The organism is Geodermatophilus sp. TF02-6 (assembly GCF_003319115.1).
Lineage (GTDB): Bacteria > Actinomycetota > Actinomycetes > Mycobacteriales > Geodermatophilaceae > Geodermatophilus.
The window spans coordinates 1-56436 of record NZ_QOHF01000007.1; the positions used below are offsets into that span (position 1 = coordinate 1).

Sequence of the window (56436 nt, forward strand, 5' to 3'; positions counted from 1 at the left end):
CCAGCGAAAACGGCGGATCCACACGGCTCTACGATGGTCGACCTATCGTCGCGAGCACCAAGCCGACGCACGCCGCCATCACTTCCGACGACGACTCAGGCTCCAGGTTGTAGCCCTGTAGTACTAGGTCCGTCCCCCTCCGCTGGGGGCGTGGTCGACGTCCCCCGGCCCGGCAAGCCGCCATTCCACGTGAGGGCCGGTGTCACAGGGGTCCCCTACTCTCGGGTGGTGTCCGCCGCCGACTCGCTCGAACGCCTGCGCGCTGCCGCCGACGACGGGCGCCTCGACGAGCTGGCGCGTCGGCACGGCGTCGCGCTGATCACCGTCTTCGGCAGCGCCGTCCGCACCCCGGAGCGGGCCCGCGACCTCGACGTCGCGGTGTCCCTTCCCGCGGGCTCGCACGGGCTGGTGGCGCTGGTCGGGGATCTCGCCGACCTGACCGCCAGTGACGACGTCGACCTGTTGGTTCTCGACGGCGCCTCCCCGACGGCGCGGTTCTCCGGGCTGGTCGGCGTGCACCTGCTGTACGAGGCGTCGCCCGGCCTGTTCGCCCGCACCCAGATGGCTGCGGCTCTGGAGTTCTACGAGACGGCGTGGTTGCGCGACCTGGAACTACAGCGGATGGCGACCTCGTGACACCTCGTCCCGTCGACGTCGCCTCGGTGCAGGCCAAGCTCCGGTCGATCGACGAGCTGCTGGGCGCGCTGCGTCTGGTCGGAGAGGTCGACGGCGTCCGGCTCGAGCGGGACCTGCTGCTCCGCCTGGCGGTGGAACGAGCCCTGACCCAGGCCGTCGACCTGACCGTGGCGGTCTGCAGTCACGTACTGGCCGCCGAGACGACGACGGCTCCGACGACGTACCGCGACGCCGTCCGCGCTGCGGCCGAGCACGGCGTGATCACTGCTGCTCTGGCCGAGTCGCTGGTGGCCGCCGTCGGCCTGCGCAACATCCTGGTGCACGAGTACGCCCGCGCGGACCTCTCGATCGTCGCTGCGGCCGTGCCCGTGGCGCAGCGGGACCTGGCGGACGTCGTCCGGCAGGTCGCGAGGTGGTTGCAGCACCGGGAGTGACCCCGGGGCCGGTGCGGAACCCGCGTGGCGACGCCGACCGGCTGTTCGACCTCGACGACTTCGGCGTGGTGTGCGCGCTCGACGTGGCGGTCGGCGCGGTGCGGTCGTTCCTGCGCCAGCGGGCGTGCAGGCACGGCCGGGCGCAGCCCGGCGACCGGTTCTGCGCGGCGTGCGGAGCGGCCCTCGTGGCTCCCGAGCTGCCGTAGGCCGGCGGCACGTCGCGTTCAGCCCTTGACTGCCACGCCGAGCCCGGGTACGCATCGCTGCGACGCTTCGCGACCAGCGCCACCGAGTCGATCGGCGTGTGGGTCAACGTGATCACCGACGATGCTCCAGCAGCACAGGTCGACACCGAAGCACTGTGAGCTCAGATCTGATCTAGCTGACCCGGGTGCTCGACCAGATCGCTGTACTCGCCGCCGCAGGTCGGCAGGCCGCCCGGTCTCCCCGGACCCGACGGCGAGGCAGGCGAGCAGTTGCCTACCTGCGCGGCAGGCGAGAGCGTGAGCCGAGGCGACGCCGCAGGGGCGTCCCCACCAGACGCGAGGAGCGGTGGCATGCACGCACGGTCGACCAGCATCAAGGGCAACCCCGACAACGTCGACGCCGGCATCGCCTACGTCCGCGACGAGGTGCTGCCGGCGACCCAGCAGGCCGAGAGCTGCATCGGCCTGTCGATGCTCACCGACCGGGACAGCGGCCGCTGCATCGTCGCCACCGCGTGGAAGGACGAGCAGGCCATGCGGGCGACCGCCGAGGAGGACCGCGCCGTCCGGGACCGCCTCACGCAGACCCTCGCCGGCGAGCAGGCCGACGTCCAGACGTGGGAGATCGCCATCCTGCACCGGGAGCGCCCGGCCGGCGACGGCGCCGGCGCGCAGGTCTCCTGGGCCCGCATCGCGCCCAACCACCTCGACGACCTGCTACACGCCTACCGCAGCAACCTGATGCCCAAGCTCGCGGAGCTGCCCGGCTTCTGCAGCCTGAGCATGCTGGTCGACCGGCGCAACGGCCGCACGGTCAGCGTCACCAGCTTCGAGACCCGCGAGGCCCTCGCGCTCGTGCGCAAGCACGCCCGGTCCCTGCGCGAGCAGTTCGCACGGGCCATGGGCGCCCGCATCGTGGACGTCGCCGAGATGGACCTCGCCCTCGCCCACCTGCGGGCGCCCGAGACCGTCTGAGCGGGCTCAGTCCTTCATGAACCGGACCGCCAGCGCGGCCGCGCCGTAGGCCAGCGAGCTGGCGACCGCCCGCACCGTGGTCCTCCGGCCCGCCCCGCGGGAGGTCGCCAGCGCGGTCACCGAGTCGAGCAGGTTCATCGCCGCCACCGCGACCAGCCCCCGGTCGACCTCCTCGTCGGTGCGCGCGGTCAGCGCCAGCGCGGAGACGACCAGCGCTCGGCTGCCGAACAGCCGCTGCAGCTGCAGGCCTCCTGGCGTCACCGGGACGCCGTACCCGGTGGCGACCGCTCGCGGCGCGACCAGGCTGACCAGCCCGAACGCCGCCCCGGCGGCGCCGAGCGCCCTCGCCAGCGCCCGCTTGGACACCCCTCCGACCGTCTGCGCCATGGCGATCTCCCTGTACGAGGCCCGGACGGCGTCGACCCGCCGTCCGCCGGAGTCAACCAGTCCGGCTCCCGGCCCGCACCAGCACGAGCCCGCCCGGCAGTAGCGTCGGACGGCGTGGCGGTCGACCCCCGCGGCGCCGACGTCGACGTGCAGCACCGCGCCACCAGCTGGGGCGTGGTGCGCAGCCGCGTCGTGGGTCGGCCGCGGGACGGCGTCCCCGAGGTGGTCGTCGTCCACGGCCTGGCCGTCGCCGACTACCTCCAGCCGGCCCTGTGCGAGCTCGGCACCTGGACCCGCGCGCACCTGGTCGAGCTGCCCGGCTTCTCCGGCAGCGGGGAGCCGCCGCACCCGATGGACGTCGGCCAGTTCGCCGACGCCGTCGTCCAGTGGCTGGACGCCAGCGGCCTCGACCGCGTCGTCCTCGTCGGGCACTCCAGCGGCACCCAGGTGGCCGCCCACGTCGCCGTCCGCCGGCCGCACGTCACCAGAGCGCTCGTCCTCGCCAGCCCGACGATGGACCCGCGCTTCCGCAGCACCCGGCGGATCCTGCTGGCCTGGCGCCGCAACCACGCGCTGGAGCCGCCGAGCCTCGACGAGCGGCACACGCCCGAGCGGCAGCGGGCGGGGCTGCGCCGGGTCCGGCACGCGCTGCGCGTCCACCTGGCCGACGCCCTGGAGGACGTCGTCCCCTCCGTGCCGGTCCCCGTGCTCGTCCTGTACGGCGATCAGGACCGGATCTGCACCGAGGCGTGGGCGCGCGAGCTCGGCGAGCTGGCCCCCGACGGCCGGTTCCGCCTGGTGCCCGGCGCGCACAGCTTCGTGTGGACGGCGCCGTCGGCCTGGTCCGCGCCGATCGAGGAGCTCGCCCGCGAGGTGGCGTGAGCCCCGATGTGGCTACACTCATGCCTTGAGATGTGGCCACAAGGGGGTCGTGATGAGCTCGATCGGCGTCCGTGAGCTGCGGGACGGGTTGAGCCGTTTCCTGGCCGAGGTCCGCGCCGGGCGCACCATCACGGTGACCGATCACGGCCGACCGGTCGCCCGCATCGTCCCGGTCGACGAGCCCAGCCCACTCGAGCGGCTGGTCGCCGAAGGGCTCGTGCAGCCGGCCCGCCAGCGCACGCGGTCGGCACCCCAGCCGGTCGAGGCCTCCGGGACGGTCAGCGACCTGGTCGCCGAGCAGCGCAGGTGATCGCCTACTTCGACACGTCTGCCGTGGTACCGCTGCTCGTCCAGGACGAGCCCGGCTCCGAGGTGTGCCTCCGGGTCTTCCTCGAGGCGGCGGCCGTGGCGACCGTCCGGATGACGTTCGCCGAGACTTGCGCCGCGCTGGCCGGCGCATCCCGGCTCGGCCGCCTCACCGCCGAGGCACACGACCGAGCGCTGGTCGAGTTCGAATCGGTCTGGGCCCAGATGGACGTCGTCGAAGTCGACGACGTCCTCGTCCGCACAGCGGGAGCCTTGGCCCGCACGCATGCTCTCCGCGGCTACGACGCGGTCCACTGCGCTGCAGCCCTGCGATTGACCAGCGAACGGACCATCGCGCTGGCCGGTGATCGAGCCCTGCTCGCCGCCTGCCGCAACGAGGGTCTCCGGGTGATCAACACGCGCGCCCGAGCAGGGTGATCCCCAGCGCTCGTGCGCTGCAGAGGGTCACAGCCCGGATCCTCCCGTGTGGGGTCACGACGACAGCCGGGCTCGCACGTCCAGACCTCGGTCCCGCGCGACCACGGCCCGGGCGCGGGCGGCGAGTTCCCCGTAGCAGTCCTGACAGCACCGCTAGGGTGCCCGGCCATGGCGCGGCGCCTGGTCCCGTTGCTGGCCCTGGCGCTCGTCGGCTGCTCGATGGGCGCAGGCGTCAGCGACACCGGCGACGCGCCTGCTCCCACTCCTCCGGCTCCCACCACGACCGGCACCACGACCACACCACCGCCGGAGGGCCCGGTCACCCTCGCCTTCGCCGGGGACGTACACACCGCCGGGCGGCTCGAGGAGCGCTTCAGGTACCCCGAGACCGCGCTCGCCCCGGTGGCCCCGATGCTGGACGGCGCCGACCTCACCATGGTCAACCTCGAGACCGCCGTCACCGACCGCGGCACCGCCCAGGACAAGACGTTCACCTTCCGCGCGCCGCCGTCGGTGTTCGACGACCTGCGGGTCGCCGGCGTCGACGTGGTGAGCATGGCCAACAACCACGGCGTCGACTTCGGGCCGGTCGGGCTCGCCGACTCCCTCGACGCCAGCCGGCAGCGGGACTTCCCGGTGGTCGGGGCTCCTGCGCCGAGCTCGGCGACTCGCCGTCCTGACCGCGAGCGGTACCCGACGGCCGTGCCACCGGCAGGGCGGCGGCGCTACGGTCCGGCATGACGTCCCCGGGGAAGGGCACACCGCCACGGGGGCGCCTGGCCCGCACGGCTCGGCTCGCCGCGCTGCCGGCCGCCTACGCCGGGCGCACCGCCGTCGGGATCGGCAAGCGGATCGGCGGCCGGCCCGCCGAGGCCGTCGCCGCGCAGGTGCAGCAGCGCACCGCCGAGCAGCTGTTCGCCACCCTCGGCCGGCTCAAGGGCGGCGCCATGAAAGTCGCCCAGGCGATGTCGGCGATGGAGGCCGCGCTCCCCGAGCAGCTGGTCGGCCCCTACCGCGAGACGCTCGTCCGGCTGCAGGAGGCGGCGCCGCCCATGCCGACCGCGCTGGTGCACCAGCAGCTCGACACGTCGTTCGGGCCCGACTGGCGGCGGCTGTTCCGGGACTTCGCCGACCGGCCCGCCGCGGCGGCCAGCGTGGGGCAGGTGCACCGCGCCACGTGGTCCGACGGCACGCCGGTGGCCGTCAAGGTCCAGTACCCCGGCGCCGGCGAGGCGCTCGTCGCCGACCTGGGCGTGCTGCAGGGGCTGGCGCCGGTCGTGCAGGCGGCCGCGCCCGGCCTCGACGCCCGGCAGCTGCTCGCCGAGCTGCGCGACCGGCTCATCGAGGAGGTCGACTACGCCCGGGAGGCCGAGGCCCAGACCGCGTTCGCCGACGCCTACCGCGGCGACCCCGACATCGTCGTCCCCGACGTCCTGGCGGTGCAGGAGCGAGTCCTCGTCACCCGGTGGGTCGACGGCACCCCCCTGTCGCGGGTCGTCGCCGACGGCGCCCCGGACGACCGCGACCGCGCCGGCCTGCTGCTCGTGCGCCTGCTGGCCTCCGGTCCGGTGCGCGCCCGACGGCTGCACGGCGACCCGCACCCGGGCAACTTCCGGCTGCTGGACGACGGCCGGCTCGCCGTCCTCGACTTCGGGGCCACCGAGGCCCTGCCGCACGGCTGGCCGGCCCGGCTCGGCCCACTGCTCGCCGCCGGGCGGGACGGCGACGCCGCGGCGCTGCACCGGATCGCCGCCTCCGCCGGCCTGCTCCGGCCGGACCAGGTGACCCCCGACGCCCTGCTCGACCTGCTCGACCCCTACCTGGCGCCGCTGCGCAGCCCGACCCACCGGTTCACCCGCGCGTGGTTGCAGGAGCAGACCCGGCGCGCCTCCGACCCCCGCAGCGCCGCCGCCCGCACCCAGCGCCGGCTGACCGTCCCGCCGCGGCACCTGCTGCTGCAGCGGGTGGCCGCCGGGCTGGTCGGCGTCCTGTGCTCGCTGGGCGCCACGGTGGCCGTGGACGGCGAGGTCCGGCGGTGGGTGCCCGGCTACGACGGCACCCGCACCGTCCATCGCGAGGAGGACTGATGACCGGCGAGGGACCACGCGACGCCGACCGGCGCAAGCAGGACACGCTGGCGCTCCTGACCCGGCCGGCGGTCGACGTCTGGGTCGCCACCGCCGGCACTGGCGACGCGGACGCCTCACAGCCCCACCTGGTTCCGGTGTCCCTCGCGTGGATCGACGAGCGCGCCGTCATCGCGGTGGAGGAGAGCTCGCGCACCGCCCGCAACATCGCCGGCGGCGGCACGGCCCGGCTCGGCGCGGGACCCACCCACGACGTCGTGCTGCTCGACGTCCGGCTCGAGCGCTCTCTGCCCGTTCCCGACCCCGCGGCGCACGAACTGGCCGAGCGCTACGCCGCCCAGGCCGACTGGGACCCGCGCACCACCGGCCCCGGCTACCGCTTCCTGGTGCTGCGCCCGGAGCGCATCCAGGCCTGGCGCGAGGCGGACGAGATCCCCGGCCGGACGCTGATGCACGCCGGCGCCTGGCTCGTCTGACCCGGTTCCGCAGGTAGCGACTGGTCGGTCGGCGTGTGAACAGCAACAGGTGCCTTCCGACCAGGGAGGATCAGTGGTGTCGAGCCCCTGATCTCTTCTCGCGGAAGGCACCTGTTGGGGGAGCAAACTACGACGTGGCAGCGGTCGTGGCAGGCAGGTCCGGATCGGCGCGCCGGACGCGTCGCTGACCGGCTGCGGCGGCGTGGCGGTGCTCGCCGAGCTGGAGCACCGCCTGGGCGTGGCGGCGGCCTTGGACACCGCAGTTGGGCCGATCAAGCAGCGTGACCGTGGCCTGTCGGCGGGGCAGTTCCTGCTCGCACTGGCGCAGGCGCAGATGTGCGGGGAGACCGCGCTGGTCGGCTGTGACCGGCGGCGCGCCGACGCGGTCGCCGAGGAGTTTTCGGCGGTGCCGACGCCGGCATCGACCACCGCGGCGACGCTGGCCCGCCGGTTGTCCGAGGAGCAGTGGCTGTCGGTGGAAGACGCCCTGGCCGCTGTCGCCGCCCGCGTGCATCGGCTGCTACCGGCCCGGCGACGGGCCGCGCTGGAAGGGCAGCCGCCGACGATCGATCTGGACACCACCGACACCGAGGTCTACGGCCGGCGCAAGCAGGGCGTGTCGTTCAACCACTGCGGGCAGAGGGTCGGTCGCACCCACCTGGCCAGCTGGGCGCAGGCCTCGCTGCCGCTGGCCGCCGATCTGCGCGACGGGCGCAGCGACCCGCGCACCTACTCCACAGAGCTGATGCAGCGGGCGCTGGCCGGGCTGGCCCGGATCGGGGTGTACCGACCCGGCGACCCGACCGCGCCGCGACCGCGGTTTCGGGATGGACACCGGTTACAGAGCGGCGAGCTGGCCCGCGCGGCGGTCGAGGCCGAAGGCGACTTCAGCATCGGTGTCCGCCGCGGTGAGGCGGTCTGGGCGGCGGTGTCCCGAGTGCCGGCCGGCGGCTGGGCCCCGGCCAAGGGCATGCCCGGCACCGAGGTCGCCGTCGCCGACTATGCCCCGGCCGGCTGGCCACAGGGCACCGTCTGCATCGTGCGCCGGGTCCGGCACAACGCCGCGGACATCTCCGCCGACCCGCGCGCCCGGTGGCGGCGCACCATCCCCAAAGAACAGCTCGCCCTGGCCCTCGACGGCGAGGTCGACGCCGTCTACGGCTACTCCTTCATCGCCACCAACCTGCCCGCCGACAGCCCAGCACAGGCGGTGGCGATCGAGGCTTGGCATCGTGGTCGCACCGATGTCCAGGACCGCTTCCGCGACGCCAAGCACGGCGCCGCCCTGCTCCACCTGCCCTGCGGCGACCCGGCGGTGAACACCGCCTGGCTGTGGGCCGCGTTGCTGGCGCTGGCACTCTCGGCGTGGCTATAAGAACTCGGCGGTCTCGATGACGGCGACGGCCGCGGCCGGGCGCACCTGGGCGGCCTGCGCCGCGAGCTGATCTGCGTCCCCGCCCGGCTGATCCGCCACAGCCGCGAACTCATCCTGCGGCCCGCCCCCGGTCAGCACGGCATCCTCGCCGCCGTCCTGGCTCGGCTACGCACGCTACCGGCAGCGGCCTGACTCTCGGCCTCCCCGGCCCCGACTCCAAGATCACGAGCCTGTGGACCTCCGCCTCCCGGAGCGACATCCCGGCCACTGGGCTGCCCAAACCTCGGCCGGAACGACCCAATCAAGATCCAACCGCGTGATCGGCGGCGTGCCCGGCACCATCTGCGGAACCGGGTCTGACCGCGCCGTCCCGCGCTCCCGTCCTCACCGCTGCGGCAGCGGGACGGGCGGAGGCTACGGCGACGCCGACGGCCCGCCGGTCGGGGAGTCATCGTCGCCGGCGCGGTCCGGATCGGGCCAGACGTCGTCCGCCCGCCGCTTGCGCTCGTCCTGCGTGCGCCACCGCCTGACCTCGGCCCGCGCGAGCACGAAGGCCAGTAGCACCGGCCAGACGTACTTCGCCTTGTCCAGGAGCTCCCGCACCCACGCGGGCAGCTCGGGCAGGTCCCAGTCGGGCAGCGGGATGTTGGGCAGGTCCCAGTCAGGCCACGGGATGGCCGGCAGGTTCCAGTCCGGCAAGGAGATCGAGAAATGCGGCAGCGGAATGTCGATCCGGGACAGCAGCCACAGCCCGAGCACCGGCAGCAGCACGCCCAGCACGGCGGGCGCGGTGCGGCGGACGGCGTACCGGTGGGGGTGGGCGCGGATGGCCGCCTCCCGCACCGCGGCCCGCGAGCCGGGCTCCGGGTCGGCGCCCTGATGGGCGACCTGGACGTCGCGGCCGCGCTCGCCCGCGACGAGGCCGCCGTCCACGACGGGCTGCTGCCCTGGGTCGAGGTCGCCCGGGCCGCCGGCGAGATCCGCAATGACATCCCGGCCGCCCGGCTGTGCTCCTGGATCACGGTCGTGCTCGACGGCTTCCTCAGCCGCCTCGCCGATGAGCAGGGCTTCACCGTCACCGCGGATCAGGACGTGCTCGTCGACACCGTCCGGCGCCTGCTCGCGCCGTGACCGCGCGGCTCAGCCACGAGGTGTCGGCCCCTCGCCGGCGCGAGACACTACACGCGCGTCAAGCGATCACATGCAGTGAGCGGCAGCGGCATGACCAGACCAGCGGTACGTCCTCGTGCCTGCCGACGAACGCAAGTGGCGCCATCCGTCACGGCCACATTCCTTGGCTGACCAGTACGTCGACCTGACGCAGCAACCGTGCGAGGCTCGGCGCCGCCACAGCAGCGGCGTCCGGTTGCCACGCCGTCTCCGCATACTCGGAGATCAGCGAGGTGTACTCCGGGCCTACCCGCCGTGGACTTCTTCCTGGTGGAACGATGCCGCGCCGGATCAACGCGCTGCTCGAGCGGCGGCACAGGTCGACGAGCGCCCCCTTCGGATCGGCCAGCTCTTCCGGCGACTGCGGCAGCCGATCACGAGTGACACCGAAGAACGAGGCAAACGTCTGCCCGTCGGCCAGCAGCCAGGCGTCAAGGGTGTGGACTGCGATACGCAGAGCCAGCGCGGGCGCCTGCTCCTCGGGCGCCAGCAGCCTGCGGCGAAGCGTCATTGCGCAGTCGTTGCCATCACGGTCGAGATCACGGACCGCCAGCCATGGGGCATGGCGCGCCGCCTGGTTGTACTTGGCGACACGGCGGTCGAACTCCTGCTTGCCGCGTGTCACCTTCACCCGGCGCGGATCGACCTCGAGCCCGCGGGTCCGTAACACGGCGGTCATCGCGACCCGGTCCGTCTCACCCTCGACGACGAGGCCCACCAAGCGCGGGCTCAACGTGAGGCGAGGTCGATGCGTGCCAGCCGTTCTACGCCTTGGGGCCTCGACCGCGGAAGTCCCACCTCGGCAACGGTCAAGCCACTGTGGATGTCCTCCAGCGCGTCCTCATCCTCGGCGAGGATGTAACCCGTCGTCCCGTCGTTGCCGACCTCGAGCACGAGCACCTCATCGGGTCCCACGCTCTCGTCACTGAGCAGGTCGGGACTGTGGGTCGTGAGGATGACCTGGGCGCCGCCCCGTTGGGCGCGTGCGAGAACCGAGGGCAGCATCCGGACGACCTCCGGGTGCAGAGACAGCTCCGGTTCCTCGAGCAGGACCGGGGCGCCCCGGCGCTGCACTTCGACCAGGGACCACAGCAGGCCGATGAGCCGCAGCGTCCCGTCGGAGAAGTCACTCTCGTCCTGCCTCGCCCCACTGCTTCGCCAGTTCGTGTACCGACTCTCGAGGTGCGGACGACCCGCCGTGTCCTGGGTGATCGACAGCGACTCGAACTGGGGTACCGCCACTTGCAGGGCGTCGGTGACACGACGTAACCATGCGTCCCGAGTCTTGACCGGAACGGCGTTCATCCGCGCGATGAAGTCGCCGCCGAAGGGGTCATCAGGGCGCGTCCCTGCGCGGGACGAGTCACGGATCACCTGCGGCACCAGGTGCAGATAACGCGTGGCCGCGAGGAATTCGGCCACTTCCCGGAAGTCCTTGTTCGCCGATATCTGCTCCAACGCGGTCTGCGTCAGCCGCTCCGGGTCGTCTTCGTCGTTCGAGTCTGGGCGGTTGAGCACCACCGCACCCCGGTCCCGGACGACCTCAGTGGCAACCACGACCCGGTTCCGTCCCGCGCCCTCGCCTCGGAAAGAAAGCTCGTAAGTCCAGCGCTGCGGTTCGTCGTCGTCACCCAGACTCACCTCGACTGAGACATGACCGTGGTTGTTATTTCGGGCGAAGAGACAACGCACACGACTGAGCCCACCGCGCGCGCCAACTGCATCCTGCAGCCCTCCTCCTGGACCGGCGAGGTCGCGCAGAAAGCGAATCGAGTCCAGGAGGTTGGACTTTCCGGACGCGTTGGGGCCGATCACGATGAGTCGCTGACCGACTGGAATCCGTAGGTTCTTGAACGTCCGCCAATTACGCAGGGACAAACTTGTGATGCGCACACGGCCTCCTGTCTCGCGAGATCACTCTACGAGTCCGGGAGACCAAGACGAAGACGCGCGCGGTGTCGACCCGAGTCCGTCAGCAGCGTGACGCTCCCGTCGGCCCAGGAGAACCAGCGCCGTCGGGTTGGTGCTGCACCACCTCACCGTTGCTCTGGTGGTCACTCGGTGGACGAGCATGCGAAACGGTTCGCGGCCTGACTTGCCGACGGCGATCAACCGGCTGATCGCCGCATCGACCACATCTGGGCCGGGCGCTCGAACTGGGTGGCGATCTCCCAGCTCACCGGCGTGGCGGTCTCCTTGCGGAAGTTGGCGACCGCCACCCGCGCCAGCTCCGGGTCGGCGGCCACCCGGGAGGCCAGCTCCAGCGCACGGGACTCCACCGCGTCGTCGTCCACCGACTCCCAGGCCAGGCCCAGCTGCACGGCCCGGTCGCCGTCGATCTCCTCACCGAACAGCGCCATCGCCGCCGCCGCCTCGCGGCCGATCAGCCGGGACAGGATCACGAAGTGCCCACCGCCCGGGTGCATCCCCCGCCTGAGGAACCCGCACAGCAGCCGGGCGTCGCGAGCGACGATGCGCAGGTCGGTGGCCAGCAGCATGTTCATCCCCGCGCCTACCGCCGAGCCGCGCACCGCCGCGACGGTCGGCACGCGGACCTGCCCCAGCCGGTAGAAGGAGTCGTAGATGGTCGACATGCCCGCGTAGGCGGCGGGCTCCGCGGGGTCGCGGCCGGCGTCGGTCAGCGTCTGGATGTCCCCGCCCGCGCAGAACGACCTCCCCACCGCCCGCACGACGAGTGCCCCGACCTCCGGGCGGGCGTCCACCTCGTCGAACAGCGCGCTCAGCTCGGCGGCCATCGGAGGGGTCAGCGCGTTGCGCCGCTCCGGTGCGTTCAGCGTCACCACCGCCACCGCGCCGTCGACCTCGAGCAGCACCTCACCGGAGCCAGCAGCCACGAGCCCACCTCTCGTCGGGCGGCCGGCCTGCTGCCGGCCGTTCACGAGATGGCATCAGACCACGGACGGCGCTCAGACCGCGGCCGGCACCCGATCGCCCGGACGACGACGGGCGGACCGGACGACGGTGCGCGCCAGCCGCATGGGACCGGTGTCCCACGGTCGCAGGACCTCCGGGGCGGCGTCGGCGACCGGCGCCTCGACCGCCGCAGCAGCCGCCGCCGCAGCCCGCTCGGCCGCGGCCCGCTCGGCCGCCAGCGCCGCCTCGGCCGCCCGGCGCCGGGCCAGCACGGCCTCCTTCTGCCGGTCGATCCGCTCCCGCTCGGCCATCACCAGCAGCTCCTCGCGCGCCTGCGCGACGGTGAGCCGCGACGCCTGCTGCATCTGCTCGACCTCGACGTCGCCGGAGTCCCGCATCGCCGCGAGCCGGTCGTAGGCGCTGGGCGGGCCGAAGGTGAGCAGCAGCTTCACCAGCACCGGCAGGACCTCGATGCACATGAACAGCAGCGACAGCATCGCCTGCGCGGCCGCCAGCGTGGCGTTGCGGTCGCCGAGCCGGTGCAGCGCCTCCAGCCGGATGAGGATGCCGCCGTTGGCCTCGTTGGTCGCGTCGAACGCCGACTGTAGCCGGTCCTGCTCCGCGGTCAGCCGGGCCAGCTCCGCGTTGTCGGTGTCCAGCGACGACGCGGCCTGCTGGGCGGCGCGCGCCTCGGCGGCCGAGGCGGCCGCGACGGCGGCGTCCAGCTCGCCCTCGGCCGACGTGACGACGGCGGCCTGCGCGTCCGCGGCCGCCCGGGCCTGCTCGTAGGCGGTGCCTGTCCCGGCCTCGCCGGTACCGCACGTGCCGTCGAGCTCGCACTGCGCCCTGGTCTGCAGCTCCTGCGCGGTGGCCAGCGCCTGGTCGTAGGCGGCCTGTTTCGCCGTCACCGCGCCGTGCACCGCCGCCAGCTCCGCGTCGCTCTGCCCGCCGCTGGCCACGACCGCCTCCTCGGTGGCGATCCGCTCCCGCAGCGCCGGCAGGCCGGCGAACCGGGCGTCGGACTCCAGCGACGTCCGGTACGCGTCGGCGGCTTGCGCCTGCATCGCCACGATCTCGGTGTCGATCTCCTTGTGGAACACCTGCAGGGTCAGCGGCGTCGCGACGACCGCGCCCAGCACCAGCGCCAGCCCCACCCGGGGCACGGCCAGCACCAGGTTGCGCCTGAGCGACGCGTCGTGCGCCATGCCGACCAGCAGCATCCGGTCGAGGTTGACCACGACCGCGCCCCAGCCCAGGCCGACGAGCAGCGCGAACGGCCACCACACGCCCAGCGCCATGTGCACGGCGAACGCCATCGACAGGACGGCGAGCCCGCCGGTGCTCAGCAGGACGCCGCCCAGCGCGACGAACCGCGGCCGCGCGCCGGTCGCCGCCTCCAGCACGTCGGGACGCGCCCCGCCGAGCACGGCCAGGCCGTCGCCGATCCGCCGCTGCCGATCTGCCATCCGGAGCTCCCCGGGCGACGGGGGTCGTGGGTCAGCCGCCGCCTCAGCTGGCCTATCGGCAGCATCGCGCGCACCGACGACCGTGGTCCGTCCCACCGGCCCCGTCCGCCACAGCTCTTCGGCGCGGGTCCGGCGCCGGGCGTCGTCCGCCGTGCCTACCGTGGGCGGGCGCGCCGGGGCGCTCAGCGAGGAGGGTGGCGGTGGACGGCGAGGCGGAGGTCGTGACCAGCCCGGACGGGACGGCGAGCCCGCCCTGGGCGGCGCAGGCGGTCGACGTCCTGGCCGCGCAGCTCCCGGACGCCCGGGTGGCGACGCTGTCCGGAGCCGGGCACGAGGGGGTCGACACCGCCGCGGCCGCGGCCGCCGCACGCCTCACCTGCTTCTCCGGAGACCCGCGACGGTGACGCCGCGCCGCGCCCGCCGCACCGCCGCGGCCCTCGCCGTCGTCCTGGCCACCGCCGCCTGCACCGGCGGGAGCGGCGACGAGGTCGGGCCGGCGCAGGTCGACGTCCCCGACGACTCCCTCGCCCTGCTCGGCACCGTCGACCTGGACGCCGCCGTCGACGGCGACGCCCGCCTCTCCGACCTCGCGCCCTCCCCCGACGGCGACCCGGTCGCCCTCCTCGGCGACGGCGGCACGCGCAGCTGGCTGGTCGACGTCACGACCGGTGACGGGGGGCCGACCGCGACCGGCGTCCGCGAGATCCCCGCCGTCGGGGACGACGCCGAGCTCGCCGTCCTGCCCGACGGCGGCGCCCTCGTCGCGGGCACGAACCCGACCGCCGGCTACCGACTGCTCACCGTCCCGCCCGGCGGGACGACGCCCACCGTCACCGACCTCGGGCTGCGCCCCGACCGCGCGACCACCGCCCTCTCCCCCGACGGGCGCACGTTCTACGCCGCCGTGGCCCTGCCCGACGCCGGCCCCGCCCAGCTCCTCGCCGTCGACCTCGCCGCCGGCACCGTCCGCACCACCGCCCCGGTCGTCCCCGACGGCACCGTCGCCGCCCTGGCCGCCCGTCCGGACGGCGGCCTCGCCGCGCTGCTCGAGACCGCAGGACGCACCGTGCTCGGCGAGTACGACGCGGACCTCCGGCCGGTCGGCGAGCCGGTCGACCTCGTCCCCGAGGCCCCGGTCAGCTCCCCGGCCGACCTGGCGCTCACCGCGGACGGCACCGCGGTCGCCACCCTGCACCTCGGCGAGGCGCGCAGCAGCGGAGAGCTGGTCGCCGTGGCGGACGGCGCGGTGCAGACCGTCGTCGTCCTGGACGGCGTCGGCGACTCCGCCCTCGACCTCGCCATCGCCGCGGACGGCCGCACCGCCGCCGTGCCCCGGGCCGACCTGATGTTCCCGGCCGAGCTGATCACCGTCGACCTGGCGACCGGCGAGCGGGTCGCCGAGGTGCGGCTGTGCCCCGGCGCCGGCGTCCTCGGCCAGGTCGCACCCGTGGACGGCGGGGTCGTCGTCACCGGCTCGTGCATCGACGACGACGGACCGCAAGCGACGGCGTTCCTCGTCGGTTGAGCCGCCGGGACGGCGCGTCGGGCGGGCCCGCCACCCCCGGCTGAGCGTCCTCGGCCGACCGCTGAGCGTCGACGGCCTCCCCGTGTCGATCATGGGGTTGTGGCCGGCCAACTCGGCGTGTCTGCCCGTGTCACCCGCAACAACCCCATGATCGACTCGAGGGGGGAGAGCCGTCGACCCGGTCCGGGGAGCCGACCTGTCCGCGGACGTGTCCGGACGGCGTCGCCCGGGCACGGACCCCGGCACCGACCGCCGTCGCGAAGGAGCCCCGTGACCGGAACCGACGTGCCCGGCCGGCGCCGTCCCTCCCTGCACTGGGGGGACGACGGCGCCGGGCCGGTGACCGAGCGCGACGCGGACGGCTACGCCGACCTGCGCACCTACGCCGCCATCGGCGACGGGCGCACCATCGCCCTGGTCGCCCGCGACGGCCGCATCGACTGGCTGCCGCTGCCCGACATGGACGCCACCCCGGTGTTCGGCGCGCTGCTCGACGCCGAGCACGGCGGGTGCATCGAGCTGTGCCCGGTGGAGGAGTACACGGTCACCCGCACCTACGTGGGGCACACCAACGTCCTGGCCACGACGTTCACCACCGCGTCGGGCAGCGTGCGGGTCACCGACGCGATGAACACCGGGGTCGCCGGCCGGCTGCCCTGGGCCGAGCTGGGCCGCCGGATCGAGGGGCTGGCGGGCTCGGTCACCCTGCGCGCCGCCGTCCGCCCGGGCACGTGCCTGAACACCGCGGCGCCGTGGGTGCACGAGACGGTGCACGGCCCGGTGCTGCGCGTGAACGCGCTCACCCTCGCCGTGCGCCAGTTCGGCGCGGACGTCGTCGAGCACGGCGACCGGCACGTCGACCTCGTCTACACCACGTCCCCGGGCTCGCGGCACCTGCTGGCGCTGGTCGGCACGTACGACGAGCCGCTGTTCCTGCCGACGGCCGAGGCGGTCGACGCCGGCATCGACCGCACCGTGGAGAACTGGGCCACCTGGGCGGGCAGCTTCGCGTGGGACGGCCCGTGGGAGGCCGCCGTCCGCCGCAGCGCCCTGGTGCTCAAGCTGCTCACCCACTCCCCGAGCGGGGCGATGGTGGCCGCGGCGACGACGTCGCTGCCCGAGTCCCCCGCCGGCGGCAAGAGCTGGGACTACCGCTTCCCCTGGGTGCGCGACTCGGCCTACGCGCTGACCGCGTTGTTCCGGTTCGGCCTGCGCGAGGAGACGCACGCGGCGATCAGCTGGCTGCTGGCCACCATCCGCCGGCACGGACCCGAGCCGCGGGTCTTCTACACGCTGACCGGCGAGCGGTCCGGACCGCCGGGGACCCGCGACGTGCCGGGCTGGCGCGGCATCGGCCCGGTCGTCGTGGGCAACACCGCCGACGAGCAGCTGCAGCTGGGCCCCTACGGCGACCTGTTCTCCATCGTGTCGCTCTACGTCGAGCACGGCAACGTGCTCGACGCGCAGACCGGCCGGCTGCTCGCCCAGATCGCCGACCTCACCTGCGACCGCTGGCGCAGCCGCGACTCGGGCATGTGGGAGCTGCCCGAGTGCCGGCACTACACGACGTCCAAGCTCGGGGCCTGGGTGGCGCTGACCAAGGCCGTCGAGCTGGCCGAGGCCGGGCAGATCCCCGGCGACCCGTCGCGCTGGCGCAGCGAGGCCCAGTGTATCCGCACCTGGGTCGAGCAGAACGGCTGGTCGGAGGAGCGCGGCGCCTACGTCTGGTACCCGGGCACCGACCGGCTGGACGCCTCGATCGTGCTGCACGCCATCAGCGGGTTCGACCGCGGCGAGCGGATGAGCCGCACCCTCGACGCGCTGCGCGCCGAGCTCGGCGCCGGCCCCTACCTGTACCGGTACAGCGGCGCGGCCGAGGAGGAGGGCGCGTTCCTCGCCTGCTCGTTCTGGATGGTGTCCGCGCTGACGCTCTGCGGCCGGCACGAGGAGGCCTGCGCGCTCATGGACGAGCTGATGGGCAGCGCCAACGACGTCGGCCTGCTCGCCGAGATGCTCGACCCCGCCAGTGGTGACCTGATGGGCAACCTGCCGCAGTCGCTGAGCCACCTGGCCCTGGTCAACGCCGCGATCACCGCGGGCAAGCAGGAGGGCGACCCGCAGCAGCGCTGAGGAGGCCCGCCGCCGTCGTCGGCCGGGCGCGGACTGGGGCCGCCGGCAGCTCCCGTCGTCGGTCATGGGGTCGTGGCCGCTCCTGGTTGTCGATCATGGGGTTGTCGACCGCTCCTCATGGTTGATCATGGGGTTGTTGCCGGTCCGCGCGGCGTGTCGGGCCGTGTCGGCGGCAACAAGCCCATGATCAACATGTCGAGATGGGGACCCTCGCTCGGGTCGGACGACGCCTGACCGTCGCTCGACCGGGTCGGCTTTCCCCAGGGCGAGCTCGACAGGCCGCTGACCTGGCTAACCTCCCTGCCGTGCATGATCGGCTCCGGTTGGCGACGGCTGCTACGTTGGTGGGGATGGCGCTGCTGTCCGGGTGCTCCGACCGGCAGGAGGCCAGCACCACGCTCCCGACGTCGGCGGCCGCGCCGACGACGGAAGCGCTGCCTCTACTTGGTCCGCCCGACTTCCCCGTGCCGCCCGAGGCCCGCACCAAGGACGCCGCCGGAGCCGAGGCATTCCTCCGCTATTACACCGCTCTGCTCAACAGGCAGCGGCCACTCCTGGAAGGTCAACCCCTCCGTGACCTCGGCCCTGAGTGCGAGGACTGCTGGCGCATCGCCAAGAACTACGAGGAGGCGAAGGCGGCAGGACAACACTATGAAGGTGGAGAACTCACCATGAATGATGTTGCCGACCCGGATTTGAACGATGAGACGGCTTCTCTCGTCTTCGGGGTGCGACAGGAAGCCGTCGACTTGGTAGACCACAACGGTGAGCCGGTTGTGCCTGGCTTGGAGACCCAGCCCAACATGGGCTCGGGCATGACGCTGAACTGGTCCGAAGACGATCACTCCTGGCTAGTGAAGAGCATGACACTCGGGTGAGAGCGCGCATTCAGCATCTGCTCGCGATCACTCTCGCCGTATGCGCGTTAGCACTGTTCGCGCCCGTCAAGGCCATGGCTTGCCCGTTCGACGGCGGATGCTCGTCCGTGAACCTCGACGCAGGTGCAGCGACTATCGAGCTCTCCGGTGAACAGGCCGCGCGGGTCGTCGGGGTCGCCTCGGCCGAGATCCCGATGTTCGTCTATCGACTGCGCCAGCAGTGCGTGGTCGCCGCGGAGTTGACCGGGAACTGCTCCCCGGCCAGCATCCGCACCTGTCCGCAGCAGCCAGGGCGGGTCATCGACTACTTCTTCGTGCAGCGCCGTCCGGTCGTGCAACCCGGCGAGGCCGACGTCCTCGACGGATTCGGCGTGGGTGATCCCATCGGTGACTGGGAGAACCTCCGTGAGGGCTGCTTCGACATCACCGACCTGAACCCGCCGCCGTCGCCGGGGGAGGTGTTCGCCTACTTCCAGCGGCTCCCGCTCCCCCGCTTGGAGACCCGCCACCAGCCGCCCGGCAATGGACTGTCCGGACTCCCGGTGATCTTCTACACCGACTCCCCCGCCACGCAGACCTTCACCGTCGACATCCGCGGCTTCACGGTCGTCATCGCCGCCCGCGCCGAGCAGTACACCTGGCACACCGGTGACGGGCCACCGCTCGTCACCACCGATCCCGGCCGGCCGTACCCCGACCAGACCGTCGAGCACGAGTACGAGTCCGGCACCCACACCGCATCGCTCACCGTCACCTGGGGTGCGACCTTCACCGTCGACGGCAGCGCACCGGCCGACGTCCCGGGCACCACGACCACCGACGGCCCGCCGATCACCTTCGACGTCCTCGAGGCCCGACCGGTCCTCACCGACCCCTACGACTGACACACGTCGGAGCGCCGTCCCAGGAGCCGGCGCCGGCCGCCCCGTTTCCATCCGGCTGATGAGTCCGACCCTCACCTGAGGTAGTCCGAGCTCGGGCGGCCTCGCGAGACCCGTGCTGGGGGCACTCACGGCGGCCCAGCTCGGCGGTCCGGTACCTGTGGATAACCCGCGGTCCTGACCGTGCGGGCTGCCACGGTGTGTCGCATGACGATCCCACCCCTCGCCGAGGTGCCGGTCCGCTCCTCGCTCGCGCTCACCCGCCGTTGGGCCGCCCTGTTCAGCCCCCTGTTCTTCGACTCCCGCAGCCTGTGGCTGACCTGGCTGGGCCCGGACGGCCGGCAGGCCCCGGCCCTGCTGCCCGTCGACGACGTCCCGGCCCGCCCCGACCACCGGCTGCTGCGCGGCCTGCTCGACCTGCACGACGGCGTCACGAGCGGACAGCTCGAGGGCGGCCACCTCGCCATGGCGCTCTGCCGCCCGGGCCCGCCGGTGGAGGACGCCGAGGACACGGACTGGGTGTTCGCCCTGCACGACCTGTTCGACGAGCAGATCGACGGCACGTGGAGCCTGCACCTGGCCGCAGGCGGTCGGGTCGAGCCCCTCGTCGAGGCGCCGAACTTCTTCGCCGCCCTGGGTTGGGCCACCGCCGGCGTGACCGGGCGGAGCGCCCGGTGAGCTCGCAGGGCTGGGCTCCCACCGGGCACGGCGGCACCACACCGCTCCCCCCGCACCCGACCGGCCGCCCGTGGCCGGGGGCCGCCGTGGCTGCCCAGGGACCGAGCGCACCGACCGCGCCCGACTGGACGCCCCAGGCGATCGGCTCCAGCGGGGCGCCTTCCCCGGCTCCCGACGTGTCGATGACGCCCGGCTGGTACGCCCCGCCGCCGGACACCGGCCGACACGACGGCGGCAGCGGGCGTCGTCGCACGATCCTGGTGGTCGCGGGCGTCGTCCTGGCCGTGCTCGGGTCGGGAGCCGCGGTGCTCGGAGTCCGGGCTCTCGGAGAGCCGGACACCCCGCAGGAGGCGGCCGAGGCCTTCCTCACCGCGAACCAGCGCTACGACTGGCGGGCGTCCTGGGAGCTGCTGTGCCACAGCGAGCAGGCCGGGCACGGCTCCCTCGACCACTACATCCGAACGCAGGACGCCGCCATCGCCGCCGTGGGCCCGCTCGATGACGGCCTCACGGTCACCGTCGGCGCGGCACGCCCCAACGGGCACTCCACACCGCAGTCCTACGTCGTCGACATGGTCCTCTCCCGAGGCGGCGAGTCCGAGCGGTCCGAGATGCTGGTGGTGGAGGAGGACGGCGGCTTCCGTGCCTGCGGCTTCGCGTGAGCGCGGGCCGGCCGGTGGTCGGAGGCCGAGCCGGCGGACTCACCCGTGCCGGAACGGCGCTCTCGTCGGCGGGCGCCATCCCGGGTCGCGGCCGGTGAGGCCGAGCAGCCGGTCGAACGCCGGGGCGTCGTCCGGCACGGGCACCGGCGGGCCGAACAGCCCCGGTCGCGGCTCCCCCGCCGCGACCGGGGCCACGAACCCCGTGCACGCCGCCACCGACGCCGGATCGGCCCAGTACTCCTGACCGGTGGCCACGGCGAGGTCCCAGCCGTGCACCAGCACCTCGTCGAGCGCGACGACGGCCGCGACCGGGGCCGGCATGACCACCCCGCCGGCCTCGGCAGTCCCCTCCCACGCGGAGGGCTCCTGCCACGCCTCGACCAGCGCATCGAGCTGGGCGGGGACGAGCTCGCGCCAGTCCTCGGGCAGCCGGGAGGCGTCGGCCGACGGAGCGCCCTGCACCGGCGTCTTCTCCGCGGCTCGGTGGAACGCCACCGTCAGCCCCACCAGGTGGTCGAGCAGCCCCGCGACCGACGTGTCGGCGCACGGCGTCGGCCAGGTGAGCTGGTCGTCCCCGATCTGGGCCACCACCCCCGCCACCACCGCAGCCTGCGGGGCGAGGTCCACACGCGTCGACTCCATGCGGTCCAGACTGCCCGCCGGCCCGGAACTCAGCGATGACCCCGGGAGGTCGCCGGCCTGGTCGCCGCCAAGGGCACCGCCCCGGGCGTGCGGAGCATGTCGAGTCGGGGACGCTCGTGCTGTGTCCGCTCCTGGGACAGGGCTCGACTCTGTGCAGGGACACCCACCGGCGGTCACTCGGGTCATGCGCGTTCGGGGCAGCCACTGCCGATAGCGAGTCACCTCCTGACCACAGTCATACGGCGTGTCGCAACCTTACGTGAGTGTTGACCTTGCCATCTCGAACCGGCCGGATTCGTCTCGGTTGCGGCTTGGGCGCTCTGGTGACGCGCGGACGACGGCGGTGAGCCTGTCGTCGTCCCAGCCGGCCCCTCTCGGGAGTTCTCATGCGCCGCAGCACCATCGCAGCTGGTGTCCTCGTCACCGCCGCCCTGTCCCTCGGCTCCACCGGCACGGCCAGCGCCGCCGATCTGAACTGCAGCGACTTCACCACACAGGCGGAAGCCCAGGCCAGCTTCGACTCCACCCCCGGGGACCCCAACGACCTGGACCGGGACGACGATGGCATCGCGTGCGAGTCCCTGCCCGCGGGCGCGTCCGGAGGAGCCACGACCGAGGACGGCACCACCCTCGCCGGCAGCGACCAGTCGAGCAGGGGCACGAGCGGCGACAGCCAGGTCGCCACCCAACCGGTGGGCGCCGTCGCGGCCGGTGACGGCAGCTCGGCCGAGGACGGCGGCGCGCTGCCCTATGTCCTCGGGAGCGTGGCCCTGACCGCGGCCGGTGGCGCCGCCCTCGCCGCCCACCGATCCTCCCGCGCCGCGGCCTGACCGGCGGCACGTGCGGCACCGTGCACCGCCGACCCGCTCCGGCCGGCCCGCGGCCGGAGCGGACGGGGCCGTGCGCATCACGGGGGCCTATCCCCCACCCCTGACCCCCGCGGTGCCGGCGGACGACGTGACGGCGCTGCTCGCCCGCCCGCCCCGCGTCACCCGCTACGGCCGGCACCGGCGGCCCCCACGACCGCCGGCCGCCCGCGCCTGGGCCGCGGCGTCGGTGCTGCTGGCGGCCACGGGGATCGCCGCGATCGTCGTCCTGCCGGGTCGCTCCCCGGATCCGGCGCGGCTCGACGTCCCCGGCGCGGTCGCCGAGCAGCCCGCGCGGACACCACCCACGCAGAGCCCGACCGCCGCGCCGGTCGTCCCGGTGGCCGCGGCTCGGCAGCTGCCGGCCAGCGAGCCGGTCACCGTGCGCATCCCCGCGCTCGGCGTGCGCTCCGCGGTGATGCGGCTCGGGCTCGAGCGGGACGGCAGTATGCAGGTCCCGCCGGGCGCCCACCCGGTCGGCTGGTACGTCGGGAGCCCCACGCCGGGCCAGCTCGGGCCCGCCGTCCTCGCCGGGCACGTCGACTGGGACGGCGAACGCGGCGCCTTCTACGGCCTGCGCGAGCTGCGCCCCGGAGACGCCGTCGCCGTCGACCGCGCCGACGGGACCACCGCCACCTTCCGCGTCGACCGGGTGGAGGAGCACACGAAGGACGACTTCCCGTCCGACGAGGTCTACGGCGACCTCGACCACGCCGGGCTGCGGCTGATCACCTGCGGCGGGGCATTCGACGAGGACACCGGCGACTACCTCGACAACGTCATCGTCTTCGCCAGCCTGTCGGCCTGACGCGTCAGCGTCCGGGCACTCGCGTTCCGCCCCTGTGAGCGCCGAGTACACGACGACGGTGGGACGGTCGAGCCCGGCCAGCTCGGGACCGGCTCGTCCCCGCCGGTCGGCAGACCAGGATTGTTGCACCTTGCTAGCATGCAGCTAGCCTTCTGCCGTGAGGACCCTCTACCTGCGCAACGTCCCCGACGACATGGTCGAACGACTGGAGCGGCTGGCCGCCCGGGATGCGATGTCTCTGAGCGCCTTCGTCGTCCGCGAGCTGGCGAGGCTGTCCCGTCGCGCGGACAACCCCGCGCTGCTCGGTGACCTCCCGGACCTCGACGTGGACCCCGCCGACGTCATCACGGCCCTGGACGACGAGCGCACCGCCCGGTGATCGTGGTCGATGCCTCAGCAGCGGTGTCGGCACTGCTCAACGCCGACGCCGCACGGCAGGCGCTGGCCGAGGAGGACGTCCACGTCCCGCACCTGGCCGACGTCGAGGTCCTCAGCGCTCTCCGGCGATCGGTGACCGGCGGCCGAGTGACCGTGGAGGCGGCGGACGCTGCGCTGCGCACCTGGCGCCGGCTGGGGATCACCCGTCATCCGCTTACCGGGTTGCTGGACCGGATGTGGGCATTGAGGGAGAACGTGTCCGCCTACGACGCGGCCTACGTCGCGCTCGCCGAGGCCCTCGGTTGCGCCGTCCTCACCGCCGATGCCCGGCTCAGCCGGGCGCCGGGACTGCGCTGCCCGGTCACCGTCGTCCCCCGCTGACCCGGGCCGCCGACTCCGCCCGCCACCGCGGAGTCGATCATGGGGTTGTTGCGGCCGACACGCGGCGACACGCCGCTCGAGGGAGCAACAACCCCATGATCACCGCCGAGAGGACGGGCGCGGGACCATCACCGCCGAGAGGGCGGCCGCGGGACCACCACCGCCGAGAGGGCGGCCGCCGGCAGAACAGGGTCGGCAGGCTCAGAACGCCGAGCGGGGCACACCCTGACCCGGGTCGATCCGCACCGGCCCGGACGCCGACGGCTCGACCGGGAAGTCGAAGATCCCGGTCGGCAGGTAGACCGTCGCGCAGGAGTTCGGGATGTCGACGACCCCCGACAGCCGGCCCTCGATGGGCGCCGCGCCGAGGATCATGTAGGCCTGCTCCGGCGTGTAGCCGAACCGGGTCAGGTAGTCGATCGCGTGCAGGCAGGCCCGCTGGTAGGACAGCTGGGAGTCCAGGTAGCGCTGCTCGCCGTCGAGGGTCACCGACGTCCCGGAGAAGGCCAGGTAGCGCTCGTACCGCGGCTCGACGTTGCCCGGGATGAAGATCGCGTTCTCCGCGACGCCGTAGGTCTGCATCCCGCCCTTGATGACGTCGACGTGCAGGTCGATGAAGCCGCCCATCTCGATGGCGCCGCAGAAGGTGATCTCGCCGTCGCCCTGGGAGAAGTGCAGGTCGCCCACGGACAGCTTCGCGCCCGGCACGAACACCGGGTAGAAGACCCGGCTGCCCTTGGAGAAGTTCTTGATGTCCTGGTTGCCGCCGTTCTCCCGAGGCGGCGCGGTGCGGGCGGCCTCGCCGGCGACCCGGTCGAACTCCGCACCGGACAGCGAGCCGAGGACGGCGTCCTGCGGCAGCGGCGGCAGGGCCAGCGGCGGTACCCGGTCGGGGTCGGTGGCGATCAGCGCGGCCTCCCGCCGGTTCCACGTGGCGAGCAGATCCGCCGAGGGCGCGGTGCCCATCAGCCCGGGGTGGACCAGCCCGGTGAACGACACCCCGGGCACGTGCCGGGAGGTCGCCGTCTGGCCGCGGAAGTCCCAGACCACCTTGTAGGCGTCGGGGAACTGCTCGGTGAGGAACCCGCCGCCGTTTCGCGTGGCGAAGATACCGGTGTAGCCCCAGCCCTGCCCGGCCAGCGGCCCGGAGTCCTCCTGCGGGATCGGCCCGACGTCGAGGATGTCGACCATCAGCAGGTCGCCGGGCTCGGCACCCTCCACCGCGATCGGCCCGCTCAGGCAGTGCACCCGTGACAGCGGCGCGTCCCGGACGTCGTCGGCGGAGTCGTCGTCGTGGATGGCCCCGTCGAACCACTCGCGGCAGTGCACCCGGAAGACGTCCCCCGGCCGCACCGTGACCGCCGCCGGGATGTCGGGGTGCCACCGGTTGTGGCCGACGAGCTCCTGCTCGGTGAACCGCTTGGTGGAGTCGAGGGGGAACACGACGTCGGGCACGGGGCACCTCCGGGGTCAGGGACGGGGCAGCCGGGCGAGCGCCGGGTTCGGCTCCGGCGGCGGGACACGTCGGGACGGCGGCGCGGCGACCACCGCGGGCTCGGTGGCGCTGCGCTCGGTGGCCTCGATCAGCGCCCGGGCGCGGGGCGACCCGAGCGACAACCGCGGCGCGGTGAAGACCCGCCGGGAGGGTGCGGCGCAGTCCGGGCAGGGCTCGGCCTCGGCGGCGGTGCCGATCGGCCGGGCGACCTCCAGCAGGCCGTGCTCGGGGCAGCGGTACTGGTAGACGGCCACGGCGGCCTCCTCCCCCTCCGGCCGTGGCGGGGCGCGGGCACCGCCGTCCGGCTGCCGGCCGACCGTACCGGCTCCGGGCCGCCGTACTGCCGGCGTTCTCCGCGCTCTGCCGGCCGGACGGCAGGGCCCAGGGCGCCCACAGAGTCCGCAGGGAGCTGGCCGAGTCCGCCGCAGAGGCTGGGGGTGGCCGCGGTCGGCACCGCGCCGCGGTCGACGTTCGCCGGCATCGGCGAGGCGCACCAGGTCGTCGCCGCGCTGCGGGAGCTCGACCGGCCGGTCGAGTGCCTGGACCTGGCCGGGGAGGGGCACGCGTTCCGGCGGGCGGACTGCCGCAAGCTGCTGAACCGGACGACGCTGCGCTTCCTCACCACCGCGCTCGACGGGGCAGGAGCGCCGGACGGACCGGGGACACCCGCCGAGGCGTCCCGACTTGCCCGGGAGCCCGCCGCGGCCGACCCTGCCCCCGTGGACGACCCCTTCGACCTCGAGCGGTTCGTGCGGGCCCAGGACGGCGGGGTGTACGAGCAGGCGCTCTCCGAGCTGCGGGCCGGCGCGAAGCGCGGCCACTGGATGTGGTTCGTCTTCCCGCAGGTCGCCGGGCTGGGCCGCAGCCCGACCGCGCAGCACTACGCGATCTCCGGGCTGCCCGAGGCCCAGGCCCACCTCGACCACCCGGTGCTCGGTCCGCGGCTGGTGGAGTCCGCGCAGGCGCTGCTGGACCTGCCGGGCAGCGACCCGGTGCGGGTGCTCGGGCCGATCGACGCCGTGAAGCTGCGCTCGTCGATGACCCTGTTCGAGCGGGCCGAGCCGGAGGCCGCGGTGTTCGGGCAGGTGCTCGACCGGTACTTCGGCGGTGAGCGGGACGAGGCGACGGTGCGGCTGCTGTGAACGCGCGGGTCCGGCCGGCGACGGGCAGGCTGTATCCGTGAGTCAGGACAACGGCGGCTCCGGGTACGTCACCGCGGGCCAGGAGTACCGACGCGACCAGAACTACGTCCCCGACCGGATCACCGCCGACGGCTCGAGCGGCTGGCCGGTCGAGGCCGGCCGCTACCGGCTGGTCATCGCGCGGGCCTGCCCGTGGGCCAACCGGGCGGCGATCGTGCGCCGGCTGCTGGGCCTGGAGCCGGTGGTCTCCATGGGCATCTGCGGGCCGGTCCACGACGAGCGGTCGTGGACGTTCGACCTCGACCCCGGCGGCCGCGACCCGGTGCTCGGCTACGAGCGGCTGCAGGAGGCCTTCCTCGCCCGCTTCCCCGACTACGACCGCGGCATCACGGTGCCCGCGATGGTCGACGTCCCGAGCCGGCAGGTCGTCACCAACGACTTCATGCAGATGACGCTGGACTTCTCCACCGAGTGGACCGCGTTCCACCGCGACGGTGCACCCGACCTCTACCCGGAGAAGCTGCGCGACGAGATGGACCAGGTCATGCGCCGGGTCTACACCGAGGTCAACAACGGCGTGTACCGGTGCGGGTTCGCCGGCTCGCAGCAGGCCTACGACGAGGCCTACGAGCGGCTGTTCACCGCGCTGGACTGGCTCTCCGAGCGGTTGGCCGGGCAGCGCTACCTGATGGGCGAGACGATCACCGAGGCCGACGTCCGGCTGTTCACCACGCTGGCCCGCTTCGACGCCGTCTACCACGGCCACTTCAAGTGCAACCGGCAGAAGCTCACCGAGATGCCGGTGCTGTGGGCCTACGCCCGCGACCTGTTCCAGACCCCCGGCTTCGGCGACACCATCGACTTCCCGCAGATCAAGGAGCACTACTACGTCGTCCACGCCGACATCAACCCGACGCAGATCGTCCCGGTCGGGCCGGACACGTCGGGGTGGCTGACCCCGCACCACCGCGAGGAGCTCGGCGGCGCGCCGTTCGGCGACGGGACGCCGCCCGGGCCGGTGCCGCCCGACGAGGAGGTGCCCCCCGAGCACGGGCCCGGCGGCATCGGCCACCGCTGACACCCCAGGCATGGGAAGCGATACGTGTATCTCCGGGCTGAGAACGCAAGGATGGCTTCCCATGCCTGCCCACCCCGGGGACGGGAGCGCGGTCAGGCGATGCGCACCCGCAGCCGGCGGAAGCCGCGGCCCTTGTTCTCCATCTTGGTCACCTCGACCCGTCCCACCATCGCTGTCGAGGCGACGTGCGTGCCGCCGTCCGCCTGGGTGTCCAGGCCGACGATGTCGACGATCCGCACCACCTCGATGTCCGGCGGCAGCAGGTCGGTCGCCGTCCGGATGACGTCCGGGATGGCGAAGGCCTCCTCCCGCGGCAGGGTCTTCACCTCGATGCGGCGGTCGGCGGCGATCTCGGCGTTGACCGCCTCGGCGACCCGCTCCTTGAAGTCCGGCGGCACCTCGGCGAGGTCGAAGTCCATGCGCGCGGTCAGCGGCTCCATGTTGCCTCCGGTCACCAGGGCCCCGAAGTCGCGGAACACGACGCCGGTCAGCACGTGCAGGCCCGAGTGCGTGCGCATCAGCTGGGTGCGCCGCTCGTCGTCGAGCGCGCCGCGGACGGCGGTGCCGGCCGGGGGCACCGGGTCGCCCTCGACCGGGACGAGGTAGAGCTCGTCACCCTTGCGGGTGCCGGCGATCCGGGTGCGGACGCCGCCCCACAGCAGCACGCCCTCGTCCGGGGGCTGCCCGCCGCCGCCGGGGTAGAAGGCGCTGCGGTCGAGCACGATCCCCCGCTCGGGGTCGGCGGCGACGACCGTGGCGTCCCACTCGCGCACGGTCGCATCGGCCAGGTCGAGGCGGTGGGTGTGTCCGTGTCCGTCGCTCACCCCTCGCATGTTGCTCCAGCCGGCCGGACGGCGGTGCGCACGCGGCCCCGCCGCAGGCTCACCCGCTCCGCCGCACGTGCCGTTCGGCGATCTCCCGGCCCGCGCCGACGGCCAGAGCCGCGGGGTGGACGGAGTCCGGGAGGTCGCACGCCTCCTCGTCGGAGGTGCCGAAGTCGCTCACGTCGTGCTCGGCGAGCAGTTCCCTGACCTGTTCCTCCAGCGGGGAGCCCGCGTGGTCCCGCCACCGCGACCCTCATCGCAGCTCCTCCCTCCCGCGTCGACGGCGACAGGGGCATCGTCCGCAGCCGGCCGGGCCGTGTACACCCGGCAGCCGGGACTTCCTCGCCGCCGCCCCGCTGCGGCCGGCCGACGCCGTCCGCGCGGCGATCCACCCCGCTGCCGACCCGCGCCCGACCGCGGCGCGATCCCCCGTTGCCTCCGGCCGCGAGGACGAGGACCCTGGGCCGCGCGGCGATGCCGCAGGAGCACCGCCGTCTCGGACGAGCACGTCCAGGAGAGGAGCGGTGGCGTGTACGCGCGATCGACCACCATCCGCGGCAACCGACAGGCGATCGACGAGGGGATCGGCTACGTCCGCGACGAGGTGATGCCCGCCGTCCAGCGGATGGAGGGCTGCGTCGGCCTGTCGATGCTCACCGACCGGGAGAGCGGCCACTGCATCGTCACGACGTCCTGGCGCGACCAGGAGGCGATGCACGCCAGCGCGGAGGGTGTCCGCCCGTTGCGCGACCGGGCGGCCGAGGTCTTCGGCGGCCAGCCCGAGGTGCACGAGTGGGAGGTCGCCGTGATGCACCGGGTGCACGAGGCACACCACGGCGCCTGCACCCGGGTCACCTGGATCCGCGGCGACCCCGACTCGATGGACCGTGCACTCGACGCCTACCGGATGAGCCTCGTCCCCCGGCTCGAGGACCTCCAGGGGTTCTGCAACGTCAGCCTCATGACGCACACCGCCGAGGGCATGGCCGTCACGGCCGTCACCTACGACAGCCACCAGGACATGGCCGACACCCGCCAGCAGGCCCGGGCGCTGCGCGACGAGTTCGCACCCGCGCTGGGCGTCGCCGTCACCGACATCGCCGAGTTCGACCTCGTCCTGGCCCACCTGCGGGTGCCCGAGACCGCCTGACCGCGGGCCGGGCATGGGAAGCGATACGTGCGTTCTCGGGCTGCAGACGCACGTATCGCTTCCCATGCCCGGCCGGTGGCGCTCAGACCACCCGGGTCAGGGCGGGCCACAGGTCGTCGGCGCCGTCGGCGAGCAGGCCGGCGCCGAGCACCCTCGACCAGGTCAGCTCCGAGCCGGCCTCGTCGCGCCACGACCACAGGCGGCGGGTGAGGTGGTGCAGCCGGTGCTCCTGGGTGAAGCCGATGGCGCCGTGCACCTGGTGGGCCAGCCGGGCGACGACCTCGACCGCGGCTCCGGCGCGCACCTTGGCCGCCGCGGCGGCCAACACGGCGTCCTCCCCCCGCTCCAGGGTCTGCACGGCGGCGTCGACCAGCGCGCTGACCGCGGTGACCTCGCCGGCCATCTCGGCCAGCTCCATCTGGATCGCCTGGAACCGGCCCAGCGGCCGGCCGAACTGCTCGCGCTCGCCGGCGTAGGCCACCGTCCAGGCCAGCACCTGCTCGCACGCCGCGGCCAGCTGCACCGCCCGGGCCAGCGCGTAGCGGGCCTTGACCTCGCCGGCCTGGGCGTCGGTGAGCAGCGCGCCGGTGGCCGGCACCTGGTCGAGGACCAGCGACCCGCGCGGCTCCCCGGCCAGGTTCGCCGCGGACGTCGCCTCCAGCGCCGAGGCGTCGACCAGCGCCAGCACCGACCCGTCGACCGCCTCGGGTCCGCGCGCCAGGACGGCGACGTGCCGCGCGACCCCCGCCCACGCGAGGTCGGTCGCCGCACCGCCCAGCGTGAACCGCCCCGGCCCGTCGCCGTCGTCGGACGGGGCGGCGGTGACCATGTCGGCCACCGCGACGGTGAGCGGCTCCTCGACCGGCGGCAGCTCCAGGCCGTGCGCCACCAGCGCCGGACCGGCGACCAGCAGCTGCTCGGCGACCGGCACCGCCGCCGCACCCGCGGCCAGGGTGCGGACGACGGCGACCGCGTCGGCCAGCTCGCCGCCGGACCCGCCGGCCTCCTCGGGCAGCCCGACCCCGGTCAGCCCGGCCTCGGCCAGGGTGGCCCACAGGCCGGCGTCCCACGGCCGCTCGGGCGTGAGGACGAACGGCTCGTGGCCGGCGAGGATGTCCCGGACGGTCTCGACCACCAGGTCCTGGTCGCTCATCGCAGTACTCCCTGGCTCGACTCCGCGCTCGCTCCACTCCTCGCTCGTTCCTCGCTGCGATGCTCACTCGCTGTCGTCATCGCAGCCCCAGTCCGCGTGCCACGATCCCGCGCAGGATCTCGTTGGTCCCACCCCGCAGCGTGTAGCCCGGCGCGTGCAGCTGCGCCTCGGCCAGCGCCCGGCCGAGCGGGTCCGGCGAGTCCAGCGACACGGGCACCTCGACCACCCGGCGGACCTCGTCGACCAGGTCGGCCTCGAACGTCGTCCCGACGTCCTTCACCAGGGCGGCGGGGATGTCGGGCAGCTCGCCGCGGTCGAGGGCCGCGGCGATCCGCAGCGACAGCTGCCGCAGCGCCAGCAGCCGCGCGCTCACCCGCCCCAGGGTCGCCAGCTGGGCGGCGTCGCCGGAGTCGGCCGCGCGCCGGGCGAACTCGGCCAGCAGCGGGTAGGTCGACAGGAACCGCTCCGGCCCGGACCGTTCGAACGCCAGCTCCGCGGTCACCTGGTGCCAGCCGGCGCCCTCCTCGCCGAGCAGCATGTCGCCGGGGACGACGACGTCGTCGAAGACCACCTCGTTGAAGTGGTGCCCGCCGTCGAGGATGCGGATCGGGTTGACCGTGACGCCCGGCAGCGACAGGTCGACCAGCAGCTGGGTCAGCCCCTGGTGCTTGCCCCGCGGCCCCTCCCCGGGCGGCCCGCTGCGCACCAGCACGATCGCGTAGTGCGCGTGGTGGGCGTTCGACGTCCAGACCTTGGCGCCGTTGACCACCCAGTCGCCGCCGTCGTCGCGGCGGGCGCGGGTGCGGATGGAGGCCAGGTCGGAACCGGAGTCCGGCTCGCTCATGCCGATGACGAAGAAGCACTCGCCCGCCGCGATCCGCGGCAGGATCGCCCGCCGCTGCGCCTCGGTGCCGTAGCGCAGCAGGTTCGGCCCCGACTGGCGGTCGGCGATCCAGTGCGCGGCCACCGGGGCACCTGCGGCCAGCAGCTCCTCGGTGACCGCGTAGCGCTCCATCGCCGAGCGCTCGTGCCCGCCGTACTCCTTGGGCCAGGTCATCCCCAGCCAGCCCCGCTCCCCCAGCTTCCGGGAGAACGCCGGGTCGACGCCCGAGAGCCAGGTGTCGACGTGCGTGGTGAACGTGCCCGCGGCCAGCTCGGCGGCGAGGAACTCGCGGACCTGCGCCCGCACCTCCTCCGCGGCCTCGGACGGTGGCGCGGGCGCCAGGGTCAGCGAGCTGTTCATACCGTGCGACTCCCCACCTCGGTGTGGCCTGTCCTCCCCGGTTCTACAGGGGCGCCGGGCACCGCGCCCACCGGGTCGAGCTCCTCCCCCGCGGTCACGGGCGCCCGGTCGACCCGGACGGCGTGCCCGCGCGGGTCGCCGGCGACCACCCCCTGACCACCCCGGCGGGGCCGAGCAGGGGTGGGGCGCCGGGAGCAGGAGGCGGCGTCAGCGGTCCGCCGTCGGCTCGTCGTCGTCCGGCTCGGGGCCGCGGGTGAGCTGACGCAGCTCGGAGACGACGTCGCCGGCCACCGTCGTCAGCGAGTTGACCGCCCCGGACACCAGCCGCCGCACCCCCGCGCCGTCCAGGCCGAGCAGCGAGCCGAACCCGGCGGCGACGTCCACCCCGGGGAAGGCCCCCGCCGCGCCGCGCCCGTGCCCGTCGGCCAGCTCCGGCGACCAGCGCATCGCGTCGCCGGACATCGTGATGTCACCGGTGGCCCCGTCGATGGACTCGATGACCGGGTTGGGGGCCCCCGGGTCGGGGGAACGCTCCATGGCCGCCTCCCGCGCCGCACGTGCCGTGCGCCGATGGTCGCGCGCGGCGGTGCCCGGCGCCAGAGCTGACCGGCGCGGTGCCGAAGCGACGCGGCAGCGCGGGCTACGGCGACCGGGTGATCGCCAGCAGCGCGACGTCGTCGGGCCGCAGCCCGCCGGCCAGCTCGGCCAGCAGCCGGTCGCACAGCTGGTCGGGGTCGGCCGTCCCGGCCCGCGCCGCGGCGTCCAGCAGGCGCGCCAGCCCCTCGTCGAGGTCGGCGTCGCGGCTCTCCACCAGCCCGTCGGTGTAGAGCAGCAGCGTCGCCCCCGGCGCGAGCACCCCGGCCCACTCCGCCGCCGGGGCCGGCGCCGGCGGGGCGCCGAGCATCCGGGCCGGCCGCACGTCGAGCAGCCGCGCGCTGCCGCCCGCGACGACGACGGGCGCCAGGTGCCCGGCGGAGGCCACCAGCAGCCGGCCACTGCCGGGGTCGAGCGTGGCGAACAGCGCGGTCGCCATCCGCTGCAGGCCGAACAGCGACCACCCGGCCTGCAACCGGTCGACGACCGCGCTCGGCGGCGGCCGGTCGGCCAGCAGCGCCCGGTAGACGCTGCGCAGCTGCCCCATCACCGCCGCGGCGGTGATGTCGTGGCCGACGACGTCGCCCACGGCCAGCGCCACCCGCTGCCCCGGCAGCGGGACGACGTCGTAGAAGTCGCCGCCGACGTCGGCGCCCCGGCTGGCCGCGAGGTAGCGGACGGCGACCGCCAACCCGGGCACCGGCGGCGGGGCCGGCGGCAGCAGGTTGGCCTGCAGCGTGTGCGACGTCCGGGTCTCCAGCTCCAGGCGCTGGGCCTTGTCCACCACCTGCGACACCTGCAGCGCCAGCTGCTCGGCGACCTCCACGTCGGCCGCGGTGAACGGCCCGCGCCGCCGATCGCTGCCCAGGGTCAGGACGCCGAGCACGCGGCCCTCGGCCAGCAACGGCACGCACACCAGGTCGACCAGGTCGAGGGCGCGGGCGATCTCCAGGTGCCGCTCGTCGGAGGTGACCTCGGCCAGCCACCGCTCGCCCAGCTCGCGGATCCACACCGTCCGGCCCAGCTCCATCGCCTGCACGCTCGGGTGCAGCGACCCGCGGTGCGGCAGGTGCCGCTCCTGCAGCTCGGCGGCCAGCCCGCGGCGCAGCGGGTCGCCGTGCCGGACGGCCGGCCGGGTCAGGCCCTGCTCGGTGACCAGGTCGATGACGCAGACGTCGGCCAGCCGGGGCACCGTCAGCCCGGCCAGCCGCTCGGCGGTCTCGGCGACGTCGCCGGCCGAGGCCATCAGCCGGGCGGCGTCGAGCAGGAACGCCGAGCGCTGCGCCTGCCGGGCGGCCTGCTCGTGCAGCCGCACCCGCTCCAGCGCCTGACCCGCCTGCCGGCCGATGGTCGCCAGCAGGTCGGCGTCGGCCGGGGCCAGCGAGCCGCGCTGCCCGGGCTCGGTGATGTCGATCAGCTCGCTGTCCCCCGCCGCCCCGAGCAGCAGCACCAGCGCCCCCAGGTGGCGGCTGTCGGCGTCCACGGGGACGATGACCAGCGCCTCCTGCCCGGTCTCCTCCATGGCCGCGGCCAGCGCCGGCCACACCGCCCGGATCCCGACGCCCAGCGGCACCGTGTGCACCCCGCCGCCGCGCACCAGCTCCGCCCCGCCGACCGCGGCCGCCTCCATCGCCGACAGCAGGTCGGCGGGGATGCCGTCGGCGGCGACCAGCTCGAACGGCGGCACCGACGCCCCCGGCCGCGCCGTCGGGTGCCGGTCGGCGGCCAGCCACAGCCCCGCGCCGCTGGCGCCGACGGCCTCCCGGCTGCGCGAGACGACCACCTCGGCCACGTCGCGGGCCGAGGTCGCCGCCGACACCTCCGAGACGACCTGCTGCAGCGCGCGCGACCGAGCCTCGGACTCCGCCGCCGCGCGCTGCGCGGCCAGCAGCGCCCGCTCGTAGCGCCGCCGGGAGGTGGCCTCGAACACGGTGGCCCGCACCAGCACCGGCGCGCCGCCCGGGTCGCGCAGCTCGACCGCGTTGAGCAGGCACGGCAGCAGCGACCCGTCGACCCGGACGACGTCGAGCGCCACCTCCCGCACCGCGCCCTGCATCCGCAGCAGCGGCGCCAGGTGCGTCTCGTAGAACACCCGGCTGCCGACGTCGAGCAGGTCCTGCAACCGCGACCCGAGCACCTCGCCGGCCGCCCGGCCGGTCCACGCGCAGAAGGTGCGGTTGACCTTCACCACCCGCCCGTCGGGCAGCGCGGAGAAGTACCCGCACGGGGCGTTCTCGTACAGGTCGACCGGGTCGTCCTCCAGCAGCCGGCGCAGGTGCGCCGGGTCCTCTCCCGGGTCGGGGGGCCGCAACTGGTCCGGCACGGCGGCCTAACCGGCGAGGAAGGCCCGGATCGCGGCGGCCGTCTCCTCCGGCGCCGACAGGTGCGGGCAGTGCCCGGTCGCGGCCAGCCGGGTGAACACGCTGCCCGGGACGTGCTCGTGCACGTAGCGGCCCACCGCCTCCGGCGCGATGGCGTCGGCGCTGCACTGCAGCACGAGCGTGGGCACCCGGACGCCGGGCAGGTCCGCGCGGTTGTCGGAGAGGAACGTGACGCGGGCGAACTGCCGGGCGATCGCCGGGTCGGTGCGGCAGAAGCTGTTGGACAGCTCGGCGGCCAGCTCGGGGTGGTCGGGGCCCATGACCACCGGGCCCATCGCCGCCGCCCAGCCCAGGTGGTTGCTGTCCAGCGACTCCAGCAGCGCGGCGACGTCGGCCCGCGAGAAGCCGCCGGTGTAGTCGCCGTCGTCGACGTAGCGCGGGTTCGGGCCCACCATGACCAGCGCGCCGAACACCCCGGGCGCCCGCGCGGCGGCCAGCACGCCGATCATCGCGCTCACCGAGTGCCCCACGAACACGGCGTCGCGCAGCGCCAGCTCCCGGCAGACCTCCACGACGTCGGCGGCGTACCCGCGCAGCGAGCCGTACCGGACCGGGTCGTAGGCCGAGAGGTCCGACCGCCCGGAGCCGACGTGGTCGAAGAGGACGACGCGGTGGTCGGCGCCGAACCCGGGCGCGACGAAGCGCCACACCTCCTGGTCGCAGCCGAACCCGTGGGCGAACACCATCGGCCGCCCGTCGGCGGCTCCGCTGACGCGGACCCGGTTGCGGGCGAGCACGCTCACCGGGCGAACGTATCCGGCCGGTCGCCCTCCTGTCCCCACCCGCCGTCCCCCGGTGCCCCACGGGCGGCACCGGGGACGGTCGCGGGCGCGGTCAGTAGCGGGACGTCCCGCAGTCGGCGCAACGCTTGCGCGGCGGGTGGGTCACGCACTCGCAGTTGGGGCAGGTCCAGGCGCTCCGGTCAGGGCGCTGGTGGGTGCGCGAGCCGGACGGGTGCCGGGTGGGGCGTTCGGTGGTGGTCGGGCTCATGAGTACCTCCTGGTCGCACCCCGGGCAGGGCGCGGCTACCTCATCGGGGTGCGACCCGACGGTACGCGGCCGATGTGGCGGGAATGTGACCTCCACATTGCCGTGCGTGACCGACCCGGTCCACCGGACCCGCGACCCGTGCGGTGTGCGCAGAGGCCTCTGCCGGTCACGGCCGCGTCTGCGTCCGGAACGCGCGCAGGTCGGTGCGCTCCAGCCGGGGGCCACCGGGGTCGCCTTCCTCCTCGCCGGAGTGGGAGCGCGCCGGTGCCGGCGATGAGTTCCTCGCCGGCCAGCGGTCAGGACGACGTGCGCGCGACGATCGTCCTCGTCCCGGGAGCCGGTGGGCGGGCCTGGTACTGGCACCGGCTGGTGCCGGAGCTGGCGCGACGCGGCCAGGCGGCGGTCGCCGTCGACCTGCCCGCCGGGGACGACTCCGCGGGCCTCGAGCAGTACACGCAGACGGTGCTCGACGCGGTCTTCGGCCCCTCGACCCGGCCGCTGGTCGTGGTCGGTCAGTCGATGGGCGGCCTCACCGCGCCCCTGGTGTGCGACCGGGTGCCGGTCGACCTGCTGGTCCTGCTGAACGCGATGGTGCCCCGACCGGGCGAGACCGGCGGCGAGTGGTGGACGGCCACCGGCCACGAGCGGGCCCGGGCGGAGGCGGCACGCTCCTCCGGCTGGCCGCTGGACGACGAGGACGACCCGTTCGTCCACGACGTCCCGCCGGAGGTCATGGCCACCGCACCGACGCCGTTCGCCCAGTCGGGGACCCCGTTCACCGAGCCGTGGCCGCTGCCCGCCTGGCCCGACGTGCCCACCCGCGTGCTCGCCGGCCGGGACGACCGGTTGTTCCCCCTGCAGTTCCAGCGGCGGGTGGCCGCCGAGCGGCTGGGCCTGCCGGTCGAGGAGCTGCCCGGCGGGCACCTGATCGCGCTCAGCCGGCCGGCCGAGCTCGCCCAGCGGCTCGTCGACCTCGTGCTCGCCGCTCCCGGCCGGTAGCCGCCCGGTGACCGCCACGACGTCCGGCACGGTCCCGGCCGCTGCGGAGCGCCTGACCCGCACGTGCGGGAGTGCCGGGGGACCATGGGCGTTCGTCCGCCGCAGTCGAGTGCCGATGGAAGAGACGCGCAGTGCCGACGACGCAGCCCGATGTCGTTCCCCACCCCGAGATCGAGTCCGAACAGCAGTACGTCCATGACCTCTACGACCGGCTCGACGCCGCCCGGGAGCTCGCCGAGCGACGGCTCGAGCAGGCCATCGCCTGGCCCGCGGTCGACCCGCAGGCCCTGCAGGAGCGCGACGCCACCGTGCGCTTCCAGACCGAGCGGGTGACCGCTCTCGACGCCGCCGAGGCCGGCCTGTGCGTCGGCCGGATCGACCGCACCGACGAGGGGCCGCTCTACATCGGCCGGATCGGGCTGGCCGCCGACGACGCCGGTGGCGACCCGGCCCTGGTCGACTGGCGGGCCCCCGCGGCGCGGCCGTTCTACACCGCCACCCCGGTGCGCCCGCTGGGCGTGTCGCGCCGCCGGCACATCCGCACCCGCGGGCGCACCGTCGTCCGGCTCGACGACGAGCTGCTCACCGACGGGGTGGCGACCTCCGGGCTGACCGGCGAGGCCGCGCTCATGGCCGCCCTCGACACCGCGCGCACCGGCCGGATGACCGACATCGTCCGCACCATCCAGGCCGAGCAGGACCGCGTCATCCGCGCCGACGACCGCGGCGTCCTCGTCGTCCAGGGCGGGCCGGGTACCGGCAAGACCGCCGTCGCCCTGCACCGCGCCGCCTACCTGCTCTACACCCACCGCGAGCGGCTGGCCCGCCGCGGGCTGCTGGTCGTCGGGCCGACGCCGACGTTCCTGCGCTACATCGCCGACGTGCTGCCCTCCCTCGGCGAGACCGGGGTGCTGCTCGCCGGGCTCGGCCAGCTGCACCCGGGCCTGGACGCCCGTGGGTGCGAGTCACCGGAGACCGCCGCGGTCAAGGGGCGGCTGGAGATGGTGGAGGTGCTGCAGCGGGCGGTCGACGACCGGCAGGTGGTGCCCGAGGGCCCGCGCGAGGTGGTCGTCGACGGGTTCGCGCTGCGGCTGCGCCCGAACGACGTCAAGCGCGCGCGGACCGCCGCCCGCCGAGCCGACCGGCTGCACAACCTGGCCCGGCCGGTGTTCGCCCGCCGCATCGTCGACGTGCTGACCGCGCGGTACGCCGAGCGGCTCGGCGCCGGCATCGACGGCGGGAGCGGCCTGCTCGATCGGGAGGACGTCGCCGCGCTGCGCCGCGAGCTCGAGACCGAGCCCGCCGTCCGGCTGCTGGTCGACGACCTGTGGCCGGTGCTCACCCCGGAGCGGCTGCTCACCGAGCTCTACGCCGACCCCGCCCGCCTCGCCGCCGCCACCCCCGGCTGGTCGGACGCCGACCGGGCGCTGCTGCACCGCCCGCGCGGCAGCGCTGTGTCCCCAGCAGCATGGACGCCGGCCGACGTGCCGCTGCTGGAGGAGGCCGAGGAGCTGCTCGGCTTCGACGACAGCGCCCAGCGGGCGCGGGCCGAGCGGGACCGCCGCCGCCGGCTGGCGCAGGCCCAGGAGACCCTCGACGTGCTGCACGGCTCGCGGTCGGTCGACCTCGAGGACGAGCATCTCGAGGCAGAGGTGCTCAGCGCCGGCGACCTCATCGACGCCGAGGCGCTGGCCGAGCGGCAGCGGGCGGTCGACACCCGCACCACCGCGGAGCGGGCCGCCGCCGACCGCACGTGGACCTTCGGCCACGTCGTCGTCGACGAGGCGCAGGAGCTCTCCCCCATGGCCTGGCGGCTGCTGGTGCGCCGCTGCCCCACCCGGTCGATGACCGCCGTCGGCGACCTCGCCCAGACCGGCACCCTCGGCGGCGCCGAGCACTGGGAGGAGACGCTGCGCCCGCACGTCGGCGACGCCTGGCGGCTGGCGGAGCTGACCGTCAACTACCGCACCCCCGCCGAGATCATGGCCGTGGCTGCCGACGTCCTGGCCGCCGGCGGGACGGGCGCGACCGCGCCGCGCTCGGTGCGCCCCGGCACCGCCGCCCCCTGGGCCGAGGTGACCGGCGAGACGGCGCTCGCCGGCCGCGTCGCCGAGGTCACCGCCGGGCTCGCGACCGGCGAGGGCACCACGGCGGTGGTCGCGCCGGCGAGCCGGGTCGCCGAGGTCGCCGCCGCGGTGGCCGCGCGGGTGGACGGCGTCTCCGCGGGCCCCGAGGCCGACTCCGCGCTGGGCCCGGTGGTGCTCACCCCGGCCGAGGCCAAGGGCCTGGAGTTCGACGCGGTGCTCGTCGTCGACCCGCGGCGCATCCTGGACGAGGGCGTGCGCGGGCACAACGACCTCTACGTCGCGCTGACCCGCGCCACCCAGCGGCTCGGCGTCCTCTCCCCCGGCGCGCTGCCGGCGGAGCTGTCCCGCCTGGCCTGATCGGGGTGGCCGGTCCGGCGGCGCGCCGGACCGGTGTGGAGGAAGCTGGGTGGGCCGTGCGAGAGGACGGGGAACGACATGGTGGCGCCCGAACAGCTGGCCGTGCCGGCCTGCGTCGACACCGCACGCCGGCCCGCGCCGCCGCAGCGGCCGCTGACCCGGTGGCTGCTGCACGACCGCGTGCAGCCCGAGGGGCCGGCCTCCGCCGGCACCGGGCACCGGGGCCACCCGTGGTGGCAGGTCATGTGCCTGACCGGGGTGGACTACTTCTCCACGCTGTCCTACCTGCCCGGGATCGCGGCGCTGACCGCCGGGGCGCTGTCCCCGCTGGCCACGCTGCTCATCGTGGCGCTCACCCTGTTCGGCGTCCTGCCCATGTACCGCCGGGTGGCCGAGGAGAGCCCGAACGGGCAGGGCTCGGTGGCGATGCTGGAGGACCTGCTGCCCTTCTGGCGGGGCAAGGTCTTCGTCCTCGTCCTGCTCGGCTTCGTCGCGACCTCGTGGATCATCACGATCACCCTGTCCGCGGCCGACGCCAGCGTGCACGTGCTGGAGAACCCGTTCTTCCCCGACGCCCTGCACGGGCACGCCGTCGCGCTCACCGTCGTGCTGCTGCTCGTCCTCGGCGGGGTGTTCCTGCTCGGCTTCACCGAGGCCGTCGCCGTCGCCATCCCCCTGGTCGCGGTGTTCCTGCTGCTGAACCTGGTGGTGGTCGTCGTCGGGATGAGCGACGTGCTGGCCCAGCCCGCCGTGATCGGCGACTGGGTCGGGCGGCTGACCGAGGGCGGCGGCGGGTTCGGCGACGTGGTGCTCCCCACGGTGGCCGCCTTCCCGCTGCTGGTGCTGGGGTTGTCGGGGTTCGAGACCGGGGTCAGCATGATGCCGCTGATCGCCACGGACGGGCGGACGCCGGCGCAGCGGCTGGCCACCCGGGTGCGCAACACCCGCAAGCTGCTCACCACCGCAGCGGTGATCATGAGCGGGTACCTGATCGCCACCACCCTGGTGACGACGGTGCTCATCCCCCCGGGCGAGTTCGCCCCGGGCGGCGCGGCCAACGGCCGGGCGCTGGCCTACCTGGCCCACGAGCGGGTGGGCCAGGTGTTCGGCACCGTCTACGACGTCAGCAGCATCCTGATCCTGTGGTTCGCCGGCGCCTCGGCGATGGCCGGCCTGATCAACATCGTGCCGCGCTACCTGCCGAGCTACGGGATGGCACCGGAGTGGGGCCGGGCGGTCCGGCCGGTCGTCCTGGTCTACACCGCGGTGAGCGTCCTCATCACGCTGGTCTTCCGGGCCGACGTCAACGCGCAGGCGGGGGCGTACGCCACCGGGATCCTGGCGATGATGGTGTCCGCCGCCCTCGCGGTGACCATCTCGGCGGCGCGCCGTCGGCGCCGCGGGCCGGCCATCGGCTTCGCCGTCCTCACCGCGGTGCTGCTCTACGCGCTGGTCGACAACGTGGTGGAGAAGCCCGACGGGCTGACCATCTCCGCGTTCTTCGTCCTCGGCATCGTGGCCATCTCGCTGGTCTCCCGGATCACCCGCACCACGGAGCTGCGCGCCGAGCGCATCGAGTTCGACGACGTCGCCCGCCGGTTCGTCACCGACTCGCTGGCCCACGACGGCCGGCTGCACCTGGTGGCCAACAAGCGGCAGGCCGGCGACCGGGAGGAGTACGCGGAGAAGGAGGCCGCGCAGCGGACGATGAACCCGGTGCCGTGGACGGCCGACGTGCTGTTCCTGGAGGTCGACGTGGTCGACCCCTCCGTCTTCAGCGGGGTGCTGCACGTGCACGGGGTGCAGGTCGACGGGCACCACGTCCTGCGCACCGACGCGCCGGCGGCGCCCAACGCGATCGCGGCCGTCCTGCTGGCCCTGCGCGACGCCACCGGCGTGCGGCCGCACGCGCACTTCGAGTGGTCGGAGGGCAACCCGCTGACCCACCTGTTCCGCTACCTGCTGCTCGGCCAGGGCGACACCCCGCCGGTGGTGCGCGAGATCATCCGGGAGGTCGAGCCCGACCCGGCCCGGCGCCCCGGCATCCACGTCGGCGGCTGAGAAAGGGCCTCCCTGCCCCCACCCCTCGGGGAAGGACCCCGTCCTCCCCACCCCTCGCAGGCTCGGGGCGGGGCCCGGGACGGGGCCGGGGACCCTGCAGGGAGGCCACCCGAGCGCATGGGCCGGCGGGTCAGCGCCGCGGCACCGGCCGACGGCGGCGCCGCACGACCCCCTCGTGGACGGCGGCGATCCCCCCGGCGGCGGCGAGCAGGACGGCGCCGCAGCCGACCACGGACACCCCACCCATCGACGCGGCGTCCCACTCGGCCCAGACGATGCCCACGACCAGCGTCAGCAGACCGACGGCGCCCAGCAGCGGCGCGAGCCACCTGCTCATGCAGCCCCCTCTCCCCCGGGAGGTGATCAGACCACGGGCCACCGACACCCCCGGCCGGCCGCGGCGCGCCCGCTGCGCAGCGCGACCGGCCGACCGCGGTGTCGCTCCTCCCTCACCGCGGACCGGCCGTCGGCCGGCTCAGGCGCAGCCGCGCACGCGGCGCACCACCCCGCTGGCCGGCTTCGCCGGGATCCGCCGCGCCGGCCACCCGTCGCTCGTCCGGGAGCCAGGCGGAGCCCCTGGCCAGCAGGCGGGCGCTGTCGTCGACTCAGGGTCGGTGCACGGGGAGGGGGCCTGGTGCGAGCTTGCGAACGGCGGGGGGACGCGGGGTCCTCTTCTCAGCCGGGCCGCTGCTGCTGGAGGCGGTCGTCGCGCGGACGGCTGGCCTCGTCGGGCGGAGCGCCGTCGGCCCCGCCGTCGCGGGGCCGGGCTCCCAGCCGGCGCAGCAGGGCGGCCACCTCGCCGGTCGCCCACGAGGTCGACCCGGCGGGCACGGTGCGCGCCACCCGCTGCAGCGCCCCGGCCAGCGCCCGCTCCTCCTCGCTGAGCAGGCCGCTGTAGGCGGGGTCGAGCAGGTAGCCGGTGGGTGGGGTGGACAGGCAGCCGATGAGGTCGAGCAGCACCTCCAGCAGGCGGGCCGCCTCGGCCGGCGAGGCGTCGGCGGGCGACATGGCCACGGTCTGCACGTCCTGCTCCCACAGCCGGGCCCGCGCCGGGTCGTCGCGCAGCGCCAGCACGGTGCCGCTGCGCCGGCGCGGCGCCGCTCCGGGCACCTGGCTGGCGGTGCGCACCTGGTGGGCGATGCGGATCAGGTCGTCGTCCTGCATCGAGGTGCCGACGAACAGGACGTGCCGGGTCAGCAGCAGCGAGTGCAGCACCCCGGCCAGCGCGGCCCGGGAGTCGCCGCCCAGGTACTCCTCGCGGGTCAGCACGATGCTGTCCGGGTGCGCGGCGTCGCCGTGCAGCTTGAGCAGCCAGGGCCGGCCCGGCTCGGCGTCCTCGAACGGCAGCACGGCCAGGTCGCGGCCGATGTCGGTGGCGGCGAGCTCGACCAGGGGGTCGTAGTTGGTGGTGACGAACTCCTGCACCGGCAGGTCGGCGATCAGCGCGTGCGCCAGCGCGTAGTGGCCGGGGCCGAACCGCTCCTGCACGTAGCGCTCCAGCCGCTCGCGGCCCAGCTCCCGGGCCAGCAGGGCCGCGGCGTCCTGCGCCGGGAGCCGGGACAGCCCCTCCCGCAGCGCGCCGTCCAGCCCCGACCGCCCGGCCAGTTCGTCGACCAGCTGCTCCCAGGTCGGCAGCCCGGCCGCCGCGCTCATCCCCGCGCCGGCGAAGACGGCCAGCTGCCCGCGCCGGGCCCGCTCGCCGAGGTCCTCGGCCAGCCGCCGCAGGTACGGGGGCAGGTCCCAGCTGTCCGGCTCGGCCCGGCGCACCCGCTGCGCCGCGGCCAGGTCGCTGGGCCCGCGCAGCACCAGCGCGACGTCGAAGCCGTGCTGCTCCGCCGAGTCGCGCAGCGCCGGCAGCAGCCGCTGCAGCAGCGTGCCGCGCCGCCCGGCGGCCCCGCCCCAGCCGGTACCCAGCGGGGGCAGCGCGACCAGCCGGCGGGCCCGGCCGTGCACCGGCTCGGGCACCTCCCGCCGGGCGACGGCGGCCAGCGCCCGGCAGGCGCCGTCGACGAGCCACGGCAGGACGTCGGCGGGGTCGAGCGTGCCGTCGTCGACGGTGTCGACCAGCCACAGCCGCCGCGCTCCGCCGCCGTCGGACCCGCGGGGCACCTCGAGCACCCGCTCGTCGCCGCGCCAGGAGAGGTCCAGGCGGAGGTCGTCGCCGTCCTCGCTGGTCGCCAGGCCGGCGGGGAGCAGCTCGCGCCACTCGGCGGTCACCCGCAGCGAGCGGTCGGTCGGCACCAGGACGTCGTCGCACACCAGCCGGCGCAGGTCGGCCCCGACCACGAAGACGTGTCCGGTCACGCCCGGGGGTTGCCCCGGGCGGCCTGCCGCGAACCGGTACGGGAACGGCCGCTCGCGACCCGGCGCGGTCGGAGCTCAGCCGAGGGCGCCGCAGCCGCCGGCGCCGCACGCGCACCCGGCGCAGCCGGCCGGACGGGCCGGGGCCGGCGGCCGGGCGGCGAGCGCGCGCAGGTTGAGGGCGCCGACGAGGAGGAGGACGCCGAGCAGGCCGACCGCGAGCGCGGCCACCACGGCGGCGCCGCCGGCCGCCCGCGACCAGCCGGCGACCAGCCCGGTCGCGACGAGCAGGCCGGTGACCAGCGCCCACCACACCAGCGCGGCCCGACCGCCGCGGCGGACGGCCCCGCCACGACCGAGCAGCGCCAGCGCCCCCGCGAGCAGCCCGGCCGGCACGGCGGCGAGCAGCACCCAGCCCGAGGCGGACGCCGACGCGAGCGCGACCCCGACCGCGGCCAGGCCGGCGCCGAGCGCCGCGGCGCCCGCCCCCCGGCTCCGGGCGCCGGAGGCCAGCACCGCGCCGCGGCCCACGGCCAGCGCGCCGGCGACGCCGAGCAGCAGCCGGGCGCCGCCGGCGTCCCAGACCACCGCGACGACGGCGACGAGCAGCAGCGCGATCCCACCGGCCAGCCACCGGGGCCACGCCCGCCGGGCCTGCTCCGGGCTCGTCCGCTCCGCCGTCCGCACCGCTGCGCCGTCCGCCACGGGGGCCAGTGTCCCCCACCGGGGCGCGCCGGCGCGGCCAGCCGGAGCCGGTCCCTCCGGCCGGGCGCGGTCCGTGACCGGCCGCCCCGGGGCCGCGACGGGCGGCGGCCCGTCGGCCGGCCGGCTGAGATCCGACCGACACCGGAGCCCGTGGTGTGCCACCCTGGTCCGTCTCCCAGGACGGGGAGAGCGGGGAGGGAGCCGGCCATGAGCGGGCACGGGACGATCGGATCGGCCGCCGGAGCCGCGGACCGGGCGGGGAACAGCGACGTCCTCGAGCACCTGGCCCGGGTCGGGCTGGTCGCCTACGGCGTCGTCCACCTGCTGATCGCCTGGCTGGCCCTGCAGCTCGCCTGGGGCCAGGGCGGCGGCCAGTCGGCCGACCAGTCCGGAGCGCTGGCCACCCTGGCCGGGCAGCCGCTGGGCCGGCCGCTGCTGTGGCTGCTGGCGGTCGGGCTGATCGCGCTGGCGGTCTGGCAGGCGGCCGAGGTGCTGCGCTGGCGCAGCGGCCTGGTCTCGTCCGGCGACGCGCGCAAGAAGGCCCTGGGCAAGACGGCCAAGTCGATCGTCAAAGCGGTGGTCTACGTCGTGCTGGCGGTCCTGGCCATCCGCTTCGCCACCGGCGGCGGGCAGTCCAGCGCGGCGCAGCAGCAACAGCAGACGGCGGGCGTCTTCGCCTGGCCCGGCGGGCGCTGGCTGGTCGGCGTCGCCGGGCTCGTGCTGGTCGGCGTGGGCGTCTACCTCGTCTACAAGGGCGTCTCGAAGCGGTTCCTCCAGGAGATCGACCTGGCGCAGACCCCGCCCGGTGCGCGGTCGCTGGTGGAGAAGCTCGGCCTGGTCGGCTACCCCGCCAAGGGGATGGCGCTGGGGCTGGTGGGCGGGCTGCTGGCCTACGCCGCCGTCACCTTCGACGCGGCGAGGGCCAGCGGGCTCGACGGAGCGATGCGCACGATCCTGGGCGCGCCGTTCGGGCAGGTGCTGCTCACCCTCGTCGCCGTGGGCATCGCCGCGTTCGGCGCCTTCTGCTTCGTCCGCGCCCGCTATCCCCAGCGCACCTGAGCACCGGCCAGGTGCGTCCGCGAACGATCAGGTGAGCTGGTCGTTCCGCGTCCTGGCTCAGTGTCGACGGTGAGCCAGGACGCCGGACCATGAGCTCACCTGATCGTCCTGTGGGGACGACGGTCAGGTGCGGGGGCCGCCGGCGACGTAGACGACCTGGCCGGAGACGAAGCCGGCGCCCTCGCTGACCAGGAACGACACGGTGTGCGCGATGTCTGCAGGGACGCCGGCGCGCTGCACCGGGATCGCCGCGGCCCGCTCGGTGACGTACTCGTCCCAGTCCCTGCCCAGGCGGGCGGCGGTCGCCCGCGTCATGTCGGTGACGATGAAGCCCGGCGCGATCGCGTTGGCGGTGACGCCGAAGCGGCCCAGCTCGATGGCGAGGGTCTTGGTGAAGCCCTGCAGCCCGGCCTTGGCGGTCGCGTAGTTGGCCTGGCCGCGGTTGCCCAGCGCCGAGGTGCTCGACAGGTTGACGATCCGCCCCCAGCCGGCCTCGATCATGTGCCGCTGCACCGCCCGGGTCATGAGGAACGAGCCGCGCAGGTGCACGTGCAGGACCACGTCCCAGTCGGTGTCGGTCATCCTGAACAACAGGTTGTCGCGGGTGACGCCGGCGTTGTTGACCAGCACCACGGGCGGGCCGAGCTCGGCGGCGACCCGCTCGACGGCGGCCTGCACCTGGTCGGCGTCCCCCACGTCGGCGCCCACCGCCAGCGCCCGGCCCCCGGCGGCCTCGATGGCCTGCACGGTCACCTGGGCCTCGTCCTCGCGCAGGTCGACCACCGCGACCGCGAACCCGTCGGCGGCCAGCCGCCGGGCGGTGGCGGCGCCGATGCCGCGGGCGGCGCCGGTGACGATCGCGACGCGGGCGGATCCGGTGGGTGCGGACATGTGGCAGCTCCTGTGGTCGAGGGCCGGCCCGTCCAGGGACCCGCCCCGAGCCTGCGAGGGTGGGGAGGACGGCGGCCCCCCTGTAGGGTCCCGCCGCCGGCCCCGTCCAGAGGCTCACCCTGAGCTTGCAAAGGGTGAGGAGGACGGGGTCCTTTCATGGCGGGGGCAGGGGGGTCCTTGTTCAGACCCGCTCGAACAGCGCGGCCAGGCCCTGCCCGCCGCCGATGCACATCGTCTCCAGCCCGTACCGGGCGTCGCGGCGGACCATCTCGCGGGTGAGGGTGGCCAGGATGCGGCCCCCGGTGGCGCCGACCGGGTGGCCGAGGGAGATGCCGGAGCCGTTGACGTTCACCCGGTCGAAGTCCGACCCGGTGAAGCCCCACTCGCGGGTGACCGCGAGGACCTGCGACGCGAAGGCCTCGTTGAGCTCGATCAGGTCGACGTCGGCGAGCTTCAGGTCGGCCAGGGCGAGCGCCTTGGCCGTGGCCGGCACCGGGCCGATGCCCATGGTCGCCGGCGGCACACCGCCCACGGCCCAGGAGACCAGCCGGACCAGCGGCCGCAGACCCAGTTCCGCGGCCTTGTCCGGGTGCGTCACCACGCAGACCGCGGCGCCGTCGTTCTGCCCGCTGGCGTTGCCCGCGGTCACGGTGGCCTCCGGGTCGTCCTTGCCCATGATCGGGCGCAGCTTCGCGAGGGTCTCCACCGTGGAGTCCGGGCGGATGTGCTCGTCGCGGTCGACGACGACCTCGCCCTTCCGCTGCTTCACCGTCACCGGCACGATCTCGTCGGCGAACCGGCCCTCCTCGGTGGCGGCGGCGGCCCGCTGGTGGCTGCGCACGGCGTACTCGTCCTGCTCCTCGCGGCCGATCCGGTAGTCGCGGCGCAGGTTCTCCGCGGTCTCGAGCATGCCGCCGGGCACCGGGTGGTTGCGCCCGCCGGCGGTCACCCGGCCGCGGGCCAGCCCGTCCTGCAACAGCACACCCGGCCCGGCCTTGACCCCCCAGCGCATCGCGGTCGTGTAGAAGGGCGCGTTGCTCATCGACTCCGCGCCGCCGGCCAGCACGACCTCCGAGGCGCCCGAGGTGACCTGCATCGCCGCGTAGAGCACCGCCTGCAGACCCGAGCCGCAGCGCCGGTCGATCTGCAGCCCGGAGGCGGTCACCGGCAGGCCGGCGTCCAGGGCGGCGACCCGGCCGAGCGCCGGGGCGTCCATCGTCGGGTAGCAGTGGCCGAGCAGGACGTCGTCCACCGCCTCGGGCGCCAGCCCCGTCCGCTCCACGACGGCGCGGATCACCGTGGCGGCGAGCTCCTGCACCGGTACGTCCCGGAGCGAGCCGCCGAAGCCCCCCACCGGGGTCCGCAGGGGCTCGCAGATGACCGCATCGCGCACGGGTCCTCCTCGTCGTCGGCTCAGCCTGCCGGGCCCGAGTCTCCTCCCGCGGTCCCTGCGTGCAACGGCGCCCCCTCCCGGGGGAGGGGGCGCCGCAGGTGACGTGCTGGAACGGCCCCCTCCCAGGGGCCCGCCCCGAGGTACGAGGGGTGGGGAGGGAGGGGGTCCTTGTTCAGCCGGCCAGGCCCTCGGCGAACTCGCCCTCGAAGGCGTCCTGGACGACGGTGGCGCCCCCGGGGACGTCGGCCGGCCGCAGGATGAAGCTCTCCAGGCTCGGGGACCTGCCCTGCTCGAAGCCGTTGATCGGCACGATCAGCCCGCCGGTGTCGATGTCCTGCAGGTCGTTGAACGCCTGCAGCACACCGGCGCGGGTGAGGTCGCCGTTGTCACAGGCGGCGTCGAGCACCTGCTTCATCGTCTCTCCCATGCCGTAGCCGAACACCGCGCCGAGGCTGGGCTGCACGTCCGGGTGGGCGGCCTGGTACTGCTGCAGCAGGTCGGGGTGCTGGTCCCACGCGGAGATGGGCGAGGCGACGTAGAGGTGGTCCTTGAGCGCCTGCGCCGCGGGGCCCTGCAGCAGCCCCGGGGCGAAGACCGGGTTGCTGCCGATGATCGGCACGTTCAGCCCCTGGGCGGCCGCCACCGCGGCGGCCGACGCCGTCTGGGTGGGGGCGACGGTCAGCGCGATCGCGTCCACCCCGGCCGCGGCGAACTGGGTGATCTGCGCGGTCATGTCCTGGTCGCTGGACTTGATCTGCGCCGGGATCACCTGCAGGTTGCGCTCCTGGGCGACGGCCTGGGTGCCGGCCAGCCCGTTCTCCCCGTACTCGCCCTCGAAGTAGATGTGCCCGACGGTGTCGCCCTCCTTCAGCAGGCCCTGCTTGAAGAGGTAGTCGTACCCGTTGGAGATCTCGACGTCGTAGGTGGCGCCGAGGACGCCGGTGCCGGGGATCTCGGTGAGCGTCCTGGCCCAGGCGGACGGGAAGTTGACGATCTGGTCGGACTCGTAGTTCTGCGCCAGCGCGGTGTTGATCGGCGAGCCGATCGTCTGCTGCATCGCCAGGATGTTGGGCTCCATGCCGCTGTAGAGCTGCACGCCGGTCTGCGGGACGTAGCCGGTGTCCTGGACGTCGAGTTCGACGTCGTAGGTGTCGCAGACCTGGTTGTCCTGCCAGAACAGCTGGTTGGCGTTGGTGATGTCGTTGCCGAGCGCGGCGAACACCCCGGTCAGGTCGGTGAGGACGCCCAGGGTGATCGTCGTCCCCTCGATGCCGACGTCGGTGGCCACCTCGCCGCTGGCCTCGCCGCCGCTCCCGCCGCTGTCCTGCGCCTTGGTGCTGCAGCCGGCGGCCGCCACGACGGCGACGGCCGCGGCCACCGCCGTGCCCGCGCGCAGAGCTCTGCTCGCTCTCATCTGGTCTCGCTCCCTTGTGCTGGTCGATCGGAGGGGGTGGGTGGGGAAGTGGGGGCCGCGTCTGCGCGGCGGGCGGGTGCACGGCCCCGGCGCAAGCCGGATCGCAGTCGCTGGGCGATGCCGGCCAGGCCGGCGGGTTCGAACAGGATGACGAGGACGATCGCGGCGCCGTAGAGGTAGCGGGCCGCGAAGCTGGCGGAGATCCCGCCCTGCCCTGGGGCGCTGACCAGCGGCAGCACGTCGGCGTAGCGCTGGAAGACCAGCGGCAGGGCGGTGACGAACAGCGCCCCCAGCGCCGCGCCGCCCACCGAGCCCAGGCCGCCGAGGACGACCATCGCCAGGTACTGGATGGAGACCACCAGCGTGAACGACTCGGGCGCGACGCTGCCGATGGACAGCGCGTAGAGGACGCCGGAGAGCCCGGCGTACATCGAGCTGACCAGGAAGACCCGCGCCTTGTAGGCCTGGACGTTGACGCCCATGACCGAGGCGGCGACCTCGCTGTCGCGCAGGGTCTGCAGCGCCCGCCCGGGGCGGCTGCGCAGCAGGTTGCGGGCGAAGACGTAGCCGGCCAGGGCCAGGACCAGCCCGAGGTACCACAGCCGCTCGGCCTCCCGGAAGGGGACGCCGAGGACCGCCAGCGGCGGGTCGTCGTTGCCGAAGGAGAACCCGAACAGCGAGAACTGCGGCGCCGAGCGGCCGTTGAAGCCGCCGGTCACCGGCGTCCAGGTGTTGATGACGTGGACGCCGATGAACACCAGGCCCAGCGAGGCGACCCCGAGGTAGATGCCGCGCAGCCGCGCCGCGATCGGGCTGAACACCAGGCCGGCCAGGCCGGCGAGCAGCACGCCCACGACCATGCCCACGACCGGTGGCGCCCCGAGCCCCTGCAGCTCCGCCCGCGTGCCCAGCCCGCCGGACTCCCCGGAGACGTAGACGTAGCTGTAGGCGCCGACGGCGAGGAAGAAGGCGTGCGCCAGGGACAGCTGCCCGGTGGTGCCGACCAGCAGGTTCAGCCCGATGGCGCCGACGGCCGCGCCGAAGACGGCGAAGCCGGTCCGCAGCCAGAACTCGTCGACGTAGAACGGGACGGCCAGCAGGACCACCAGCAGCGCGGCGGTCAGCAGCGGCCGCAGCAGCGACCGGCGGGGGCGGGCGTTCGACGCCGGGCGGGCCGGTGCCCGGGTCGCCCCCCGCGCCGCCGGGAGGGTCTGCTCAGACACGGGTGAGCTCCTTGGTGCCGAAGAGCCCCGACGGGCGGACGAGCAGGACGGCGATCATCACGACGTACGGCACCACCTCGCCGAAGCCGCGGCCGAGGAAGAGCAGGTGCTCCTGGTAGCCGGCGGCGAAGGACTCGGCCAGCCCGATGAGCAGCCCGCCGACCAGCGCGCCGCCGGTGGAGTCCAGGCCGCCCAGGATCGCCGCCGGGAACGCCCGCAGCGCCACGGTGTAGGCGGCGGCGCTGACCCCGGGGGTGGGTGCGCCGACGAGGAACAGCGCCGCCACCGCGGCCAGGGCGCCGGCGACGATCCAGGCCACCGCGGAGACGCGGCCCTGCCGGATGCCCATCAGCGCCGCGGTCTCGCCGTCCTCCGCCGAGGCCCGCATGGCCACGCCCCAGCTGGAGTACTTGAACAGCACGAAGAACACGACGATGAGCAGGCCCGCGACGACCATGGCGATCAGCCGGTTCTGGCTGATCCCGACCCCGCCGATGCGGACCGACTCCCCGCCCCAGGGGTGCGGCACGTTGAGGATGTCCGGGCCGATCCGCCGGATGAGCTCGGTGAGCAGGATGATGTCGACGCCGATGGTGACGATCGCCAGGCTGATCACCGGGGCGCCGCGCAGCCGGTTGATGACCAGCCGCTCGATGAGGAACGCGGCCAGCGCGGTGACGAGGATGCCGACCAGCACGGCCGGCAGGAAGCCGATGGGCCCGGACAGCCGGGCCATCGTGTAGGCGCCGAGCAGTAGCAGCGAGCCCTGGGTGAAGCTGACCACCTCGCTGGCCTTGAAGATGATCACGAAGCCGAGCGCGATGAGCGCGTAGATCGCGCCCAGCGATACGCCGTTGAGCAGCAGGGACAGGAACTGGGTCACGACGGGCTCCCCGGGGAGTCGGTGCGGTGGTGGACGGCGGCCGGGGCGGGGCTGTCCTCCTCGCCGGAACCCAGGTAGGCCCGGATGACCTCGGGGTCGGCCTGCACCTCGGCGGGGGTGCCGTCGGCGATCCGGCGGCCGAAGTCCAGGACGGTGACCCGGTCGGCCAGGGACATGACCATGCCCATGTCGTGCTCGACCAGGATGACCGAGATCTCCAGCGCGGCCCGGATCTCGCGGATCGCCTCGGCCATGCGGGCGGTCTCCTCCGCGTTCATCCCGGCCACGGGCTCGTCGAGCAGCAGCAGCCGGGGTTCGGTGCACAGCGCCCGCGCCACCTCGACCCGCTTCTGGTCGCCGTAGGAGAGGACGCCGACCGGGGTGTGCAGCTCGTCGCCGATGTCGAGGAACTCGGCGATCTCCCGGATCCGCTCGCCGTGCACCCGCCCCTCCCGGGTGGCCCGGGGCAGCCGCAGCCCGGAGGAGAGGAACCCCGCCCTCGTCAGGTGGTGCCGGCCGAGCATGAGGTTCTCGGCCACCGTCTGGGCGCCGGAGAGCGCGATGTTCTGGAACGCCCGGGCCACGCCGACGTCGGCGATCTGGAACGGCCGCATCCGGTCGAGCCGGGCGTCGCCGAAGCGGACCTCGCCCTCGCTGGCCCGGTAGACCCCCGACAGGACGTTGAACATCGTCGACTTGCCGGCGCCGTTGGGCCCGATGACGGCGTGGATGGTCCCCGGAGCGACCGTGAAGGACACGTCGTTCAGCGCCCGGATCGCCCCGAACCGGACGCTGACGTGCTCGACCTCGAGCGGGGCGACGTCGGTGCGGGGGGCCGCCCGCTCGGCGCCGGCCGCGCTCACGCCGTCCACCGGGACAGCGTCCGGCGGGGGGCGCGCCCGCCTCGCTCGCGCGGCGCGGGGCTGGCGGCGCCGCTGTCGGAGCCGAGGTAGAGCCGCTGCACCTCGTCGGTGGCGGCCAGCTCCCGGGCCGCGCCGGACAGGGACACCCGGCCGACGTCGAGCACGTAGGCGAGGTCGGCGACCCCGAGCGCCATCGTGGCGTTCTGCTCGACCAGCAGCACCGAGGTGCCCTGCCGGTTGATCTCGGCGACCACCTCCCCGATCTGGCCGATCACCCGGGGCGCGAGCCCCAGCGAGGGCTCGTCGAGCAGGAGCAGCCTCGGGCTGGCCATGAGCGCCCGCCCGATGGCGAGCATCTGCTGCTCGCCGCCGGAGAGCAGACCCGCCCGCTGGCTGCTGCGCTCGGCGAGGACGGGGAAGAGGTCGTGGACGCGGGCGTGCGCGGCGGCCTTGGCGGCACGGTCGCGGTTGCCCATGCCGCCGGCCCGCAGGTTCTCCTCGACGGTGAGCCGGCCGAAGATCCGCCGTCCCTCCGGGACCTGCACCACGCCCCGGCGCACGATCTGCCCCGGGTCGCGGCCGGTGACGTCCTCCCCGTCGAAGCACACCGTGCCCGCGTCGACCCGCCCCCGGTGCAGCCGCAGGGTGCCCGAGATGGTCCGCAGCAGGGTGGTCTTGCCGGCGCCGTTGCTGCCCAGCACCGCCACGACCGCGTCGTCGGGCACCTCCATGGAGATCCCCCGGACGGCCTGGACGGCACCGCCGTAGGTGACCTGCAGCGCGTCGATGCTCAGCACGCGGGCTCCGGCCGTGCGGAGGCCTCCGCGGTCGGGGCACCTGGACCGGACCCGGGTGATCTGGAGCACATGGCGGGACACTGTAAGCGGACGGCGTCCCACCGGAACCCCGACGCGGTGTTTCGTGACCTCCAGGTGATCTGGGTCCCCCGCGTGGGGGACCGGGCGTCGGCCGCGGTCGGAGGTGTCGCCGCCGGTCAGCGCCGGGCGCGGCGCAGCCCGCGACGGGCGCTCCCGGCCGTCAGGCGGCGCTGCCGGCGCCGGGGGCGACGAGCTCGACGCCGAGCAGCTCCCACAGCCCCGTGATCTGCAGCGGCCGGACGACCGCTCGGCCGGACGCGAGCACGCGCAGCCGCACGCCCCGCTCGGACGCCTCGCGGTGGGCGCGGGCCAGCACGCACAGGCCGGCCGAGTCCAGGAAGGTCACCCCGTCGAGGTCGACGGTCAGGGCGGGGGCGTCGAACGCGGCGTCGACCGCGGCCTGCAGGGAGGGGGCGGTGCAGGCGTCGACCTCGCCGGTCACGGTGACGACGACGCCCGCGGCGGAGGTGGTCACGTCGATGGACACGAGCTCGTCGGTGGGCACGAGCTCATCGATGGACACGAGCTCGTCGGTGGGCACGAGCTCGTCGGTGGACGGGAGGGAGACAGCGGTCACGGAACGCCTCTCGGGGAGAGCGAACCCGTACGAGGACCACGGCAGGAGTGCCGGGGTGCGGCGCGGAGTCCGGGCTGTGCCGCGGCTGACCTGTTGAACCGCTGCCTGCGACGGTAGAGAGTGGAGCGCATCAAATCAAGGTCGGCCGGAGCGGGCGGACCGGGATCGAGGTCCGCCGCAGCGGGGGCGCAGGGTCGTGGTCTGCGGCGGCGGCCCGCGCGGGCCGCCGCCGCCGTCCCGCGGGCGGGGATACTGGTCGTCGTGTCGAAGCGGTTGACGGTGTGGGGCGGGGTCTGGCTGGCTGTGTCGGTCGCGGCCTTCCTGCTGCTCGACCCGATCCTCGCCTCGTTCATCGCCATCGTCGGGCTGTGCCTGTGGGTGGTGGCGCTGATGGCCAGTGACTGGGACCGGCACTCCACCTTCGAGCAGCGCGAGCTCGCCCGCGCCCGCCGCCGCGCGGCGCAGCGGGAGAAGACCAAGGAGGCGCGCGCCAGGGACCGCGCCCGCTGGGAGGCCCACCAGCAGCGCAAGGGCGACCGCTCCGCCCAGTAGCCCCACCACCGGTCGACCTCCGCGGTGTCCGCCCGGGAAAACCGGTCGACACCGCGGCGCCGTCGTCCCTACGGTCGCCGCCATGCGGTCCTGAGCTCCCCCGAGCGACGTACCCCGCGGGTCGAGCCGACGCTCCCCGCCGTCCGCGCCCCCCTTGCTCTCCCCGGCTGCGCGCAGCCCCGCCCTCCTCCCGGAGGCCCTCGTGTCCCGGAGGCCCTCGTGTCCCGTCCGCACCGCACCCTCGACGGCGCCCCCACCACCGCCCGCGCCGCGCTGCCCGAGGCGGAGGCGGCCGCCTTCGACCGCCTCGCCGGCGCCGTCCTCGCCCGACCCGGTGCCGCGCTCGGCGCCGTCCTCCGCGCCACCCTGCCCGGCACCGCCGGCGTCCGCTGGCTGCGGACGGCGGGCCTGCCGCCGACCGCCCGGCCGGCGGACCTGACCACCGAGCAGTGGCTGTCGCTGTACCGCTGCTGGTCCGGGGCGGGGCACGCCCCGTCGCCGGGCGCCCCGGGGGGTCGCGGCCATGGCTCGCCCGCCCACCCGTCGGCGCACGGCCACGCGCCCGGGGCGATGGCGATCCCGCGCTGGCAGTAGTAGAAGGACCCCGTCCTCCCCACCCTTCGCAGGCTCAGGGCGGGACCCGGGACGGGGCCACCCCCTCGGGCGGTGATCATGGGGGTGTTGCCGCCGACACGTGCGGACACGCCGCACGCGCCGGCAACAACCCCATGATCGACTTCGGCAGGGTGGGGCGGGGTGGGGTGGGTCAGGGCGGGGCAGGGGGCGGTGGGGCGGGGCGGGGCGCGCCCTACAGATCGACGGCGTCCTCGGCGGCGAGCGCGCCGGCGCGGTCGGGGTGCGCGAACGCCTCGGTCAGGGCCTGCCGCAGCGGCCACGCCCCGGCCCGCCAGGCCAGCGCCCGGCCGAACGCGGCGGGGGTGCCGTCGACGTGGTCCACCCCGGCGGACCCGCGGCCGGCGGCCGGCCACCACGCCACCGTCCGGCCGCCGGCCCGCAGCGGCTCGTGGACGGCGACCTCGCCGGTCAGGTGCGCGACGCCGAGCCGGGCGGCGGCCAGCCCGGCCCCCGGCAGCTCGGCCCAGCGCAGCGTGCGGACCGGCCGGCTCTCCACCGTCGCCCGCACCACCTCACCGGCCAGCGGGAGGTCGAGCAGGTCGGCCACCGGGCCCGCTGCACCCCCGGCCGGCACCGGCGCGTCGTCGAGCAGCGGCACCAGCCAGGGGGCGTCGAGGACGACCGCGTCGGCGGCCGGCACCACCCGGTCGGGCGCGACCCGCACCCGCTCCGGCGGTGGCACGTCCATGCCGTCGAGCGCCGCGGCCAGCCGGGCGTGGACGGTGCGCAGCACGGCGGGGACGACCGTGCGCCGCGGGTCCCCGAGCCGGTCGAGCAGGTCCAGCGCGCCGTCGACGTCGGCCAGCACGTCGGCCACCGTCGCCGGCGGGCGCAGCAGGTCGAGCAGGGCCGGGTCGGCCTCGGCCGGGTCGTACAGGCCCTGCAGCTGCGTGCTCTCCGGGTGCCGCAGCCGGTCGGGCCGGCGCCCGCCGAGCACCGGGTGGGTGGACAGCCACCAGCGCAGGTAGCCCGGTACCGCCACCCCGTCGAGGACGACGTCGGCCCAGGCCTGGCCCGGCAGCGCGGCCAGCAGCGGCAGCGCCCGCGGCCAGTCGGCGACCAGCTCCAGGTCGCGGACGGCGGTCAGCGGCGGCCAGTCCGGTGCCGGGACGCCGGCGGGCAGCCGGTCGAGGACGGCGTCGGCCCAGTCCGCGGTGCCGTCGACGTCGAGGTCGTCGGGGTCCTCGGCGGACACCGGCGCGAACCCGTCGAGCACGCCGACCGCGCGGAGGACGGCGGGGTCGGCGTCCACCGCGGGGCCGAGCGTGCCCAGCGCGCCGGGCGCCAGCACCGCGGCGAACGGCGACCCGGGCAGCACCAGCTCCCCCGCCGGCGCCCACCCGCCCTCGGCGTCGGGCAGCGCCAGCTCGGCCAGCCAGGGCAGCTCCCCCGGCGCGGGACCGGCGGCGGCGACCAGCGTGAGGACGGCGTCGGCGAGCTCGGCCGGGTCGGTGTCGGCGTCCCAGCGGTCCTCCACCGCGTCCATCGCGGCCTCGACCGCGGCCCGCACCCCGAGGTCGGCGAGCACGCCCGCGGCGGTCGCCGGCCGCGCGCCCAGGCGCTCGAGCAGCCGGCGGGCGGCGGGCGGCGCGACCGCCCCGGGGTCGGCCAGCCGCAGCCCCAGCGGGCCGAGCCGCCGCACGGGCAGGCCGGCATCGGGCAGCAGCACCCCGGCCGGGCCGTGCGCGGTGCGGCCGTCGGCGAGCGGGACGGGGAGCGCCGCCAGCTCCTCCCGGTCGGCGCCGTCGAGGGCCGCGTAGAGCCGTGCCCACCACGCCGGTGGGCGGGCGGTGCCGCGCACCGCCTCCACGACTTCGGCCGTGCGGACCCGGCGCACGCCCAGGGCGGCCAGCGCCGGAGCGTCGGTGCGGCGGGACCAGCCGGCCGGCAGCAGCCCGGGCACCACGTCGGTGAGCGCGGCGACCCGCTCCTCGGTCGGCTCGGTGAGCACGGCGGCCCGGCCGGG

The 56436-nt window shown here is 75.0% G+C and carries 60 protein-coding genes and 1 pseudogene (1 of these 61 only partly in view); 32 read left to right on the plus strand and 29 right to left on the minus strand.

Features of this window, described 5'->3' with window-relative positions:
- The first annotated feature begins 228 nt into the window (after positions 1-228).
- The 4 genes from DQ238_RS08015 (at position 229) to DQ238_RS08030 (ending at position 2251) form a co-directional block, all read left to right on the plus strand.
- A complete protein-coding gene (locus tag DQ238_RS08015; RefSeq protein WP_147263026.1) occupies positions 229-636 on the plus strand; it encodes a nucleotidyltransferase family protein in 408 nt (135 codons plus the stop codon).
- A complete protein-coding gene (locus DQ238_RS08020; protein ID WP_158550733.1) occupies positions 633-1070 on the plus strand; it encodes a DUF86 domain-containing protein in 438 nt (145 codons plus the stop codon). Before DQ238_RS08015 ends, DQ238_RS08020 begins: the two co-directional genes overlap by 4 nt.
- An 11-nt stretch (positions 1071-1081) precedes the next feature.
- Complete coding sequence (locus tag DQ238_RS08025; protein WP_147263027.1) at positions 1082-1276, plus strand: hypothetical protein; 195 nt, start codon at positions 1082-1084, stop codon at positions 1274-1276.
- 351 nt (positions 1277-1627) lie between these two features.
- Positions 1628-2251, plus strand: a complete 624-nt coding sequence (locus DQ238_RS08030) for a hypothetical protein (protein WP_113780779.1) — start codon at positions 1628-1630, stop codon at positions 2249-2251.
- Positions 2252-2257: 6 nt separating this feature from the next.
- Here DQ238_RS08030 and DQ238_RS08035 read toward each other — a convergent pair whose 3' ends face one another.
- Positions 2258-2638, minus strand: a complete 381-nt coding sequence (locus DQ238_RS08035) for a hypothetical protein (RefSeq protein ID WP_147263028.1) — start codon at positions 2636-2638, stop codon at positions 2258-2260.
- 114 nt (positions 2639-2752) lie between these two features.
- On the opposite strand from DQ238_RS08035, the gene DQ238_RS08040 reads away from it, so the two are divergent.
- The 7 genes and pseudogenes from DQ238_RS08040 to DQ238_RS08070 form a co-directional block, all read left to right on the plus strand.
- The gene (locus DQ238_RS08040) at positions 2753-3520 is read left to right on the plus strand and encodes an alpha/beta fold hydrolase (protein WP_113780781.1); all 768 of its coding nucleotides are present in this window, start codon (positions 2753-2755) and stop codon (positions 3518-3520) included.
- A gap of 52 nt (positions 3521-3572) precedes the next feature.
- A complete protein-coding gene (locus DQ238_RS08045; RefSeq protein WP_113780782.1) occupies positions 3573-3830 on the plus strand; it encodes a type II toxin-antitoxin system Phd/YefM family antitoxin in 258 nt (85 codons plus the stop codon).
- Positions 3827-4264 carry a type II toxin-antitoxin system VapC family toxin gene (locus DQ238_RS08050; protein WP_113780783.1) on the plus strand — a complete coding sequence of 146 codons (438 nt, stop codon included), beginning with the start codon at positions 3827-3829 and terminating at the stop codon, positions 4262-4264. Before DQ238_RS08045 ends, DQ238_RS08050 begins: the two co-directional genes overlap by 4 nt.
- Before the next feature lie 168 nt (positions 4265-4432).
- Entirely contained in the window at positions 4433-5005 is a 573-nt protein-coding gene (locus DQ238_RS08055) for a CapA family protein (protein WP_113780784.1), read from the plus strand.
- Complete coding sequence (locus DQ238_RS08060) at positions 5002-6351, plus strand: AarF/ABC1/UbiB kinase family protein (RefSeq protein WP_113780785.1); 1350 nt, start codon at positions 5002-5004, stop codon at positions 6349-6351. The genes DQ238_RS08055 and DQ238_RS08060 overlap by 4 nt, the downstream gene beginning before the upstream one ends.
- Complete coding sequence (locus DQ238_RS08065; RefSeq protein ID WP_113780786.1) at positions 6351-6827, plus strand: pyridoxamine 5'-phosphate oxidase family protein; 477 nt, start codon at positions 6351-6353, stop codon at positions 6825-6827. Before DQ238_RS08060 ends, DQ238_RS08065 begins: the two co-directional genes overlap by 1 nt.
- A gap of 157 nt (positions 6828-6984) precedes the next feature.
- Positions 6985-8202 (plus strand): annotated as a pseudogene (locus DQ238_RS08070) (transposase); the annotation flags it as partial.
- Between the two features lie 414 nt (positions 8203-8616).
- Here DQ238_RS08070 and DQ238_RS08075 read toward each other — a convergent pair.
- Entirely contained in the window at positions 8617-9045 is a 429-nt protein-coding gene (locus tag DQ238_RS08075; protein ID WP_147263029.1) for a hypothetical protein, read from the minus strand.
- Positions 9046-9081: 36 nt separating this feature from the next.
- On the opposite strand from DQ238_RS08075, the gene DQ238_RS08080 reads away from it, so the two are divergent.
- Complete coding sequence (locus DQ238_RS08080; protein WP_113780789.1) at positions 9082-9333, plus strand: hypothetical protein; 252 nt, start codon at positions 9082-9084, stop codon at positions 9331-9333.
- 148 nt (positions 9334-9481) lie between these two features.
- Here the strand turns inward: DQ238_RS08080 and DQ238_RS08085 are convergent, their stop codons facing one another.
- The 4 genes from DQ238_RS08085 to DQ238_RS08100 all read right to left on the minus strand — a co-directional run bounded on the left by DQ238_RS08085 (position 9482) and on the right by DQ238_RS08100 (position 13712).
- Positions 9482-10090, minus strand: coding sequence for a DUF4276 family protein (locus DQ238_RS08085; protein ID WP_113780790.1), 609 nt, complete (start codon positions 10088-10090; stop codon positions 9482-9484).
- Positions 10091-10101: 11 nt separating this feature from the next.
- The gene (locus tag DQ238_RS08090) at positions 10102-11265 is read right to left on the minus strand and encodes an AAA family ATPase (protein ID WP_113780791.1); all 1164 of its coding nucleotides are present in this window, start codon (positions 11263-11265) and stop codon (positions 10102-10104) included.
- 215 nt (positions 11266-11480) lie between these two features.
- Complete coding sequence (locus DQ238_RS08095) at positions 11481-12227, minus strand: enoyl-CoA hydratase/isomerase family protein (protein WP_113780792.1); 747 nt, start codon at positions 12225-12227, stop codon at positions 11481-11483.
- Positions 12228-12299: 72 nt separating this feature from the next.
- Positions 12300-13712 (minus strand): DUF4407 domain-containing protein, encoded by a 1413-nt coding sequence (locus DQ238_RS08100; protein WP_113780793.1) that lies wholly within the window; start codon positions 13710-13712, stop codon positions 12300-12302.
- Positions 13713-13912: 200 nt separating this feature from the next.
- On the opposite strand from DQ238_RS08100, the gene DQ238_RS08105 reads away from it, so the two are divergent.
- From DQ238_RS08105 to DQ238_RS08135, 7 genes are all read left to right on the plus strand, one after another.
- A complete protein-coding gene (locus DQ238_RS08105) occupies positions 13913-14116 on the plus strand; it encodes a hypothetical protein (RefSeq protein WP_113780794.1) in 204 nt (67 codons plus the stop codon).
- Complete coding sequence (locus DQ238_RS08110) at positions 14113-15237, plus strand: hypothetical protein (RefSeq protein ID WP_113780795.1); 1125 nt, start codon at positions 14113-14115, stop codon at positions 15235-15237. Before DQ238_RS08105 ends, DQ238_RS08110 begins: the two co-directional genes overlap by 4 nt.
- A 270-nt stretch (positions 15238-15507) precedes the next feature.
- On the plus strand, positions 15508-17367 hold the full coding sequence (locus tag DQ238_RS08115) for a glycoside hydrolase family 15 protein (protein ID WP_233495810.1): 1860 nt from the start codon (positions 15508-15510) through the stop codon (positions 17365-17367).
- A 350-nt stretch (positions 17368-17717) separates the two neighbouring features.
- Positions 17718-18245, plus strand: a complete 528-nt coding sequence (locus DQ238_RS08120) for a hypothetical protein (RefSeq protein ID WP_147263030.1) — start codon at positions 17718-17720, stop codon at positions 18243-18245.
- A gap of 107 nt (positions 18246-18352) precedes the next feature.
- On the plus strand, positions 18353-19129 hold the full coding sequence (locus tag DQ238_RS08125; protein ID WP_113780797.1) for a hypothetical protein: 777 nt from the start codon (positions 18353-18355) through the stop codon (positions 19127-19129).
- A gap of 204 nt (positions 19130-19333) precedes the next feature.
- Positions 19334-19804: a hypothetical protein gene (locus DQ238_RS08130; RefSeq protein WP_113780798.1), complete on the plus strand. Its 471-nt coding sequence runs from the start codon at positions 19334-19336 to the stop codon at positions 19802-19804.
- Positions 19801-20466 (plus strand): hypothetical protein, encoded by a 666-nt coding sequence (locus DQ238_RS08135; RefSeq protein ID WP_113780799.1) that lies wholly within the window; start codon positions 19801-19803, stop codon positions 20464-20466. The genes DQ238_RS08130 and DQ238_RS08135 overlap by 4 nt, the downstream gene beginning before the upstream one ends.
- A 39-nt stretch (positions 20467-20505) precedes the next feature.
- On the opposite strand, the gene DQ238_RS08140 is transcribed toward DQ238_RS08135, so the two are convergent.
- Positions 20506-21108, minus strand: a complete 603-nt coding sequence (locus tag DQ238_RS08140) for a TIGR03086 family metal-binding protein (protein ID WP_113780800.1) — start codon at positions 21106-21108, stop codon at positions 20506-20508.
- A 386-nt stretch (positions 21109-21494) separates the two neighbouring features.
- On the opposite strand from DQ238_RS08140, the gene DQ238_RS08145 reads away from it, so the two are divergent.
- From DQ238_RS08145 to DQ238_RS08160, 4 genes are all read left to right on the plus strand, one after another.
- Positions 21495-21938, plus strand: a complete 444-nt coding sequence (locus DQ238_RS08145; protein ID WP_113780801.1) for an excalibur calcium-binding domain-containing protein — start codon at positions 21495-21497, stop codon at positions 21936-21938.
- A 70-nt stretch (positions 21939-22008) separates the two neighbouring features.
- Positions 22009-22782 carry a class F sortase gene (locus tag DQ238_RS08150; RefSeq protein WP_113780920.1) on the plus strand — a complete coding sequence of 258 codons (774 nt, stop codon included), beginning with the start codon at positions 22009-22011 and terminating at the stop codon, positions 22780-22782.
- 157 nt (positions 22783-22939) lie between these two features.
- Positions 22940-23161, plus strand: coding sequence for an antitoxin (locus DQ238_RS08155; RefSeq protein WP_113780802.1), 222 nt, complete (start codon positions 22940-22942; stop codon positions 23159-23161).
- Positions 23158-23541, plus strand: coding sequence for a type II toxin-antitoxin system VapC family toxin (locus DQ238_RS08160; protein WP_113780803.1), 384 nt, complete (start codon positions 23158-23160; stop codon positions 23539-23541). The genes DQ238_RS08155 and DQ238_RS08160 overlap by 4 nt, the downstream gene beginning before the upstream one ends.
- Positions 23542-23742: 201 nt before the next feature.
- Here DQ238_RS08160 and fmdA read toward each other — a convergent pair whose 3' ends face one another.
- Together fmdA and DQ238_RS08170 are read right to left on the minus strand one after the other, a co-directional pair.
- The gene (gene fmdA, locus DQ238_RS08165) at positions 23743-24996 is read right to left on the minus strand and encodes a formamidase (protein ID WP_113780804.1); all 1254 of its coding nucleotides are present in this window, start codon (positions 24994-24996) and stop codon (positions 23743-23745) included.
- Between the two features lie 15 nt (positions 24997-25011).
- Positions 25012-25290, minus strand: a complete 279-nt coding sequence (locus DQ238_RS08170; RefSeq protein ID WP_113780805.1) for an FmdB family zinc ribbon protein — start codon at positions 25288-25290, stop codon at positions 25012-25014.
- Between the two features lie 183 nt (positions 25291-25473).
- On the opposite strand from DQ238_RS08170, the gene DQ238_RS23665 reads away from it, so the two are divergent.
- Together DQ238_RS23665 and DQ238_RS08180 are read left to right on the plus strand one after the other, a co-directional pair.
- Positions 25474-26178, plus strand: coding sequence for a DUF1810 domain-containing protein (locus DQ238_RS23665; RefSeq protein ID WP_233495811.1), 705 nt, complete (start codon positions 25474-25476; stop codon positions 26176-26178).
- A 37-nt stretch (positions 26179-26215) separates the two neighbouring features.
- Entirely contained in the window at positions 26216-27256 is a 1041-nt protein-coding gene (locus tag DQ238_RS08180) for a glutathione S-transferase family protein (RefSeq protein WP_113780806.1), read from the plus strand.
- Between the two features lie 92 nt (positions 27257-27348).
- On the opposite strand, the gene DQ238_RS08185 is transcribed toward DQ238_RS08180, so the two are convergent.
- A complete protein-coding gene (locus DQ238_RS08185; protein WP_370447504.1) occupies positions 27349-28080 on the minus strand; it encodes an alanyl-tRNA editing protein in 732 nt (243 codons plus the stop codon).
- A 58-nt stretch (positions 28081-28138) separates the two neighbouring features.
- Positions 28139-28261 carry a hypothetical protein gene (locus DQ238_RS08190; RefSeq protein WP_233495812.1) on the minus strand — a complete coding sequence of 41 codons (123 nt, stop codon included), beginning with the start codon at positions 28259-28261 and terminating at the stop codon, positions 28139-28141.
- Between the two features lie 348 nt (positions 28262-28609).
- Between DQ238_RS08190 and DQ238_RS08195 the strand changes: the two genes are divergently transcribed.
- On the plus strand, positions 28610-29230 hold the full coding sequence (locus DQ238_RS08195) for a hypothetical protein (RefSeq protein WP_113780809.1): 621 nt from the start codon (positions 28610-28612) through the stop codon (positions 29228-29230).
- Between the two features lie 82 nt (positions 29231-29312).
- Here the strand turns inward: DQ238_RS08195 and DQ238_RS08200 are convergent, their stop codons facing one another.
- The 6 genes from DQ238_RS08200 to DQ238_RS22725 all read right to left on the minus strand — a co-directional run bounded on the left by DQ238_RS08200 (position 29313) and on the right by DQ238_RS22725 (position 35591).
- Positions 29313-30383 carry an acyl-CoA dehydrogenase family protein gene (locus DQ238_RS08200; RefSeq protein WP_113780810.1) on the minus strand — a complete coding sequence of 357 codons (1071 nt, stop codon included), beginning with the start codon at positions 30381-30383 and terminating at the stop codon, positions 29313-29315.
- Positions 30384-30459: 76 nt separating this feature from the next.
- The gene (locus DQ238_RS08205; protein WP_113780811.1) at positions 30460-31626 is read right to left on the minus strand and encodes an acyl-CoA dehydrogenase family protein; all 1167 of its coding nucleotides are present in this window, start codon (positions 31624-31626) and stop codon (positions 30460-30462) included.
- A gap of 207 nt (positions 31627-31833) precedes the next feature.
- Positions 31834-32163, minus strand: coding sequence for a hypothetical protein (locus DQ238_RS08210; protein ID WP_113780812.1), 330 nt, complete (start codon positions 32161-32163; stop codon positions 31834-31836).
- Positions 32164-32266: 103 nt separating this feature from the next.
- Positions 32267-34543, minus strand: a complete 2277-nt coding sequence (locus DQ238_RS08215) for a SpoIIE family protein phosphatase (protein ID WP_113780813.1) — start codon at positions 34541-34543, stop codon at positions 32267-32269.
- Between the two features lie 6 nt (positions 34544-34549).
- On the minus strand, positions 34550-35344 hold the full coding sequence (locus DQ238_RS08220; protein WP_233495813.1) for an alpha/beta fold hydrolase: 795 nt from the start codon (positions 35342-35344) through the stop codon (positions 34550-34552).
- Between the two features lie 91 nt (positions 35345-35435).
- Entirely contained in the window at positions 35436-35591 is a 156-nt protein-coding gene (locus DQ238_RS22725; protein ID WP_158550734.1) for a hypothetical protein, read from the minus strand.
- A 273-nt stretch (positions 35592-35864) separates the two neighbouring features.
- On the opposite strand from DQ238_RS22725, the gene DQ238_RS08225 reads away from it, so the two are divergent.
- The 3 genes from DQ238_RS08225 to DQ238_RS08235 all read left to right on the plus strand — a co-directional run bounded on the left by DQ238_RS08225 (position 35865) and on the right by DQ238_RS08235 (position 41095).
- Entirely contained in the window at positions 35865-36590 is a 726-nt protein-coding gene (locus DQ238_RS08225) for an alpha/beta fold hydrolase (protein ID WP_233495814.1), read from the plus strand.
- Positions 36591-36721: 131 nt separating this feature from the next.
- Positions 36722-39034, plus strand: a complete 2313-nt coding sequence (locus DQ238_RS08230; RefSeq protein WP_113780815.1) for an ATP-binding domain-containing protein — start codon at positions 36722-36724, stop codon at positions 39032-39034.
- A 78-nt stretch (positions 39035-39112) separates the two neighbouring features.
- Positions 39113-41095, plus strand: a complete 1983-nt coding sequence (locus DQ238_RS08235; protein ID WP_113780816.1) for an amino acid transporter — start codon at positions 39113-39115, stop codon at positions 41093-41095.
- Between the two features lie 130 nt (positions 41096-41225).
- Here the strand turns inward: DQ238_RS08235 and DQ238_RS22730 are convergent, their stop codons facing one another.
- The 3 genes from DQ238_RS22730 to DQ238_RS23110 all read right to left on the minus strand — a co-directional run bounded on the left by DQ238_RS22730 (position 41226) and on the right by DQ238_RS23110 (position 44101).
- Positions 41226-41432 (minus strand): hypothetical protein, encoded by a 207-nt coding sequence (locus DQ238_RS22730; RefSeq protein WP_158550735.1) that lies wholly within the window; start codon positions 41430-41432, stop codon positions 41226-41228.
- A gap of 338 nt (positions 41433-41770) precedes the next feature.
- Positions 41771-43399, minus strand: coding sequence for an SIR2 family protein (locus DQ238_RS08245; RefSeq protein WP_113780818.1), 1629 nt, complete (start codon positions 43397-43399; stop codon positions 41771-41773).
- Positions 43400-43474: 75 nt separating this feature from the next.
- Positions 43475-44101 (minus strand): hypothetical protein, encoded by a 627-nt coding sequence (locus tag DQ238_RS23110; protein ID WP_199506204.1) that lies wholly within the window; start codon positions 44099-44101, stop codon positions 43475-43477.
- A gap of 207 nt (positions 44102-44308) precedes the next feature.
- On the opposite strand from DQ238_RS23110, the gene DQ238_RS08255 reads away from it, so the two are divergent.
- Positions 44309-45160, plus strand: coding sequence for a DUF1206 domain-containing protein (locus DQ238_RS08255; protein ID WP_113780819.1), 852 nt, complete (start codon positions 44309-44311; stop codon positions 45158-45160).
- Between the two features lie 123 nt (positions 45161-45283).
- On the opposite strand, the gene fabG is transcribed toward DQ238_RS08255, so the two are convergent.
- The 8 genes from fabG to DQ238_RS08295 all read right to left on the minus strand — a co-directional run bounded on the left by fabG (position 45284) and on the right by DQ238_RS08295 (position 53282).
- Complete coding sequence (gene fabG, locus DQ238_RS08260) at positions 45284-46051, minus strand: 3-oxoacyl-ACP reductase FabG (protein WP_199506205.1); 768 nt, start codon at positions 46049-46051, stop codon at positions 45284-45286.
- 181 nt (positions 46052-46232) lie between these two features.
- Positions 46233-47444 (minus strand): acetyl-CoA C-acetyltransferase, encoded by a 1212-nt coding sequence (locus DQ238_RS08265; RefSeq protein WP_113780821.1) that lies wholly within the window; start codon positions 47442-47444, stop codon positions 46233-46235.
- 172 nt (positions 47445-47616) lie between these two features.
- Positions 47617-48858, minus strand: a complete 1242-nt coding sequence (locus DQ238_RS08270; protein WP_113780822.1) for an ABC transporter substrate-binding protein — start codon at positions 48856-48858, stop codon at positions 47617-47619.
- Positions 48855-50081, minus strand: a complete 1227-nt coding sequence (locus DQ238_RS08275; protein WP_113780823.1) for a branched-chain amino acid ABC transporter permease — start codon at positions 50079-50081, stop codon at positions 48855-48857. Before DQ238_RS08275 ends, DQ238_RS08270 begins: the two co-directional genes overlap by 4 nt.
- Entirely contained in the window at positions 50074-50964 is an 891-nt protein-coding gene (locus DQ238_RS08280; protein ID WP_113780824.1) for a branched-chain amino acid ABC transporter permease, read from the minus strand. Before DQ238_RS08280 ends, DQ238_RS08275 begins: the two co-directional genes overlap by 8 nt.
- Positions 50961-51836, minus strand: coding sequence for an ABC transporter ATP-binding protein (locus DQ238_RS08285; protein WP_233495815.1), 876 nt, complete (start codon positions 51834-51836; stop codon positions 50961-50963). The genes DQ238_RS08280 and DQ238_RS08285 overlap by 4 nt, the downstream gene beginning before the upstream one ends.
- Positions 51824-52624: an ABC transporter ATP-binding protein gene (locus DQ238_RS08290; protein WP_113780825.1), complete on the minus strand. Its 801-nt coding sequence runs from the start codon at positions 52622-52624 to the stop codon at positions 51824-51826. Before DQ238_RS08290 ends, DQ238_RS08285 begins: the two co-directional genes overlap by 13 nt.
- A 241-nt stretch (positions 52625-52865) precedes the next feature.
- Positions 52866-53282 carry an STAS domain-containing protein gene (locus DQ238_RS08295; protein WP_233495816.1) on the minus strand — a complete coding sequence of 139 codons (417 nt, stop codon included), beginning with the start codon at positions 53280-53282 and terminating at the stop codon, positions 52866-52868.
- 261 nt (positions 53283-53543) lie between these two features.
- Between DQ238_RS08295 and DQ238_RS08300 the strand changes: the two genes are divergently transcribed.
- Positions 53544-53834 (plus strand): hypothetical protein, encoded by a 291-nt coding sequence (locus DQ238_RS08300; RefSeq protein ID WP_147263031.1) that lies wholly within the window; start codon positions 53544-53546, stop codon positions 53832-53834.
- A gap of 219 nt (positions 53835-54053) precedes the next feature.
- Positions 54054-54428 carry a hypothetical protein gene (locus tag DQ238_RS08305; protein ID WP_113780827.1) on the plus strand — a complete coding sequence of 125 codons (375 nt, stop codon included), beginning with the start codon at positions 54054-54056 and terminating at the stop codon, positions 54426-54428.
- A 214-nt stretch (positions 54429-54642) separates the two neighbouring features.
- On the opposite strand, the gene DQ238_RS08310 is transcribed toward DQ238_RS08305, so the two are convergent.
- A protein-coding gene (locus tag DQ238_RS08310) for a sacsin N-terminal ATP-binding-like domain-containing protein (RefSeq protein ID WP_233495817.1) crosses the window boundary here: on the minus strand, positions 54643-56436 show its 3' portion. 1455 nt of this gene lie beyond the right edge of the window; the window shows 1794 of its 3249 coding nt (coding positions 1456-3249); its start codon lies off the right edge, out of view; its stop codon occupies positions 54643-54645.

Bases quoted from the DNA above. Each gene is read 5' to 3' on its own strand.
- fabG (WP_199506205.1), bottom strand. From the start codon at position 46,051: ATGTCCGCACCCACCGGATCCGCCCGCGTCGCGATCGTCACCGGCGCC.
- DQ238_RS08100 (WP_113780793.1), bottom strand. From the start codon at position 13,712: ATGGCAGATCGGCAGCGGCGGATCGGCGACGGCCTGGCCGTGCTCGGC.
- DQ238_RS08270 (WP_113780822.1), bottom strand. From the start codon at position 48,858: ATGAGAGCGAGCAGAGCTCTGCGCGCGGGCACGGCGGTGGCCGCGGCC.
- DQ238_RS08210 (WP_113780812.1), bottom strand. From the start codon at position 32,163: ATGGAGCGTTCCCCCGACCCGGGGGCCCCCAACCCGGTCATCGAGTCC.
- DQ238_RS08140 (WP_113780800.1), bottom strand. From the start codon at position 21,108: ATGGAGTCGACGCGTGTGGACCTCGCCCCGCAGGCTGCGGTGGTGGCG.
- DQ238_RS08235 (WP_113780816.1), top strand. From the start codon at position 39,113: ATGGTGGCGCCCGAACAGCTGGCCGTGCCGGCCTGCGTCGACACCGCA.
- DQ238_RS22725 (WP_158550734.1), bottom strand. From the start codon at position 35,591: ATGAGCCCGACCACCACCGAACGCCCCACCCGGCACCCGTCCGGCTCG.
- DQ238_RS08030 (WP_113780779.1), top strand. From the start codon at position 1,628: ATGCACGCACGGTCGACCAGCATCAAGGGCAACCCCGACAACGTCGAC.
- DQ238_RS08060 (WP_113780785.1), top strand. From the start codon at position 5,002: ATGACGTCCCCGGGGAAGGGCACACCGCCACGGGGGCGCCTGGCCCGC.
- DQ238_RS08120 (WP_147263030.1), top strand. From the start codon at position 17,718: ATGGCGCTGCTGTCCGGGTGCTCCGACCGGCAGGAGGCCAGCACCACG.
- DQ238_RS08065 (WP_113780786.1), top strand. From the start codon at position 6,351: ATGACCGGCGAGGGACCACGCGACGCCGACCGGCGCAAGCAGGACACG.
- DQ238_RS08080 (WP_113780789.1), top strand. From the start codon at position 9,082: ATGGGCGACCTGGACGTCGCGGCCGCGCTCGCCCGCGACGAGGCCGCC.
- DQ238_RS08205 (WP_113780811.1), bottom strand. From the start codon at position 31,626: ATGAACAGCTCGCTGACCCTGGCGCCCGCGCCACCGTCCGAGGCCGCG.
- DQ238_RS22730 (WP_158550735.1), bottom strand. From the start codon at position 41,432: ATGAGCAGGTGGCTCGCGCCGCTGCTGGGCGCCGTCGGTCTGCTGACG.
- DQ238_RS08255 (WP_113780819.1), top strand. From the start codon at position 44,309: ATGAGCGGGCACGGGACGATCGGATCGGCCGCCGGAGCCGCGGACCGG.
- DQ238_RS08130 (WP_113780798.1), top strand. From the start codon at position 19,334: ATGACGATCCCACCCCTCGCCGAGGTGCCGGTCCGCTCCTCGCTCGCG.
- DQ238_RS08035 (WP_147263028.1), bottom strand. From the start codon at position 2,638: ATGGCGCAGACGGTCGGAGGGGTGTCCAAGCGGGCGCTGGCGAGGGCG.
- DQ238_RS08200 (WP_113780810.1), bottom strand. From the start codon at position 30,383: ATGAGCGACCAGGACCTGGTGGTCGAGACCGTCCGGGACATCCTCGCC.
- DQ238_RS08145 (WP_113780801.1), top strand. From the start codon at position 21,495: ATGCGCCGCAGCACCATCGCAGCTGGTGTCCTCGTCACCGCCGCCCTG.
- DQ238_RS08045 (WP_113780782.1), top strand. From the start codon at position 3,573: ATGAGCTCGATCGGCGTCCGTGAGCTGCGGGACGGGTTGAGCCGTTTC.
- DQ238_RS08055 (WP_113780784.1), top strand. From the start codon at position 4,433: ATGGCGCGGCGCCTGGTCCCGTTGCTGGCCCTGGCGCTCGTCGGCTGC.
- DQ238_RS08225 (WP_233495814.1), top strand. From the start codon at position 35,865: ATGAGTTCCTCGCCGGCCAGCGGTCAGGACGACGTGCGCGCGACGATC.